General features: G+C 70.8%; 45 protein-coding genes and 2 pseudogenes (1 of these 47 cut by a window edge). 25 read left to right on the top strand and 22 right to left on the bottom strand.

All coding sequences use genetic code 11. The features are described 5' to 3' along the window. Positions 1-414 precede the first annotated feature (414 nt). The 3 genes from AB0D27_RS05160 to AB0D27_RS05150 all read left to right on the top strand — a co-directional run bounded on the left by AB0D27_RS05160 (position 415) and on the right by AB0D27_RS05150 (position 4,808). Complete coding sequence (locus tag AB0D27_RS05160; protein ID WP_362502163.1) at positions 415-1,359, top strand: SCO0930 family lipoprotein; 945 nt, start codon at positions 415-417, stop codon at positions 1,357-1,359. A gap of 504 nt (positions 1,360-1,863) precedes the next feature. Next, positions 1,864-2,676: an SAM-dependent methyltransferase gene (locus tag AB0D27_RS05155; RefSeq protein WP_362502161.1), complete on the top strand. Its 813-nt coding sequence runs from the start codon at positions 1,864-1,866 to the stop codon at positions 2,674-2,676. Further along, positions 2,673-4,808, top strand: a complete 2,136-nt coding sequence (locus AB0D27_RS05150) for an EAL domain-containing protein (protein ID WP_362502159.1) — start codon at positions 2,673-2,675, stop codon at positions 4,806-4,808. Before AB0D27_RS05155 ends, AB0D27_RS05150 begins: the two co-directional genes overlap by 4 nt. A 355-nt stretch (positions 4,809-5,163) precedes the next feature. Here AB0D27_RS05150 and AB0D27_RS05145 read toward each other — a convergent pair whose 3' ends face one another. Then, positions 5,164-6,045, bottom strand: a complete 882-nt coding sequence (locus AB0D27_RS05145; RefSeq protein WP_362502157.1) for a LysR substrate-binding domain-containing protein — start codon at positions 6,043-6,045, stop codon at positions 5,164-5,166. Between the two features lie 120 nt (positions 6,046-6,165). Here AB0D27_RS05145 and AB0D27_RS05140 point away from each other — a divergent pair, with 120 nt between their 5' ends. The 5 genes from AB0D27_RS05140 to AB0D27_RS05120 all read left to right on the top strand — a co-directional run bounded on the left by AB0D27_RS05140 (position 6,166) and on the right by AB0D27_RS05120 (position 11,391). Continuing rightward, positions 6,166-6,837: a succinate dehydrogenase gene (locus tag AB0D27_RS05140; protein WP_362502374.1), complete on the top strand. Its 672-nt coding sequence runs from the start codon at positions 6,166-6,168 to the stop codon at positions 6,835-6,837. A gap of 1 nt (position 6,838) precedes the next feature. Next, positions 6,839-8,788 carry a fumarate reductase/succinate dehydrogenase flavoprotein subunit gene (locus AB0D27_RS05135; protein ID WP_362502156.1) on the top strand — a complete coding sequence of 650 codons (1,950 nt, stop codon included), beginning with the start codon at positions 6,839-6,841 and terminating at the stop codon, positions 8,786-8,788. Continuing rightward, entirely contained in the window at positions 8,785-9,534 is a 750-nt protein-coding gene (locus AB0D27_RS05130; RefSeq protein WP_362502154.1) for a succinate dehydrogenase/fumarate reductase iron-sulfur subunit, read from the top strand. The genes AB0D27_RS05135 and AB0D27_RS05130 overlap by 4 nt, the downstream gene beginning before the upstream one ends. A gap of 229 nt (positions 9,535-9,763) precedes the next feature. Then, a complete protein-coding gene (locus tag AB0D27_RS05125) occupies positions 9,764-10,534 on the top strand; it encodes a GNAT family N-acyltransferase (protein ID WP_362502152.1) in 771 nt (256 codons plus the stop codon). Next, positions 10,534-11,391: a lysophospholipid acyltransferase family protein gene (locus AB0D27_RS05120; protein WP_362502150.1), complete on the top strand. Its 858-nt coding sequence runs from the start codon at positions 10,534-10,536 to the stop codon at positions 11,389-11,391. Before AB0D27_RS05125 ends, AB0D27_RS05120 begins: the two co-directional genes overlap by 1 nt. A 420-nt stretch (positions 11,392-11,811) precedes the next feature. Here the strand turns inward: AB0D27_RS05120 and AB0D27_RS05115 are convergent, their stop codons facing one another. Then, the gene (locus tag AB0D27_RS05115; protein WP_362502148.1) at positions 11,812-14,166 is read right to left on the bottom strand and encodes an excinuclease ABC subunit UvrA; all 2,355 of its coding nucleotides are present in this window, start codon (positions 14,164-14,166) and stop codon (positions 11,812-11,814) included. Positions 14,167-14,221: 55 nt separating this feature from the next. Then, positions 14,222-15,223 (bottom strand): LLM class flavin-dependent oxidoreductase, encoded by a 1,002-nt coding sequence (locus AB0D27_RS05110; RefSeq protein ID WP_362502146.1) that lies wholly within the window; start codon positions 15,221-15,223, stop codon positions 14,222-14,224. Between the two features lie 311 nt (positions 15,224-15,534). Between AB0D27_RS05110 and AB0D27_RS05105 the strand changes: the two genes are divergently transcribed. The 4 genes from AB0D27_RS05105 to AB0D27_RS05090 all read left to right on the top strand — a co-directional run bounded on the left by AB0D27_RS05105 (position 15,535) and on the right by AB0D27_RS05090 (position 22,510). Beyond that, positions 15,535-16,707: an FUSC family protein gene (locus AB0D27_RS05105; protein WP_362502144.1), complete on the top strand. Its 1,173-nt coding sequence runs from the start codon at positions 15,535-15,537 to the stop codon at positions 16,705-16,707. 84 nt (positions 16,708-16,791) lie between these two features. Then, positions 16,792-18,915: a SpoIIE family protein phosphatase gene (locus AB0D27_RS05100; protein WP_362502142.1), complete on the top strand. Its 2,124-nt coding sequence runs from the start codon at positions 16,792-16,794 to the stop codon at positions 18,913-18,915. 240 nt (positions 18,916-19,155) lie between these two features. Then, positions 19,156-20,124 carry an aldo/keto reductase gene (locus tag AB0D27_RS05095; RefSeq protein ID WP_362502140.1) on the top strand — a complete coding sequence of 323 codons (969 nt, stop codon included), beginning with the start codon at positions 19,156-19,158 and terminating at the stop codon, positions 20,122-20,124. A gap of 628 nt (positions 20,125-20,752) precedes the next feature. After that, entirely contained in the window at positions 20,753-22,510 is a 1,758-nt protein-coding gene (locus AB0D27_RS05090) for a ricin-type beta-trefoil lectin domain protein (protein ID WP_362502371.1), read from the top strand. Positions 22,511-22,514: 4 nt separating this feature from the next. Here AB0D27_RS05090 and AB0D27_RS05085 read toward each other — a convergent pair whose 3' ends face one another. From AB0D27_RS05085 to AB0D27_RS05075, 3 genes are all read right to left on the bottom strand, one after another. Continuing rightward, positions 22,515-23,756 carry a hypothetical protein gene (locus AB0D27_RS05085; protein ID WP_362502138.1) on the bottom strand — a complete coding sequence of 414 codons (1,242 nt, stop codon included), beginning with the start codon at positions 23,754-23,756 and terminating at the stop codon, positions 22,515-22,517. 208 nt (positions 23,757-23,964) lie between these two features. Then, positions 23,965-24,708 (bottom strand): DUF4232 domain-containing protein, encoded by a 744-nt coding sequence (locus tag AB0D27_RS05080; protein ID WP_362502136.1) that lies wholly within the window; start codon positions 24,706-24,708, stop codon positions 23,965-23,967. Between the two features lie 315 nt (positions 24,709-25,023). Beyond that, entirely contained in the window at positions 25,024-26,412 is a 1,389-nt protein-coding gene (locus AB0D27_RS05075) for a serine/threonine-protein kinase (protein ID WP_362502368.1), read from the bottom strand. Positions 26,413-26,563: 151 nt separating this feature from the next. Between AB0D27_RS05075 and AB0D27_RS05070 the strand changes: the two genes are divergently transcribed. Further along, on the top strand, positions 26,564-27,085 hold the full coding sequence (locus AB0D27_RS05070) for a DUF2637 domain-containing protein (RefSeq protein ID WP_362502365.1): 522 nt from the start codon (positions 26,564-26,566) through the stop codon (positions 27,083-27,085). Here AB0D27_RS05070 and AB0D27_RS05065 read toward each other — a convergent pair. Both AB0D27_RS05065 and AB0D27_RS05060 read right to left on the bottom strand, forming a co-directional pair. Beyond that, on the bottom strand, positions 27,015-28,127 hold the full coding sequence (locus tag AB0D27_RS05065) for a histidine kinase (protein ID WP_362502134.1): 1,113 nt from the start codon (positions 28,125-28,127) through the stop codon (positions 27,015-27,017). The genes AB0D27_RS05070 and AB0D27_RS05065 overlap by 71 nt on opposite strands. After that, complete coding sequence (locus AB0D27_RS05060; RefSeq protein WP_362502132.1) at positions 28,124-28,789, bottom strand: response regulator transcription factor; 666 nt, start codon at positions 28,787-28,789, stop codon at positions 28,124-28,126. Before AB0D27_RS05060 ends, AB0D27_RS05065 begins: the two co-directional genes overlap by 4 nt. A 197-nt stretch (positions 28,790-28,986) precedes the next feature. Between AB0D27_RS05060 and AB0D27_RS05055 the strand changes: the two genes are divergently transcribed. The 6 genes and pseudogenes from AB0D27_RS05055 to AB0D27_RS05030 form a co-directional block, all read left to right on the top strand. Continuing rightward, positions 28,987-30,264 carry a DUF418 domain-containing protein gene (locus AB0D27_RS05055; RefSeq protein ID WP_362502131.1) on the top strand — a complete coding sequence of 426 codons (1,278 nt, stop codon included), beginning with the start codon at positions 28,987-28,989 and terminating at the stop codon, positions 30,262-30,264. Positions 30,265-30,605: 341 nt separating this feature from the next. After that, positions 30,606-31,772 carry a histidine kinase gene (locus AB0D27_RS05050; RefSeq protein WP_362502129.1) on the top strand — a complete coding sequence of 389 codons (1,167 nt, stop codon included), beginning with the start codon at positions 30,606-30,608 and terminating at the stop codon, positions 31,770-31,772. Next, entirely contained in the window at positions 31,769-32,458 is a 690-nt protein-coding gene (locus AB0D27_RS05045; protein ID WP_362502127.1) for a response regulator transcription factor, read from the top strand. Before AB0D27_RS05050 ends, AB0D27_RS05045 begins: the two co-directional genes overlap by 4 nt. Before the next feature lie 290 nt (positions 32,459-32,748). Beyond that, entirely contained in the window at positions 32,749-33,042 is a 294-nt protein-coding gene (locus AB0D27_RS05040; RefSeq protein ID WP_362502125.1) for a zf-HC2 domain-containing protein, read from the top strand. A gap of 851 nt (positions 33,043-33,893) precedes the next feature. After that, complete coding sequence (locus AB0D27_RS05035; protein ID WP_362502123.1) at positions 33,894-34,445, top strand: RNA polymerase sigma factor; 552 nt, start codon at positions 33,894-33,896, stop codon at positions 34,443-34,445. Between the two features lie 212 nt (positions 34,446-34,657). Then, positions 34,658-35,083 (top strand): annotated as a pseudogene (locus AB0D27_RS05030) (hydrolase); the annotation flags it as partial. A gap of 62 nt (positions 35,084-35,145) precedes the next feature. Here AB0D27_RS05030 and AB0D27_RS05025 read toward each other — a convergent pair. The 3 genes from AB0D27_RS05025 to AB0D27_RS05015 are packed head-to-tail and all read right to left on the bottom strand — an operon-like array spanning position 35,146 to position 39,333. Next, positions 35,146-36,492, bottom strand: coding sequence for a jacalin-like lectin (locus AB0D27_RS05025; RefSeq protein ID WP_362502121.1), 1,347 nt, complete (start codon positions 36,490-36,492; stop codon positions 35,146-35,148). 29 nt (positions 36,493-36,521) lie between these two features. Continuing rightward, positions 36,522-37,901, bottom strand: a complete 1,380-nt coding sequence (locus AB0D27_RS05020) for a glycoside hydrolase family 43 protein (RefSeq protein WP_362502119.1) — start codon at positions 37,899-37,901, stop codon at positions 36,522-36,524. 28 nt (positions 37,902-37,929) lie between these two features. After that, positions 37,930-39,333, bottom strand: a complete 1,404-nt coding sequence (locus AB0D27_RS05015) for a glycoside hydrolase family 43 protein (RefSeq protein WP_362502117.1) — start codon at positions 39,331-39,333, stop codon at positions 37,930-37,932. A gap of 356 nt (positions 39,334-39,689) precedes the next feature. On the opposite strand from AB0D27_RS05015, the gene AB0D27_RS05010 reads away from it, so the two are divergent. After that, the gene (locus tag AB0D27_RS05010) at positions 39,690-40,181 is read left to right on the top strand and encodes a hypothetical protein (protein ID WP_362502115.1); all 492 of its coding nucleotides are present in this window, start codon (positions 39,690-39,692) and stop codon (positions 40,179-40,181) included. Between the two features lie 513 nt (positions 40,182-40,694). Here the strand turns inward: AB0D27_RS05010 and AB0D27_RS05005 are convergent. The 5 genes from AB0D27_RS05005 to egtA form a co-directional block, all read right to left on the bottom strand. Beyond that, on the bottom strand, positions 40,695-40,910 hold the full coding sequence (locus tag AB0D27_RS05005) for a dodecin (protein ID WP_362502113.1): 216 nt from the start codon (positions 40,908-40,910) through the stop codon (positions 40,695-40,697). A 162-nt stretch (positions 40,911-41,072) separates the two neighbouring features. Beyond that, a complete protein-coding gene (gene egtD / locus AB0D27_RS05000; RefSeq protein ID WP_362502111.1) occupies positions 41,073-42,035 on the bottom strand; it encodes an L-histidine N(alpha)-methyltransferase in 963 nt (320 codons plus the stop codon). Further along, positions 42,032-42,823: an ergothioneine biosynthesis protein EgtC gene (gene egtC / locus AB0D27_RS04995; RefSeq protein ID WP_362502109.1), complete on the bottom strand. Its 792-nt coding sequence runs from the start codon at positions 42,821-42,823 to the stop codon at positions 42,032-42,034. The genes egtD and egtC overlap by 4 nt, the downstream gene beginning before the upstream one ends. Beyond that, entirely contained in the window at positions 42,823-44,157 is a 1,335-nt protein-coding gene (egtB, locus tag AB0D27_RS04990) for an ergothioneine biosynthesis protein EgtB (RefSeq protein WP_362502107.1), read from the bottom strand. Before egtB ends, egtC begins: the two co-directional genes overlap by 1 nt. Beyond that, on the bottom strand, positions 44,154-45,440 hold the full coding sequence (gene egtA, locus AB0D27_RS04985; RefSeq protein WP_362502105.1) for an ergothioneine biosynthesis glutamate--cysteine ligase EgtA: 1,287 nt from the start codon (positions 45,438-45,440) through the stop codon (positions 44,154-44,156). The genes egtB and egtA overlap by 4 nt, the downstream gene beginning before the upstream one ends. Before the next feature lie 258 nt (positions 45,441-45,698). On the opposite strand from egtA, the gene AB0D27_RS04980 reads away from it, so the two are divergent. Then, complete coding sequence (locus tag AB0D27_RS04980; protein WP_362502103.1) at positions 45,699-46,511, top strand: TIGR02452 family protein; 813 nt, start codon at positions 45,699-45,701, stop codon at positions 46,509-46,511. A gap of 99 nt (positions 46,512-46,610) precedes the next feature. Here the strand turns inward: AB0D27_RS04980 and AB0D27_RS04975 are convergent, their stop codons facing one another. The 4 genes from AB0D27_RS04975 to AB0D27_RS04960 form a co-directional block, all read right to left on the bottom strand. Next, complete coding sequence (locus tag AB0D27_RS04975) at positions 46,611-47,066, bottom strand: type II toxin-antitoxin system PemK/MazF family toxin (RefSeq protein WP_362502101.1); 456 nt, start codon at positions 47,064-47,066, stop codon at positions 46,611-46,613. A 175-nt stretch (positions 47,067-47,241) separates the two neighbouring features. After that, positions 47,242-48,732, bottom strand: coding sequence for an SPFH domain-containing protein (locus AB0D27_RS04970; protein ID WP_362502099.1), 1,491 nt, complete (start codon positions 48,730-48,732; stop codon positions 47,242-47,244). Positions 48,733-48,865: 133 nt separating this feature from the next. Beyond that, positions 48,866-49,084: a hypothetical protein gene (locus tag AB0D27_RS04965; RefSeq protein WP_362502097.1), complete on the bottom strand. Its 219-nt coding sequence runs from the start codon at positions 49,082-49,084 to the stop codon at positions 48,866-48,868. 26 nt (positions 49,085-49,110) lie between these two features. Further along, a complete protein-coding gene (locus AB0D27_RS04960; RefSeq protein ID WP_362502095.1) occupies positions 49,111-50,535 on the bottom strand; it encodes an amidase in 1,425 nt (474 codons plus the stop codon). Positions 50,536-50,703: 168 nt separating this feature from the next. On the opposite strand from AB0D27_RS04960, the gene AB0D27_RS04955 reads away from it, so the two are divergent. The 3 genes from AB0D27_RS04955 to AB0D27_RS04945 all read left to right on the top strand — a co-directional run bounded on the left by AB0D27_RS04955 (position 50,704) and on the right by AB0D27_RS04945 (position 54,455). Then, positions 50,704-51,738, top strand: a complete 1,035-nt coding sequence (locus AB0D27_RS04955; protein ID WP_362502093.1) for a LacI family DNA-binding transcriptional regulator — start codon at positions 50,704-50,706, stop codon at positions 51,736-51,738. 64 nt (positions 51,739-51,802) lie between these two features. Further along, entirely contained in the window at positions 51,803-52,981 is a 1,179-nt protein-coding gene (locus AB0D27_RS04950; RefSeq protein ID WP_362502091.1) for a 4-hydroxybenzoate 3-monooxygenase, read from the top strand. Between the two features lie 37 nt (positions 52,982-53,018). Further along, positions 53,019-54,455, top strand: a complete 1,437-nt coding sequence (locus AB0D27_RS04945) for a benzaldehyde dehydrogenase (RefSeq protein WP_362502089.1) — start codon at positions 53,019-53,021, stop codon at positions 54,453-54,455. Positions 54,456-54,477: 22 nt separating this feature from the next. On the opposite strand, the gene trxA is transcribed toward AB0D27_RS04945, so the two are convergent. After that, positions 54,478-54,858, bottom strand: coding sequence for a thioredoxin (gene trxA / locus AB0D27_RS04940; RefSeq protein WP_362502087.1), 381 nt, complete (start codon positions 54,856-54,858; stop codon positions 54,478-54,480). A 127-nt stretch (positions 54,859-54,985) separates the two neighbouring features. Between trxA and AB0D27_RS04935 the strand changes: the two genes are divergently transcribed. Then, entirely contained in the window at positions 54,986-56,419 is a 1,434-nt protein-coding gene (locus tag AB0D27_RS04935) for an NAD(P)/FAD-dependent oxidoreductase (protein ID WP_362502085.1), read from the top strand. A gap of 9 nt (positions 56,420-56,428) precedes the next feature. On the opposite strand, the pseudogene AB0D27_RS04930 reads toward AB0D27_RS04935, so the two are convergent. Further along, a pseudogene (locus AB0D27_RS04930) lies at positions 56,429-56,800 on the bottom strand (ABC transporter ATP-binding protein) (its annotated part continues 29 nt past the right edge of the window); the annotation flags it as partial.

Raw genomic sequence — 56,800 nt, 5'->3', positions numbered from 1 at the left:
CCGTCGCCGTCGGAGCCGGTGGAGGCGTACGCACACGCGTCGGCCGCCGCCGTTCCGCTCGGCGCGCCGACAAAGAGCCAGGTGAGCGCCAGCAGCGCCAATACCCGTATGGCGAGGGCGGATCGGGTCCGTTGAGGTCCATGCACGACGGAGATCATGGAACGCGCGGCACCGGCGCACGCCGGTGTGCCGGGTATTGCCCCCGAAGGGAGGACGCGGGACTCCTGGTGGTTTGACGGGCTGTGCGGGAAACACCGGTGAGTGCGCACAGGTGCGCGAACCGCGGTGCGTGTCACAGGTTTCGGAAAGAAATTTGTGAGCCGGTTGAACACTCCCGCCACTGCCGCCCGTACCTAGGGCCATGCGCGGCGCAGCAGGGCGCCGCAACACTTATGCGAACAGCGGGAGTTACCAATGAAGACCTCCTGGCGGAGCGCCTCACTCGTGGCGACAGCTGCGGCCGTGCTGGCGCTCACGACGGCGTGCGGTCAGGAACAAGGCACCCAGTCGACGGGCAGCCAGAACGTGGGTGCGACCGCGGCCGCTGGTGATTACGGAACGAGCACCACCGTGGGCAATGGCTACGGCGCCGATTCCAAGGACCAGCAGAGCGCCGCGGCCCAGGCGGAATCGGCAGGTCAGCTCTCCGTTACCGAAAGCACGAAGCTCGGCAAGGTGCTGACGGACAGCACCGGATTCACCCTCTACCGCTTCGACAAGGACACCGCCGAACCGCCCAAGTCCGCCTGTGACGGCGACTGCGCGAAGGCCTGGCCGCCCGTGCCCGCCGAGGGCGCCGAGGCCGCCACCGGTGTGGACAAGACGCTGCTCGGCGAGGTCACCCGGTCGGATGGCACGAAGCAGCTGACCATCGCGGGCTGGCCGATGTACCGGTACGCCAAGGACACCAAGGCCGGGGAAACCAAGGGACAGGGTGTGGGCGGCACTTGGTACGCGTCGGCCCCCAACGGCAAGAAGGCGACGCTTGCCGACCTGCCCGGTCTGTCGGTCCGCAACGACCCCAAGCTCGGTGACATCGTCGTCGACAAGAACGGTATGACCGTCTACCGCTTCATGAAGGACCAGGCCTGGCCCGTCTCGAAGTCGGCCTGCACCGGCGCCTGCCTGGAGAAGTGGCCGGCGGTGAGCATCGTCTCCCCGAACGACACCAAGGGCGTCCAGAAGAAGGGCCTGATGGGCTTCACCCGCCCGGACGGCGTCAAGCAGATGACGGTCAACTGCTGGCCCATTTACACCTTCTCCGGTGACACGGCCGCCGGGGACACCAACGGTCAGGGCGTGGGCGGCACGTGGTACGCCGTCGCGCCCGACGGAAAGCCGGTCGGCGCGCCGAAGTAAAGGATCACCTCCCCAGGGTCGATCGACTCGCCCAGCAAGCAACGAAACCCGGAAGGGAGTGGACGCAGACAGCCAGTGTGCCGGACGAACGACAGCAGCGCGCGCGACCCCGGGTCCGCCCCCTCCGCACCGCACGGAGGGGGCGGACCCTTCGGCATGCGCGTACGGGGGGCGAACACGTACGAGGGCGTGCCTGTACGGGTGTGTGTACGTGCGAGGGCGAGCACGTACGACGGGTGGATGTGCGGGGCGCACGTACGGGGGAAGCTTCCGCCACTCTTCGTGACCCCCGGGAGCTTTTTGGAATGCTTCGGAGCGATTTCACGGTGACGGAGCATGGCGTGTTCGAGAGCCGCCGCCGCAGCGGCCATGCGCACTTGCCGGAGGCAGTGACCGGGAACGGACGGTCAATTTCCGTTTCAGCTCGCTCCTTTGGCGGGCGATCAGTAGCCTCAGCTCGAACACCGGATCGCCTACGCCGTCGACTACGCCTTGGAGAGATAGATGGAGCGTCCCGCCTGGGCCCCCCGCAGCATTGACATCTCGGTGCCGAGCGTGTCCCGTATCTATGACTACTACCTGGGCGGTTCGCACAATTTCGAGGTCGACCGGGAAGCGGCACGCAAGGCGATGGAGTTCATGCCGGGACTTCCCAAGATCATGCAGGCGAACAGGGCGTTCATGCGCCGTGCCGTGCGCTTCGCCGCCGACGAGGGGATCGACCAGTTCCTGGACATCGGCTCCGGCATCCCGACCTTCGGCAACGTCCACGAGGTCGCCCAGAGGGCCAGGCCGGGCGCGCATGTCGTCTACGTCGACCACGACCCGGTGGCCGTCGCGCACAGCCAGGCCGTACTGAAGGGCAACGAGGACGCGGACGTCGTCGCCGCCGATCTGCTCAAGCCCCAGGAAATCCTGGCGAGTCCTCAGGTCCAGCGTCTGATCGACCTGAACCGGCCGGTCGCACTCCTCCTCGTTGCCATACTTCACTTCGTGGAGGGCGCGGACGACCCGTACGCAGCGGTGGCGGAACTGCGCGACGAGCTCGCGCCGGGCAGTCTGCTCGTCCTCACGCACGCCTCGTACGAGGGAATCCCGCTCCCCCCGGAGCGGGCCGAGGGCGCGGTCGACGTCTACAAGAACATCCGCAACCCGCTGATCATGCGCTCGCGCGAGGACATCGCGCGGTTCTTCGAGGGGTACGACATGGTGGAACCGGGACTGGTGCCGATGCCGAACTGGCGGCCCGACACGGCACTCGAGGAGGAGGATCCTTACTCCTTCTCCGGGTTCGCCGGCGTGGGGCGCACGGCGTGACCGCCGAGCCGGACGGGCCGGAGGACAGACTGCGCCGGTTCGCGACGATCTGGAGCCGGGCGGTCTACCCGGTCACCTCGACGTCGCTGACCCGGCCGGAGTTCGAGGAGCAACTGCTGCCGCTCGCACGGACGTTGAGCGAGGCGCTGCGGGCCAGGACCTTCGACGCGGCCGAGGGCCAGGCGGTCGGCGCCGCGCTCATCGCCGCACACTGCACCGACCCGGAGGCGCTCAGCCGCGCCCTCGACTGTGTGGACGCCTATCTGGTGCTCTACTGCGGCGAGGACGGACCCCAGGAAGCGCTGCGGATCCGGTCGGCGCGACTGCAGCACGCCGTCGCCGCCGGGTTCGCGCAGGCGCTGCGGGAGCGGACGCTCGTCGAGCAGGAGGCCATCTCCCAGGCGGCGTTGAACGCGCGCAGCGCGGTGGCCGAGGCGCTGCACGCGAGCGAGGCCCGCTTCCGCGCGGTGTTCGAGGGCGCGGCCATAGGAATCGGCATCGCCGACCTCGAGGGCAACATCCTCCAGGTCAACGAGGCTCTGCTGCGCATGTTCGGCGGCTCCGAGCAAGGGGTGCGCGGCCGCAAGGTCCCCGAGTGGACGCATCCGGAGGACGCTCCTCAAGTCTGGCGTCTGTACGAGGAGTTGGTGCGCGGCGAGCGCGAGCATTACCACGTCGAAAAAGCCTTCTACCGTCCTGACGGCACAGCCCTGTGGACCAATCTGACGGTCTCATTGCTGCGCGACGCGGACGGCCAGCCCCAGTACCAGCTCGCCCTCATGGAGGACACCACCGAGCGGCGGCTGCTCAATCTGCGGCTGCGCTACGAGGCCACGCACGACGCCCTCACCGGCCTGCCCAACCGGACCCTGTTCTTCGAGCGCCTGGAGAAGGCGCTGTCCGCCGGCGGGAACCAGCGCTTCGGCCTGTGCTACCTGGACCTCGACGGCTTCAAGACCATCAACGACAGCCTCGGACACGCGGCCGGAGACCGGCTGCTCGTCGAGGTCGCCGACCGGCTGCAGTCCTGCGCGACCGCCCCCGGCGAGATGGTCGCCCGGCTCGGCGGCGACGAGTTCGTGGCCCTCACCACCGGCCCCGACACCGAGCGCGAGGTAGACGAACTCGCCGGGCGCATCATGAACTCCCTGGTCACCCCGATCAGCATCGACGGCCGTGAGCTGACCGTACGCGGCAGCATCGGCATCGTCGAGGGGCCGGCAGGTGAGCGCGGTCCCGCCGAGGTGCTGCGCAGCGCCGACATCACGATGTACCGGGCCAAGTCCGCGGGCGGCAACCGCTTCGAGCTGGCCGACCCCGAGGCCGACGCCCGCGCCATCACCCGGCACGGACTCACCACGGCGCTGCCCGCCGCCCTGGACCGGGGCGAGTTCTTCATCGAGTACCAGCCGCTGGTGCACCTCGGCGACGGCAGCGTGCGCGGCGCGGAGGCGCTGGTGCGCTGGCTGCACCCGCAGCACGGCGTCCTCGGGCCCGACCGTTTCATCCCGCTCGCCGAGCACACCGGGCTGATCGTTCCGCTCGGCCGCTGGGTACTTGAGCAGTCGGTGCGCCAGGCCCGCGCGTGGCAGGAACGACACGCCGACGCCGGTCCGCTGCGCGTCAACGTCAACCTGTCGCCGTGCCAGCTGACCCACCCCGGTCTGGTCCAGGACACGGTCGACATCCTGGAGCGTGAGGGGCTCGACGCCGACGCGCTGTGCCTGGAGGTCACCGAGTCCGCGCTGATCGGCGCCGACGACGATCTTCTCAAGCCGCTGCGCCGGCTGGCCGAGATGGGGGTGGACATCGCCCTCGACGACTTCGGCACGGGCTATTCCAACCTCGCCAACCTGCGCCGGCTGCCGGTCAGCATCCTCAAGCTGGACCGGTCCTTCACGCAGGGCATGCAGCAGTTCCCCGCGGACCCCGTCGACCTGAAGATCGTCGAGGGCATCGTCTCGCTCGCCCACAGCCTCGACCTCGCGGTCACGGTCGAGGGCGTGGAAACCGGCGCCCAGGCCGAGCAGTTGCGGATTCTGGGCTGCGACACTGCCCAGGGCTGGTACTACGCCCGCCCCGGACCACCGGAGCGACTGCACGAACTGGCGCTGGTGGACGCCACGGGATGACGGCGGTGCGGGTCGCCGTCCCGCCCGGCTGGTACGGGCCCGCGACCCCGCCGGCGCACTGGGTCCGCTCGTACCGGCCGAACCGGCGGGGGCAGGTGGTGCCGCGCCCCGGGGAGATCGTGCCGCGCCCCGGGGAGATCGTCACTTCCTGCTGTACGGGTCGCTGTAGGACGTGCTGTACGACTTCACAGCCGTGTGCGTCGAGGCCCTGCGGACGCATGTCCGACGGTACGGCGGTGACCTGGCCGGCACCGGATTGGAGCGCCGTTTTCAGTTGGTCGCCGGTGGCTGACGTACGCGCGGTGTGCACCGTGTTGTGTGCGGCCTTCGGTGCGGTCAGGACGGGCTGACCTCCTCAGCGCTCCAGCAGCATCCGCTGAAGCTCCCGGGCCGCCCGCGGCGGAGCCACATCGCTGCGGTGGGCCAGCGCGATCGTCCGGTGCAGTCCGGGCCGGGCCAGCGGGGTCACCCGCAGCCCCCGCCCGGACCGCGTCGCGATCATGCGCGGTACGACGGCCACGCCGAGCCCCGCGCGCACGAAGCCGAGCACCGCGTCCATCTCGCCGCCCTCCACCGCGAAGTCCGGCTCGAAGCCCTCGGCGCGACAGGCGGCGACCGTCAGTTCCCGCAGGTCGTAGCCGTGCCGGAACATGACCAGGCGTTCGCCCTCCAGGTCGGGGATTCGTACGGTGCGGCCGGTGCCCGGCGCGGGCGCGTCCGGCGACGACACCACCACGAGGTCCTCGCGCAACAGCTCGACGGTCGTCAGCGCGGGGGAGGGTGTGGGCAGCGGGAGGACGACCAGGGCGAGGTCGAGGGCGCCGCGGGCGAGTTCGCGTACGAGATCGTGGGAACCGCCCTCCTCGATCAGCAGCCGGATGCCCGGATAGCGGTCGTGGAAGGCGCGCAGCACGTCCGGGAGCAGACCGGTGCACACGCTCGGGGTCGCGCCGAGGCGGACTCGGCCGCTGCGCAGCTGGGCCAGCTCCTGCACCTCGTGCCGGGCCGTGTCCGCGTCGGCGAGGATACGCCGGGCCAGCGGCAGCAGCGCCTCGCCCGCGTCCGTGAGCGTGATGTTGCCACGCGCCCGCAGGAACAGGTCCGCCCCCAACTCCCGCTCCAGCGCCTTGATCTGCTGGGACAGGGACGGCTGCGCGACGTGGACCAGCTCGGCGGCCCGAGTGAAGTGCCGGGTCTCGGCTACCGCCACGAAGTACTGGAGCTGCTGGAACTGCATCCTTCGACGATAGCCCATCCCTATGGAAACCAGCCATACCATGTCTTGGACCGATCAGGGTTCCGGGCCCTAGCGTTCTGTGACATGGCTTTGGCAACGCGGACGGACCGACGGCCGTCCATGGCGCGCACCGTGTGGGACAGCTCCGTCGGCAAGAAGACCGTGATGGCCGTCAGCGGCCTGATCATGCTGCTGTACCTGGTCGCCCACATGATCGGGAATCTGAAGATCTACTTCGGGGCGGGCGAGTTCAACCACTACGCCCACTGGCTGCGCACCGTCGGCGAACCCTTCATGCACTACGAGTGGACGCTCTGGCTCATCCGCGTAGTGCTGGTCGTCGCCGTCGTCGCGCACGCCGTCTCCGCGTACCAGCTCAGCCGCCGCGACATCAAGGCGCGCCCCAGCAAGTACGTCCACAAGAAGCCGCGCGCCAGTTACGCGACACGCACCATGCGCTGGGGCGGGATCGTCCTCGGCCTGTTCATCGTCTGGCACATCCTCGACCTGACGACCGGCACCGTGCACTCCGGCGGCTTCCAGGAGGGGCACCCGTACCAGAACGTCGTGGACACCTTCTCCACCTGGTACGGCAACGTCATCTACATCGTGGCGATGCTCGCGCTCGGCCTGCACGTCCGGCACGGCTTCTGGAGCGCCGCCCAGACCCTCGGCGCCGGCAGCCGCACCCGCGACCGCGCCCTCAAGACCATGGCCAACGTCCTCGCGCTGGTGCTGACGGCGGGCTTCGTCTCCGTACCCGTCGGTGTCATGACCGGAGTGGTGAGCTGAAATGACCGCATTCGCCGACTACGCGACCGGTGAGCCGGTCCTCGACAGCAAGGCCCCGAAGGGCCCGGTCAACGAGCGCTGGGACACCCGCCGCTTCGAGGCCAAGCTCGTCAACCCCGCCAACCGCCGCAAGCACACGGTGATCATCGTCGGCACCGGCCTCGCGGGCGGCTCCGCCGGCGCCACGCTCGCCGAACAGGGCTACCACGTCGTCCAGTTCTGCTACCAGGACTCCCCGCGCCGCGCGCACTCGATCGCCGCGCAGGGCGGCATCAACGCGGCGAAGAACTACCGCAACGACGGCGACTCCATCCACCGGCTCTTCTACGACACCGTCAAGGGCGGCGACTTCAGGGCGCGGGAGTCCAACGTCCACCGCCTGGCGCAGATCTCCGTCGAGATCATCGACCAGTGCGTCGCGCAGGGCGTGCCCTTCGCCCGCGAGTACGGCGGCCTCCTCGACACCCGCTCCTTCGGCGGCGTCCAGGTGTCACGGACGTTCTACGCCCGCGGCCAGACGGGCCAGCAGCTCCTGCTCGGCGCGTACCAGGCGCTGTCCCGGCAGATCGCCGCGGGCAACATCGAGATGCACCCCAGAACCGAGATGCTCGACCTCATCGTGGTCGACGGGCGGGCGCGCGGCATCGTGGCCCGCGATCTCATCACCGGGAAGATCGACACGTACTACGCGGACGCGGTCGTCCTCGCCAGCGGCGGATACGGCAACGTCTTCTACCTCTCGACGAACGCCATGAACTCCAACGCCACCGCGATCTGGCGGGCCCACCGGCGCGGCGCCTACTTCGCCAACCCGTGCTTCACGCAGATCCACCCCACCTGCATCCCGCGCACCGGCGACCACCAGTCCAAGCTCACCCTGATGAGCGAGTCGCTGCGCAACGACGGCCGAATCTGGGTGCCGAAGGCGCAGGGCGACACCCGTCCGCCGAACGAGATCCCCGAGGACGAGCGCGACTACTACCTGGAGCGCGTGTACCCCTCCTTCGGCAACCTCGTGCCCCGCGACATCGCCTCTCGCGCCGCCAAGAACGTCTGCGACGAGGGCCGCGGCGTCGGCCCCGGCGGCCAGGGCGTCTACCTGGACTTCGCCGACGCGATCCAGCGGATGGGCCGGGCGAAGGTCGAGGAGAAGTACGGCAACCTCTTCGACATGTACGCGCGGATCACCGCCGAGGACCCGTACACCCTGCCGATGCGGATCTACCCGGCCGTGCACTACACGATGGGCGGACTGTGGGTCGACTACGACCTCCAGACCACCATCCCGGGCCTGTTCGCGATCGGCGAGGCCAACTTCTCCGACCACGGAGCCAACCGGCTGGGCGCCTCGGCCCTGATGCAGGGCCTCGCCGACGGCTACTTCGTGCTGCCTTCGACGATCAACGACTACCTCGCCCGCAACCCGCACCACGAGCAGGTCACCGACGAACACCCCGCTGTCCAGGAGGTGTTGGCCGAAACCGAGGACCGGCTGCGGCTGCTCCTCGCCGTCGACGGCGATCGCACCCCCGACTCCTTCCACCGCGAGCTCGGCGAACTCATGTGGGAGTTCTGCGGCATGGCGCGTACGGAGACGGGGCTGCGCAAGGCGCTTGAGCGCATCCCGCAGATCCGCGAGGAGTTCTGGCGGCGCATCAAGGTGCCCGGCACCGGCGAGGAGTTCAACCAGTCCCTGGAGAAGGCGAATCGCGTCGTCGACTACCTGGAACTCGCCGAGCTGATGTGCCTGGACGCGCTGCACCGGTCCGAGTCCTGCGGCGGCCACTTCCGCGAGGAGTCCCAGACCCCGGACGGCGAGGCGGCCCGCAGGGACGAGGAGTTCTCCTACGCGGCCGCCTGGGAGTTCACCGACACCGGCGCCGCGCCCGTCCTGCACAAGGAAGACCTGGTCTTCGAGTACGTCCACCCCACTCAGCGGAGCTACGCATGAAGCTCAACCTGCGCGTCTGGCGGCAGAAGAACGCCGACGCCGACGGAGCGATGTCCACGTACGAGGTGGACGGCATCTCGGCCGACATGTCCTTCCTGGAGATGCTCGACACCCTCAACGAGGAGCTCATTCTCAAGGGGGAGGACCCCGTCGCCTTCGACCACGACTGCCGCGAGGGCATCTGCGGCGCGTGCAGCCTGGTCATCAACGGCGACGCGCACGGCCCCGAGCGCACCACCACCTGTCAGCTGCACATGCGGTCCTTCCAGGACGGCGACACGATCGACGTCGAGCCGTGGCGCGCCTCGGCCTTCCCGGTGGTGAAGGACCTGGTGGTGGACCGCTCCGCCTTCGACCGGATCATCCAGGCCGGCGGCTACATCACCGCCCCGACCGGCGCCGCGCCCGAGGCGCACGCCATGCCCGTACCGAAGCCGGACGCCGACTTCGCCTTCGAGCACGCCGAGTGCATCGGCTGCGGCGCCTGCGTGGCGGCCTGCCCGAACGGCGCGGCGATGCTGTTCACCTCGGCGAAGGTCAACCACCTGAACGTCCTGCCGCAGGGCGCGCCCGAGCGCGAGACCCGCGTGCTCGACATGGTGGCGCAGATGGACGAGGAGGGCTTCGGTGGCTGCACCCTCACCGGGGAGTGCGCGACCGCCTGCCCGAAGGGCATTCCGCTGTTCTCCATCACCAGCATGAACAAGGAGTGGCTGCGCGCGACCCGCAAGGCGGGCAGTCGTTAGCCGTACGTCGTTCGCCGGCAGAGTGCGAACGGGCGGGACCGGGTGTGGTGCTCAAGCCCCGGTCCCGTCTCGCCTTCCCGGGCACCCCTGGCATTCAGCATCCTCACATCCGCCCTCCTGGCGCAGGTCACGCGTACGCCAACCGGCATAGGAAGAACAGGAGCGCGCAGACCGCACCGATCCGGTCTGCTCCCGCTCCGCCGAACCGGCCCGCGACCAGGAGAGTGCCATGACCGGCGTTTCCACCCTCGACAGCCCGCCAGGGCCCGTCGCCCCCACCCGCTACACCGTCACCCTGGCCCGCGACGAGGCCGACGTCCGGGCCGCGCAGCGGCTGCGCCACGACGTGTTCGCCGGGGAGATGGGCGCCCTCCTGGCCAGCCCGCAGCCCGGCCACGACATCGACGCCTTCGACGCGTACTGCGACCACCTGCTGGTCCGCGACACGGTGACCGGCCAGATCGTCGGCACCTACCGGCTCTTGCCGCCCGAGCGGGCCGCGATCGCCGGACGGCTGTACTCGGAGAGCGAGTTCGACCTCGACGCGCTGGCCCCCATCCGCTCCGGACTCGTCGAGGTCGGCCGCTCCTGCGTGCACCCCGACCACCGCGACGGCACGGTCATCGGACTGATCTGGGCAGGCATCGCCCGCTACATGATCCAGAGCGGCCACGAGTGGCTCGCCGGCTGCTGCTCCATCCCGCTCGCCGACGGCGGCACGCTCGCAGCGGGCACCTGGGACCGGGTCAAGGCGAAGCACCTGGCACCCGAGGAGTACCGCGTACGGCCGCTGCTGCCCTGGTCCGCGGACGCGGTCGCCCGGCCCGCGCGCACCGAGCTGCCCCCGCTGTTGCGCGGCTATCTGCGGCTGGGTGCCTGGGTCTGCGCGGAGCCGGCGCACGACCCGGACTTCGGGGTCGCCGACCTGTACGTGCTGCTGTCGATGCGCCGGGTCGACCCGCGCTATCTGCGGCACTTCCTCTCGCTCGTACCGGCGTGATGAGCGCGCACGGCGTCGGAGCACCGGCACGGCCGGTGCTCGCCAGCGCATGGCTGCCCACCGCGCCCTGCTCCCCGCGCTCCTGCGTGGAGTCCACGGCGTCGTGGGTCGCCTTCCCGCGCGCCGTGCTGCGGCTCGCGGCGGTCCTGGCACTGGTCCTCGCCGGGGTGCTGATGTGCCCGGTCGTCGCACGGACACCGGCGGTACGGCGCGACCGATGGATCCGTCGCTGGTGCCTGGCCGTCGTGCGGGCCGCCGGTGTACGGGCGCGGATCATCGGAGCGGCCGAGCCCACCGGTGGCCTGCTGATCGTGGCCAACCACATCTCGTGGCTGGACATCCCGCTGCTCGCCGCCGTCCGCCCGGCGCGGATGCTCGCCAAGACCGAGGTGCGCGGCTGGCCCGTGGCGGGCGCGCTGGCGGCCCGCGGCGGGACCCTCTTCATCGAACGCGACCGGCTGCGGGCCCTGCCCGCCACCGTTGACCGGATCGCGCGGTCGCTGCGCGGGGGCGCGGCTGTCGTCGCCTTTCCCGAAGGCAGTACGTGGTGCGGCCGGGCCCGGGGGCACTTCCGCCGGGCCGTCTTCCAGGCGGCGCTGGACGCCGGAGTGCCGGTGCAGCCGGTGCGCATCCACTATCGGTTCGCCGGGGGAGTGGCGAGTACCGTGCCGGCCTTCGTCGGGGACGACACGCTGCTCGCGTCGCTGTGGCGGGTGGCGTCGGTGCGCGGGCTGGTGGCCGAGGTCGAGCTGCGGCCCGCGCTCGCGGCCGGCGATCACACCGACCGGCGCGCCCTCGCCGACGCGGCGCAAGGGGACCCGCGAATTGCGGGTTCACCGACCGGGGCACATCCCTGACACACCGACCCGAGCACGCCACGCGTGCGCGCCGGCCGACGCACGCCCTTGATGTACCGGTCCAAGTTCGCGACGCGTGCGCGCCGGCCGACGCATGTCCTTGACGTGCCGGTCCGATGCGTGACGTGTGTGTGCGGGCCGGCGCATGTCCTTGACGTGCCGGTCCGATGCGTGACGTGTGTGTGCGGGCCGGCGCATGTCCTTGACGTGCCGGTCCGATGCGTGACGTGTGTGTGCGGGCCGGCGCATGTCCTTGACGTGCCGGTCCGATGCGTGACGCGTGCGCGCCGGCCGACGCACGTCCCTGATGAACCAGTCCGAGCACGCCATGCGTGTGCGGGCCGACGCACGCCCCTGACGTGCCGGTCCGAGCACGCCACGCCTGTGTACCGGCCGATGTACACCCCTGACGTGCGGGTCTTATTGGCCCTGGCCGAGCACGCGGGCGAGGTAGGGTCCGGTCCGGCTCCCGGCCGCCGTCGCCACCTTCGCCGGTGGTCCCGCGGCCACGATCCGGCCGCCCGCCTCACCCCCGCCGGGGCCCAGGTCGATCACCCAGTCGGCGCCCGCGACGACGGTCATGTCGTGCTCGACGACCACGACGGTGTGGCCCGCGTCGACCAGACCGTGCAACTGGCGCATCAGCACCTCGACATCGGCCGGGTGCAGCCCCGTCGTCGGCTCGTCGAGCAGATAAGAGGTGTGGCCGCGGCGAACCCGCTGCAACTCGCTTGCCAGCTTGATGCGTTGGGCCTCCCCGCCGGACAACTCCGTGGCGGGCTGGCCGAGTCGCAGATAACCGAGGCCCACGTCGAGGAGGGTGGTGAGACTGCGCGTGACGGCAGGGGTGTCCGTCTCGGCGAAGAACCGCGCCGCCGCCTCGACCGTCAGGTCCAGCACCTGCGCGATGTTCCGTTCCCGGTAGGTCACTTCGAGGGTTTCCGGGTTGTAGCGCGCCCCGCCGCAGTCCGGGCAGGGCGCGTACGTGCTCGGCAGGAACAGCAGCTCCACGCTGACGAATCCCTCGCCCTGGCAGGTCTCGCATCGGCCCCCGGGGACGTTGAACGAGAACCGTCCCACCCCGTAGCCGCGCCGCCGCGCCTCGCCGGTCGCGGCGAAGACCTTCCGCACGACGTCGAAGAGTCCGGTGTACGTCGCCAGATTCGAGCGCGGGGTACGGCCGATGGGCTTCTGGTCGACGCCGACCAGCCGTCCGACGCCTTCGAGGTCCTCCGTCACCTGGCCGATCAGCGTGGACTTGCCGGACCCGGAGACACCGGTGACCGCGGTGAACACGCCGAGCGGGAATTCGGCGGTGACTCCGCGCAGGTTGTGCTGGGTGACCGGCCCGACCTTCAACCACCCGGCGGGTGACCGGACTTCGCGTACCGGGGCGGGAGAGCGGTCGAAGAGGAACCGGGCTGTCGCGGACTCCGCCACCCGCTCCAGCTCCGCGACCGGCCCGCTGTGCAGCACGCGCCCGCCGTGCTCCCCGGCGAGCGGGCCGACATCCACGAGCCAGTCGGCGCCCCGCACGACATCGAGGTGGTGCTCCACGACGAACACCGAGTTGCCCGCCGCCTTCAGCCGCTCCAGGACGGCGAGCAGGGCCTCCGTGTCCGCCGGGTGCAGTCCGGCGGACGGCTCGTCGAGGACGTACACGACGCCGAAGAGACCGGAGCGCAACTGCGTGGCCAGCCGCAGCCGTTGGAGTTCGCCTGCGGAGAGGGTGGGGGTCGCGCGGTCAAGGCTGAGATAGCCGAGGCCGAGCTCGACGACGGGTGCGATACGGGACCGGAGATCGCCGGTGAGGACCCGGGCGGCCTCGCTGGTTCCGTGCAGGGTGCGGGCCAGGTCCGCGAGCGGCAGCGCGGCCAGCTCGGCGATGTTCCGTCCCGCGAACCTCACCGCCAGCGCTTCCGGACGCAGTCGGCTGCCACCGCACACGGGGCAGGGAGTACTGGCGAGGAACCGCTCGGCCTTCGCTCTGAGTGTGGCGCTCTTGGTGTCGGAGAAGGTCTTCATGACATAGCGGCGGGCGCTCATGTACGTGCCCTGGTAAGGGCGTTGGATCCGGGTCGCGTCCCGCACCGGGTGCACGGTGACGACCGGCTGCTCGTCCGTGAAGAGAATCCATTCCCGCTCGTCGGCGGGCAGTTCCCGCCAGGGCCGGTCCACGTCGTGGCCGAGTGTGTCGAGGATGTCCCGCAGGTTCTTGCCCTGCCAGGCACCCGGCCACGCGGCGATCGCCCCCTCGCGGATCGACAGCGATGGATCGGGGACGAGCAACTCCTCGGTCGTACGGTGCACTTGGCCGAGACCGTGGCACTCGGGACAGGCACCGGCCGCCGTATTGGGCGAGAACGCGTCCGAGTCGAGCCGCTCGGCGCCCTCCGGGTAGTCGCCCGCCCGGGAGAACAGCATCCGCAGCGAGTTCGAGAGATTGGTGACCGTCCCCACCGACGAGCGGGACGTCGGCGCCGACCGCCGCTGCTGCAACGACACCGCGGGCGGCAGCCCGGTGATCTCCGCGACCTTCGGCGCCCCGACCTGATGGATCAGCCGCCGCGCATACGGGGCCACCGACTCGAAGTACCGCCGCTGCGCCTCCGCGTAGATCGTCCCGAACGCCAACGAGGACTTCCCGGAGCCGGAGACGCCGGTGAACACGGCGAACACGTCACGCGGGATGTCCACGTCCACCCCCTGAAGGTTGTGCTCACGGGCACCCCGGACGCGGACGTACGGGTCGTGGGGCGCGTGAGGACTTGGCATGGGTGGGACTCCTGGGAGGCCTCGCGGCCAGGGGGCTGGGGCAAACTCCACGATTCTAGGTCGTGGTCAGTCCCGCGACCCGGGCGAGCCTCCGGTGGGAGTCCAGGAGGGCCTCTCGGTCGTACGTACTGGTCGTGACCAGCACCTCCTGGGCTCCTGTCTCCTTGATCAGTGTCTCCAGCTCGTGGGCGACCCGCTCCTCGGTGCCGGCGATGTGGCCGGTCAGAGAGGACTCGTAGAGGTCGCGCTCCTTGGCGGTCATCCCCAGGTGCTCCACGCGCTCGGCCGGTGGAAGCGGCGGGAACGTGCCGTGCGTGCGGGAGTACGCCATCGACCAGGCCTCCGGGAGCAGCAGACGCCGCGCCTCCTCCGGAGTTCCGGCGACCGCGACGGTGCCCGAGACGACGACGTACGGCTCCCGCGCCCAGACGGACGGGCGGAACGTCGACCGATAGTGGTCGATGCCGCGCCGCAGCCTCTCCCGGTCCCTGAGGTCACCGATGACCATCGGCAGGCCCGCCCGAGCCGCGATCGTGGCGCCCTCGCCCATGGCGAGTACGAAGGGCGGCACGGTCAGGCCCTCGGCGGGGCGCGCGTGCACTCCGGTCGGCGAGGTGCCGCGGAACCAGCCGAGCAGTTCGGCGAGTTGGGCCGCGAAGTCGTCGGTGCCGGCGGCATCCCTGTCCCGCCCGAGCGCCTTGCGCACACCGTCCGTGAAGCCGACGGAACGGCCCAGGCCCATGTCGATACGGCCGGGGAACAAGGACTCCAGCACACCGAACTGTTCCGCCACGACGAGGGGTTGGTGGTTCGGCAGCATCACCCCGCCGGTGCCGACCCGGATCGTGCGGGTGGCGGCGGCGACCGCCGCGGCCAGCACGGTGGGCGCGGATCCGGCGACGCCGGGCATGCCGTGGTGCTCCGAGACCCAGACGCGGTGGTAGCCGAGCTTCTCGACGTCCTGCGCGAGGCGGACGGTCTCGCGCAGGGCCTCGTGCGCCTCGTGCCCCTCACGGGTGCGCGAGCGGTCGAGTATCGAGAATCGTGTGGCCTCCATGATCCCCTTCCTCGCGGCCTCGCGCGGGCAGGGGCGCTCCGCCCGTTGCGGTCGGCGCGATCACGGGCGTGGCGGCCGTCGGCATGACCTCAGGGTAGCAAGTGCGGCACAGAACTGATGAATCCATCAATCTGGCTGCGGTGCCGTTGACGTCCCGGTCAGGCGTCTGGACCGGGGGCCACATGGCTGCGGCCCCTCTGGGAACTCGCGACTCTCCGGCGCATGCCGCACAGAAGGGAAGGAGGGCTCTCATCGCTCCGCACACACTGATCTGGGAGGCCACGGCCGTCTGGCGTTCGGTCCGCCGGGCCGTGTCGGACGCGGGACCCGAGCGGGATACGGCGGTGCAGTCGCTCAAGGCGGCGGGAGCGGCGCTGCTGGCCTGGGCGGTGGCCGACTGGTGGTGGGACGCCCCGATGGCGTTGATGGCACCCTGGACCGCGTTGTTCCTGGTGCAGAGCACCGTCTACCGCTCACTGCTGTACGCGCTGCAGCAGCTCGCCGTGGTCGTCGTCGGCACGCTCCTCGCCGCCGCGGCGGGCGTGCTCACCCACAACGAGATGGCCGCGATGGCGGTGGCCCTCCCGCTCACCGTCCTGCTCGGCAACTACGCCCGCTTCGGCACTCAGGGCCTGTACGCGCCGACCGCCGCGCTCTTCGTCCTCGCATACGGCTCCTACAGCGGCTCCGACATCGCCTACCGGCTCCTGGAGACCCTCCTCGGTGCGGCGATCGCCATCTGTGTGAACGCCCTGGTCCTCCCGCCGGTCCACTCCCGACGGATGGGCCGACTGCGCGCTCAACTGCCTCAGGAATCAGCGGAGTTGCTGCACGACGTCGCCGACGGCCTGGCCCAGGGGCGGGACGAGGAGCAGGCACGCGGCTGGTACGACAGGGCGCAGCGGCTCACGGACGTGGTGACCGACCTCAGGGAGGCGCGCCGCTGGTCGGAGGAGAGCTACCGGGTCAACCCCGGCCGCAGGTTCCGCCGCGAGCCGCCCACGCCACCGGCCGTCGCCTGGGACTTCGTATGGGACCAGATGACCGAGCACATCGCGACGACGATACGGACCTTGGCGGAGCCCACCCGGCGCCCCCCGCTGCCGTCGGACGTGCGAGACGCCCTGGTCTCCGTGCTGCGCGCCGCCGGCGACACATGCCGATGCGACCAGCACGCCCGCCATCCCGCGGGCGGCGATTCCGCAGCCGTCCACGCGGCCGAGCAGGCGCGGCGCGCGCTGGCCCGCGCCGCCGCGGCACATCGCCGTCTGACCGCCCTCTGCCTGGACCACCACGGTGCCCCTGCGACCACCATCGGAGGCATCCTGGCCGACACCAGAAGGCTGCTGTCCGCCCTGGTGCGCATCGCGGATCCTGAAGCGGCCTTCGAACCGCGCCCCTCGGCACACCGCCCGTCCGAGCAGGCCACGGTGTCCTCGCGTCGGCCCAGCGCCCTATCGGGCGTACCGTCCAGTTATGAGTGACATGTGGTGTGTGCGGGACAATCATCGCGCGCACGACCAGTCTGGCGGGCTGCCGCCCGCTGCGACACCGGACCGGAGGTTGCCATGTCCGGGATCGACGATTCACCAGTGGGCGCCGGGTTGCTCGACGACGTACTCGGAGCGGCCGTGGCCGAGACCGTGCGGCGCACCGGCGCCTCCATCGGCGGGGTCTATCTGATCGAAGAAGCGGCGCCGGCGCTGCGGCTGGTGGTGCTGTGCGGTCTGCCGGTCGAATTCACCGCTCCCTGGCAGCGGCTGCCGCTCACCGCTCCCGTCCCGGTGGCCGACGCGATCCGCGAGGACCGGCTCGTCTGGGTCGGCGGGCAGGACGAGATGGCCCGCCGCTACCCGCGGGCCGCCGCCGTGCTGCCCTACCGGTTCGCTCTCGCCGCGATGCCGCTGACCGGGGTGCGCCGCTGCTGGGGCGGCATGGTGCTCATGTGGCCCGCCGACCATCCGCAGGAGATCACCCCCCGCGAACAGGGCCACATCACCTCCAGTGCCCACCGCCTGGCTCGTCTTCTCGACGACGCTCCGCGGCTGCCCGCCCTGCCCGACCAGCCCCACGTGGTCCCTGCCGAGGCCGTGCGTCAGCCGGAGCGGACCGGGCTGGCCGCGGCCGACTATCTCGAACGTCTCCCCGAGGGCGCGCTGGCCCTCGATCTCGAGGGCCGGATCACCTTCATCACCGCGACGGCCGCGCGTCTGCTCGGCCGCGGCGCGGACCGGTTGCTGGGCACGCAGCCCTGGCGCGCGCTGGCCTGGCTGGACGACCCCGTCTATGAGGACCACTACAGAACGGCGGTCGTCAGCCGCGCGCCCTTGTCCTTCACCGCCCTGCGTCCGCCGGATCACTGGCTGACCCTGCAGCTCTACCCCGACGCCAGCGGCATCAGCGTCCGCATCACCCCGTGTGGAGAACGGGCCGCGCCCGCTGCGCCGGTCGCTGCCCATCCAGCCGTCGTCGCGCCGACCGGCCGCCTCTATCAGCTCATCCACCTGGCCGCCGCGCTCACCGAGACGGTCACTGTGAAGGATCTCGTCGACCTGATCGCCGACCAGATCCTGCCCGCCTTCGGCGCCCAGGGCCTCGTACTGTCCTCCGCCGACGCCGGCCGACTGAGGATCATCGGCTGTCACGGCTATGCCGCCGACGTCATCGAAAGCCTCGACGGGCTCGCGCTCGACACCGACCTCACCCCGGCCGGCCAGGCCATCGCCAGCGGTACCCCCTGCTTCTTCGCCACTCCGGCCGAGATGGCCCACAGCTACCCCAAGGCACCGCAGATCAGCGACAAACAAGCCTGGGCCTTCCTGCCGCTGATCATCACGGGGAGACCGGTGGGCTGCTGCATCCTGTCCTACAGCCAGCTCCACACCTTCACCGCCGACGAGCGCGCCGTTCTCACCCCCCTGGCCGGTCTGATCGCCCAGGCCCTGGACCGCGCCCGCCTCTACGACGCCAAGCACCGTCTCGTCCACGGCCTCCAGCAGGCGCTCCTGCCCCGCACCCTGCCGACCCTGGCCGGTCTCGACGTCACCGCCCGCTACCAGCCCGCCAGCCACGGCATCGAAGTCGGCGGCGACTTCTACGACCTGCTGCGACTCGACGACGACACCGTCGCGGCGGTCATCGGCGATGTGGAGGGGCACAGCATCGCCGCGGCCGCCCTCATGGGCCAGGTCCGTACGGCCATCCACGCCCATGCCACCGCCGGCGCACCTCCCGACCAGGTCCTGGCCCGCACCAACCGGCTCCTGGCCGACCTGGACGCCAACCTTCTCGTCTCCTGCCTGTACGCCCACTACGACCTGAACCGTCACCACATGACCCTCGCCAGCGCCGGCCACGTACCCCCGCTGCTGCGCGGCGCCCCTCGCGAGGCCCGTGTCCTGGACGTCGAGCCGGGGCCCCTGCTGGGCATCGACACCGCTGCCCGATACCCCGTGACCCCGTTCCACGTGCCCGAGAAGGCCGTCCTCGCCTTCTACACGGACGGTCTCGTCGAGGTCCCCGGCGCCGACCCGGCGCTGACCACCACCGCCCTCGCCCGGCAACTGGCCGTCTCCGAGGATCACGACCTGGAGGACCTGATCGACAGCCTTGTCCACCACGCCTGGCCCACCGGCCAGCACACGGACGACATCACCTTGCTCCTCCTGCGCAACAACCGCCCGCAGCCGTGAGCGACGACCCAAGCGGCCGCTGCCCGCAGCCGTGAGCGACGACCCAAGCGGCCGCTGCCCGCAGCCGTGAGCGACGACTCGAGAGGCCGCTGTTCCGACGACGCCGATTCGGCCGTCGGTGGCGGCCGGGAGACTAAGGGGTCCGCGATCGGGCATGGCACTCCCGGAGGTCTTGACCGCGGTCCGCCCTGGTCGCCGCGCAGAGCCCCGCCCCCACCGCCAGCGAGAGCAGGAGTGAGCATGCAGTACGTGAAGCTCGGTTCGACGGGCCTGGACGTCTCCCGGATCTGCCTGGGCTGCATGAGTTTCGGGCTGCCCGACCGCGGCGTCCACGAGTGGACCCTCGACGAGGAGGCGTCACGCCCGTTGATCCGCCAGGCACTGGAGGCCGGGATCAACTTCTTCGACACCGCGAACGTGTACTCCGACGGCACCAGCGAGGAGATCGTCGGCCGGATGCTCGCCGACCTGGCGCGCCGCGACGAGATCGTCATCGCCACCAAGGTGAACGGCGCGATGCACGACGGCCCGAACGCGCGCGGCCTGTCGCGCAAGGCGATCATGACGGAGATCGACAACAGTCTGCGCCGACTGGGCACCGACTACGTCGACCTCTATCAGATCCACCGCTTCGACCCCACCACCCCCGTCGAGGAGACGATGGAGGCCCTGCACGACGTGGTCAAGGCGGGCAAGGCCCGTTATATCGGGGCGAGTTCGATGTACGCCTGGCAGTTCTCCAAGGCCCAGTACACGGCTCGGCTGAACGGCTGGACGCGGTTCGCCACGATGCAGAACCACTACAACCTCCTCTACCGCGAGGAGGAGCGCGAGATGCTGCCGCTGTGCGAGGACCAGGGCGTCGGTGTCCTGCCCTGGAGTCCGCTGGCCCGAGGCCGGCTGACCCGCGACTGGGACGCCACCACCGAGCGCAGCAGGGCCGACGAGTTCGGCAGGAACCTCTACCAGGAGGGCGACCGGGAGATCGTCGACGCCGTCGCCCGCATCGCCGCCGAGCGCGGGGCGCCGCGCGCGCAGGTCGCCCTCGCGTGGCTGCTGCACCGCGCCGGCGTGACGGCGCCCATCGTCGGCGCCACCAAGGCGGGGCACGTCGAGGACGCGGTCGCCGCCCTCGCCCTGGAGCTCACCGACAAGGAGATCGAGGAGCTGGAACAGCCGTACACGCCCAGGGCGATCAGCGGTCACTGAGAGACCGGTCTCCATTTCTGAATGGGCGGACGGAGCACTCGACCCGGGAGCGCTCCCAATGTCGAGCCTCGCCCGGCCGTGTGCGGGGTCAATGGCGGCTTGGGCCGGGTGTGGCGGGATTCCGGAATTCATTTTCGCACCCCCGGCTGACACTCAGTCAATTGTGGGCTCTCGGTGGAAAAGAGAAATGCCGAGAGCGCTTGTTCCGGCTCGGCGCCCTGTGCAATGGTGTGCCTTGTCGGCGTGCAGACAATATTCACTTCCCGCTGTACGCATACGGTGCGCCCGCGCGCCCCTCGCTCCAAAAGAGCTGCCCGAGGCGGTCGTTCGCGGCGCAACCCCCCATGGGTAGACCCTCCGCTTCGTCGGGCGGTCTACATACCCATTGGTATGGACTAATTCCTGCGTTACCTTTGGGAGGAAAGCGGACGTGAATGACCCATCGCTGTCTCATTCCCCAACAGTCGCTCGCTTGTTCGAGGTTCCGGATGAGCGTCTCGCGGCCGACCTGAAGAAGAGCCCGGGGAACACGCCCGCGCACTATCCCGTCGGAGAACTCCTCGACCGCCACTGGGAAGCGGTCTTCTCTTATGCGCGCCTGTGCACCCACGGTGTCCGTCCCGCGGGAATGCTCACCACGGCCTCATTCACCCGACTGTTCGGGGAATCGCTGCGGCAGACCGGGCCCACGGCGGCATGGCGGCCCCAACTCCTCGTCACCGTACGCCGCATAGCCGCCGAGTGGCTCGGGGACCAGCGGCGCGAGCTGCTGCACCCCGAGCTGCTCGCCGGCTCGGACCGCGAGAACCGGGCCACGGCGCGACTCCTTCCACCGGAGGGCAGGCGTCTGCTGTACCGGGCGTTCCAGCGGCTGCCCGAACCCGCCCGCTGTCTGCTGTGGCACAGGGAGGCCGACGCCGAACAACTGCAGGTGCCCGCCGCCCTGTTGGGCCTCGCCGCCGAGGACGCACCCGTCGAACTGCGGCGGGCCCGCGAACGCCTGCGCGAAGGCTGCCTGGAGATCCACCGCGAACTGGCCCCCGAGCAGGAGTGCCGCCGCTACCACCGCATGCTGGACGTGTCCCTGCGCCGCGGCGGTGTCGACCTCGACCCCGATCTGCGGGGTCACATGGCCAGATGCGTGCACTGCAGGTACGCCGCCGACCAGTTGAACCAGTTCAACGGCTCGCTCGCCCTCCCGCTGGCCGAGGCCGTGCTCGGCTGGGGCGCGCGCGCCTATGTGGAATCGCGGCCGGGACGCGCCACCGCGACCGAGGAGGTGACGGAACCTCCCGCGGCCGACCGGGCCGCCGGAGGCGCCACGACCGTCGCGCCCGCGGCACCCGGAGACTTCTCCGCTCCGGTCGACGCCCCTCTCCCCCCGGGACTTCCGCCCCGTGCCGCGCCGCACGGCCAGTCACCCGCCGGCTCACGGCCCCCGGCGCGCCGACCGGCCACAACACACAGAGCCACGACGCACAAGGCCGCCCGGCGCACCCCGCGCCGCCGGAACGTCGCTTTCGCGGTACTGACGGTGAGCACACTGATCCTGGTCCCGCTGGTCCTCTGGGCGGCCGGTTCCGGCTCCGACGGCGAGGGAGGGATGGCCGACGGCAACGGCTCCCAGGCGCCCGGCGCGGGTTCGGATGCGGCGCCCGGTGCGAACCCGTCGTGGATCGGGACCGGCGACCAGGCGAGCGGTGCCGTGCGGGGCAGGCTGCGCAACTCCGCGACCGGGCTGTGCGTCGCAATCGTCGGCAAGAAGCCGGCGAAGGGCATGGAGACCGACCTCACGTCGTGCACCTCTGCGTCGGCCCAGCAATGGTCGTACGAGGTGGACGGGCTGCTGCGCGACGTGGCCGATCCGGATCTCTGCCTCGACTCCCACCGAGGCTATTCGGTCCAACTCGCCCTCTGCTCGGGAGAGTCGCAGCCGGGCACCAAGAACATGCGCTACGACTTCACCCTCCAGGGCACCCTGGTGCCGCGCTGGAACCAGGACCTGGCCCTCGCGCCCGCCTCCGCCAAGGGCGGCGCCGCGCTGGTCCTCAAACTCCGCGAGAACGAGGCGGCCCAGCGCTGGACACTCGACACCTCCTCGCCCTCGCTTCAACTGGAGGTGGTCAACTGGGACTCCACGAGTGAATCGACGGCGCCCGCGACCCCGGCCCCTCCGGAGGCGTCGAAGACACCGTCGCCGAACGCCACGCGGAAGCCTCCGGCGACGCCGTCGGCACCCGGCCCGACGCCGTCGTCCGCCGCTCCGACGTACAGCTACTGCTACTACCCCTATTACTACTGTCCGGGGGAGGGGCAGTACGGCTCCGGTTATGGCTATGGCGGCCATTACTACGGCTACGGCTACGGATATGGAGGCCGCCGGTGAGTCGTCAGGACGCCGCGGTGTCCGACGGTGACGCCGCCGTGCCGAGGAACTCCGCCCAGCCGCCGAGCGGCGACTGCCCGGGGTTGAGGGTGCGCAGCTTGCGCAGAACCGCCGGGTCCTGAGCCTCCAGCCACTGAACCAGCTGCCGGAAGGACACCATGCGGACGTCGTCGTGCGCGGCGATCCCCGTGATGGCCTGCTCGACGGCGTCCATGTAGATGCCGCCGTTCCAGCGCTCGAAGTGGTTGCCGATGAAGAACGGGGCCCGGTTGCTCTCGTACGCGCGACGGAAGCCGGCGAGGTAGCTGTCGCGGGCCTGGGCGCGCCAGGCGGCGTACTGGGCACGGTCGCCGAGCGGGTTCGCGTTCGACTGGTTGGCCATCAGGTTGTAGTCCATCGACAGGACCTGGAAGGAGTGGCCGGGGAAGGGAATCGACTGGAGCGGGAATTCCCAGATCCGGCCGCCCTGCACCTTGCCGGGCCAGATCTGCAGTCCGCCGGGCGAGCTGGCGTCGTACTTCCAGCCGAGCTCGGCGGCGGTCGGCAGCAGATTGGCCTGACCCTCCAGGCACGGCGTGCGGCCGCCGATCAGCTCCTTGCGGTAGTCGAAGGGGAGCGGCTGGAGGTCGGTGAAACCGGTGTTGGTCTTCCACTCGGTGACGAAGCGGGTGGCCTGCTCGATCTCGCTGCGCCACTCGGCGGGCGACCAGCGGCGGACCCCGTCCGTGCCGCAGAAATGCCCGTTGAAGTGGGTGCCGATCTCGTGGCCCTCCAGCCAGGCGGCGCGTATCTGCTGGAGCGTGGCGTGGATGTGCCGATCGGAGAGATAGCCGATCGCGGAAGCCCCGACGGGGTGCTGCGGCGGCCGGTAGAGGTGCTTCTTCGACTCGGGCAGCGTGTAGATGCCGCTGAGGAAGAACGTCATCGAGGCATCGTGCTCGGCGGCGATCGTGCGGAACCGGGAGAACAGCTTGTTGCTGAGCTCTCCCGCGCCGTCCCAGGAGAAGACGACAAACTGCGGCGGGCGCTCGCCGGGCTTCAGCCGCTCCGCCTTCGGCTGCCCCGGCTGGGCTCCGGTGTCGGCGGTGGAACCGTCGCCGATCAGCTTGGCCGGCTTGTGTGCCGAGGCGTTCGCGTCCCCCTTGCCGCTCACCGACCAGTCGTTCGCCGAGCAGGCGGAAAGCGCGCCCAGGGCGCCCGCCGACGCCGTCGCGGTCAGCAGCCGCCTGCGTGAGACACCGCTCATGATCATCCCCCGATTTCTCGGTACGGCCCCTGTCGCGCGGCCGGAGCTTGCATTTCCCGTGACGCGCCGTTTCGGGGAGTGCGTCAATCGGTGGGATGCGCGGAATTCCGGAAAGGGTCGGGTGGATCAGGACACGTAGCCGTTCCGTGACAAACCCCGCCGACCTGCGGGGCAGGTGGCGGGGCAGTGGGGACTGAGGTCGGTGGGGTCAGACTCCGGTGCCGGCTTGGACGACCGTCAAAGACACCGACGAGGCGTTGCCGGACACGGGCACCTTGCCCTGCGTCCACGTCACCTTCAGCGAGTCCTTCTCGTCGGGCGGTGTGACGAGCAGCGCGGCGGGCGTCGCCGTACGGGCCCCGCTGATCTCCGGGTTGGAGAAGGTCAGGCCGGCCCACGCGCTGTGCCCGGGCGCCAGCGTGACCGTCGTCGGCGTGCTCGAAGAACGCCGGGGGTCCGGGCCCAGCTGCTTGCCGGACGCGTCGACGAACGCCGCTCCGGGGTAGCCGCGCACGGTGCAGGTGCGCCCGGAGCTGTTGGTCAGGACGACGGGGAAGTTCTCCTGCCCCGCGCCCGGGTTGTTGGCACCGACAGACGCGCGCAGCTCGGAGGTGTGGCAGCGACTGCTGCCCGAGGCGGTTCCCGACGAGGCGGAGGCCGCCCCCGAGGTCGCCCCCGAAACCGTGGCGGACGCCGTCGGGGCCGCGCTCCCGGACGGGCCGGCCGTGGCGCTCGTACCACCGTCCGAGCTCCGGTCACCCGAAGCGGGCTCGGCCGTGCCGGGAAGCTTCTGCGGCGTACTGTGCGGGGTGTCGTTGCCGCAGCCGGTGAGCAGGCCCAGCACCGCGACGGCCGCGAGCAGCGCCGCCCGCCGGGCGGGAGTCGAAGTGCGGTGGGCGGGAACCGTGTCTAGCCGGTCCGTGTCCGCCACGCCGCGCCGGAAGGTCGCCATGTCACCACTCCTTGAGAAATCACCGCACGCGCCCTGACGCGCGCACGACGCGTTGTGCCCCGTCATCAGTGTCGGATGCACCGGAGCGCGAAAAAGTTCGCGGAATCGGCGCACGGAATTCGCCGGGCGCGACCGCGGTGGATCAGGAGGGGCGGGCGCGGCCTTGGTGGGGCGGTTTCGTCGGGCGCGGCCTTGGTGGAGCGGCTTCGTGGGCGCTGCCTTTGTAGATCCGCTTCGTCGGGCGCGGCCTTGGTGGAGCGGTTTCGTCGGGCGCGGCCTTTGTAGATCCGCTTCGTGGGGCGCGGCCCCCGTCGATCAGGCTCCGACCCGTACGGAGCCGATCACGCGGTCGGCCGCGTCGTCGCCTCCGCCTCTGTTCTGGCGGATCTGTACGTAGACCTGGGGCTGCCCGGCGCCGCCCGCCGGAGTGAGCCCCGCCTCGGTGAGGGAGCCGCCGTTGCCCGGGCAGTCGCTCCAGGTCCGTATGAGACCGTGCCAGTGTGTGCCGCTGTAGGCGCGGCTGCCGTCGTAGTGGCAGCCGACGTGCGCGATCGCGCGGACCTCGGCGGTGAGGTCGCCGTGCTCGCTGAGGCCGATGAGCGCTCCGTTGACGCCCGAGCCGAGGTCCTGCCACTTCGCGAGATCGTCCGCGACGGCGAGTCCGGGCTCCTTGGCGCCCTCCAGGCCCAGGGCGCGCGGATTCCAGCCGGAGTCGCGCAGCTGGTGGCCCCAGGCTGCGGGCACCTCGGCCGTCACGCGGCCCGTGCTGTCCTCGACCCGGACGGTCTGCGCGGCGGGCCCCCGCGTCACGATCGCGGCGGTGAGGCCGACGGCCCCGGCCACGACGGCGACGGCCAGCGCCGTGAGGACGGCGCGCCGACGGCCCCGAGGCGCGGGGGAGGCCCCGCCCGGCACGTCGCCGGTCAGTCGGTCGAGCTCCGCGGCGAAACCGGCCGCTGTGGGCCAGCGCCGTTCACGGTCGGGTTCCATGGCGCGCATCAGCGTTCGCTGAATGTCGGGAGCCAGGTCCGTACGGAGCCGATCGGGCCGTACGACCTTTCCGGGCGGGCCGGGAACCGAGCCGGTGACGAGGTGATAGCCGAGGGCGCCCAGGCTGTACACGTCGGCCCGCGCGTCGATCCCGGAGCCGGGCTGGGCCTGCTCGGGCGGCGTGTAGCCCGCCGAACCCGCCGCCATGGTGAGCCCGGACGCCTGGGCCAGGCTCTTGGCCAGACCGAGGTCCGCGAGCAGGACCCGGTCGCTTTTGCCGGGTGTGGTGCGCAGCAGGACGTTGGTCGGCTTGATGTCCCGGTGCACGATGCCCGCCTCGTGCAGCGCGGCCGCGCCCCGGGCCGCGGACGCCGTCAGCCGCAGCGCCTCGGCGACGGGCAGCGGTCCGGCCGCGACCCGGTCGGCGAGGGTGCCCCCGTCGGCGTATTCCATGACGAAGTAGGGCCTGCCGTCCGGGAGTTCACCGATGTCGTAGACCTGGACGACCCGGTTGGAGTCGGCCTTGCGCAGCAGCCGCGCCTCGGAGAGGAAACGCTCCCGGATGTCCAGGTGGTCGATCCAGTTCTCGGACAGCACTTTCACGGCGACACTTGCCTCGAGGACGTCGTCGTGGGCCAGCCACACCACGCCGAAGCCGCCGGCGCCCAGGCGCCGGTCCAGACGGTAGCGGCCGATCCGCTCCAGGGGATCCATCAGCATGGACAACCCGTCGCAAAGCCCGTGAGCCGGCTGCTTCGACTGCCGTCAGGGTGGCTTGGCGTCGCCGCATCGCCGGTGGTGCCCGACGAAGGCACCTGAAGGGTCCCGTACGAACCGTTCTCCTGCGGCAGACGTCGAGGAAAGGGTGCGGAGGGGCTGTGCCCTGTTGGTCGCGTCCGTGGCGGCGTACGCCTCCTGTGTTCACCAGCGGGCATGTGCTCTCCAGGGCAGGGCGGATGCCACGAGCGCGGTGCTGTGGCCGCTGTCCGTAGACGGGTTGCTGCTCCTGGCAACGGTCGGGTTGTTGAAGCCTACCCGTCACGTCAGCCGCCGAGCACGCTGCACCGTGCGGATGGCGTTCTTCCTCCGGATCGCGGTCTCGCCGGCGGCCAATGGCCGCGGCACCCACACTCGCCAGGCGGCCGATCCTGGTCGCGGGGTGGCCGCCGGTCGCTCTCCTGTCCTCGGTCGAGCTGCTCGCCCCGCATCGCACGGACCGAGCGGTGAACGAGAGCGCGCGGCGACAATTTCGGTCGTGCCGTGCAGGAGTTGGTGCCGGGCTGGACGCATTCCCGCGAGACCGGTGGAAAGTGTCGTCATCGGTCTTGATCGATGGGTAGGGCCAGATGAAGCTCGTAGCCGCCGTCGTCGGTGGGGCCGGAGGTGATGGTGCCACCCAGGAGTCCGGCGCGCTGACGCAGACCGGCGAGGCCGTGGTGGGCGCTGGGCAGGGGGATCGCGGATCGGGTGGGGGCAGTGTTGGTGATGGTGGTGCGGATGGCGCCGTCCATGTGGTGGATGCGGATGGTGGCCGCGGCACCGGGGGCGTGTTTGCGGACGTTGGTCAGGGCTTCTTGGACGGTGCGGTAGACGGCGCGCTGGATGGTGGGCGGAAGGTCTTCCGGCAAGTCCGTATCCAAGTGAGCTTCGAGTCCGCTGCCGTCGACCAGCCGCTGCAGGTCGGCGAGGGAGGGCTGGGGCGTGAGTTCGCAAGGGCGGCTGCCGGAGGCGCGCAGCACGCTGACCATGTGTCGCAGTTCGTCCAGGGTCTGCACGCTGAGCAGCCGGATCGTGGCCGCGGCCTTGCGGGTATCGGCGTCCCGACTGCTCACCTGGAGCGCTCCTGACTGAACGGCGATGAGGCTGACCTGGTGGGAGACCACGTCGTGCATCTCCCGGGCAAGCTGTGCGCGCTCCTTCGCCAGGACGCTCTGGGCGGTCAGCAGCCGTTCGTGCTCGCGGGCCTCGGTGATTTCGGTGAGCCGCAGCGACAGTTCGCGCTGGGCTTGGACGAGTTGGCCCAGGAAGACGGGGGCGGCTGCCGTGGCCACGGCGTAAATGAGGTGGACGAGGTTGTGGGTGCCGGCGAGTTCGGCGGCCCTCAATGCCGACCACGGCCAGGGCAGGAAGTCGATGATCGCGTAGGCCAGTGCGCAGCCGGCCAGCAGGACACGGTGGCGGCTGAGTGAGGAGAGCGTGTACAGCGCGGCCAGGGTGGCGAACACCGCGTCGGTGACCAGGGCGGTGGGGAGCGTGAGGACGAAGGCCGTCAGCGGCAGGCGGCGGCGCAGAGCGAGGGCGAAGGCGGCGAGCAGTGCGCAGGCCATGGCCGCTCGCTGTCCGATGTCCACGTTGGCCCACACGTCCGCCAGCGCGACCAGGACGAGGGTGGCGTCCAGGAGTGGAGCCGGCGGTCGTCGGAGGCTCATCGGGTGTCCCCGTCCTGCGATGGCCCGAGGAGGCCCGCGCGCTCGGCGATCAGGGCTGCCTGGACGCGGCTGCTGACCTCCAGTTTGCTGAGTACGCAGCTGACGTGGCCTTTGATGGTGCCGGCGCTCAGGTGCATCCGTTCGCCGATGTCGGCGTTGGCGAGTCCTTCCGCCATCAGTACGAGGACGGCGCGCTCGCGCTCGGTCAGCCGGTCGGTGAGGCGGACGGCGGGTTCGCGCTCGCCCTTGTCGAGATAGCCGTCCACCACCGTGCGGGTGACCCTCGACGACAGCACCGTCCCGCCCTCTGCCAGAGCTCGAACCAGGTAGGGGAGCTGCTCGGGGTCGGTGTCCTTGAGCAGAAACCCGGCGGCGCCCGTGCGCAGGGCGGTCGCCACGTACTCGTCGGCGTCGAACGTGGTGAGGATGGCCACCACCGGAGGGTCCGGCATGCGGCGGAGGTCGGTCAGGACGGTGAGCCCGTCCACATCCGGCATCCGGATGTCCAGCAGGACGACGTCCGGGTGCAGCTCCCGCACGGTCGCAATGGCCTGGCCGCCGGGGACCGCCGCGACGACCTCGATGTCGTCCGCCGTGTTGAGGATGTGCGTGAAGCCCGTGCGGATCAGGGCTTCGTCGTCGATCACGAGTACCCGGATCACGTGCGCTCCGCTCGTCGCATGCCTGCCGTTCGACGCGTACCCGGTCGGGAACAGTCCGTCGCCCGACTGGATGTGTTTCCCGCCGGTTGGCGGCGCGCTCTCAGCCGGTTGGTCGGGGTGGCTTCGGCCGGTCGGCGGGGTGTCTTCGGAAGCGTGCCCGGTGGGTTTGCGGCGGGTGGTCTGCGATACCTGAAGACATGACGCAGAACGCATCGTCGGCGATGCCCAGACCTGTGCCGTACGAGCGTGCGGCGGCGGACCGTTCCCCCTCCCCGTCCCCCTCCGCCGGCACACCGTCGACGGGACGGCTGATCGGCATCGACCTGGCCCGCGGCCTCGCGGTCTTCGGCATGTTCTCCGTCCATGTCGGCCCCGACGTCTCGGTGGGCGGGCCGGTGGGCTTCCTGCTGGAGGCGGCGCGGGGCCGCTCATCCGCCCTCTTCGCCGTGCTCGCCGGCTTCTCCCTGATCATCGTCACCGGCCGTCCGCATCCCCGGACCGGGCGCTCCGGCCGTCAGGCGGTGACCAGGATCGTGATCCGCGCCGTCGTCCTGATGGCGCTCGGCTACGCCCTGACCGCCCTGGACACCCCGGTGGACGTCATCCTCAGTTTCTACGGGACGCTCTTCCTGGCCGTCCTCCCGCTGTACCGGTTGCGGGCGGGGACGCTCGCGCTCATCGCCGCCGCCGGAGCGTTGGTCCTGCCCCAGGTCCTGTACGGGGTCAGGCAGTCGATCGAAGCCGGGAACTGGGCGGACGCCGTCACTGCCTGGGACCCGCTCGCCGCGAGCAGCGGCACCGACGGCATCGTCGAGCTGCTGTTCACGGGGGAGTATCCGGTTCTCACCTGGATGCCGTTCCTGGTCGCAGGCATGGCGGTGGCCCGGCTCGATCTCACTCGGCCCGGCATCCGATCCCGCCTGGCGCTCACCGGCGGGGTGCTCGCCCTGGTCGGCTACGGCGGCTCGTGGCTCGCCCTGCGCCTGGTCCCGAGCGCCCTCACCGCCGTCGAGGCCGCCACGGGCGGCGGTTCAGCGGCGTCAGCGTGGTGGTCGGACGCCGTCGGCAGACCCGAGGGACACACCCCGCCCGCCTGGCTACTGGTGGCCGCACCGCACAGCCAGACGACCTTCTCCATCCTCGGCAACACGGGCATCGCCCTCGTGGTACTGGCCGCGTGCCTGACCGTGGCCGACCGGATGCCGCGGCGCCTCACCCGCCTGACCGCACCGGTCGCGGCGGTCGGCATGACGGCGCTGACCGTCTACGTCCTGCACATCGTCGCCCTCTGGTTCTTCGCCGACGTGTGGTACGTGGCCGCGGTCGAGGGCGACACCATGTCGGCGCTGCCGGTGCTCCTTGGCTTCATCGCGGCCGCCATGCTCCTGGCGACCGTATGGACCCGCCTGTTCCGGCGCGGCCCCCTGGAGCACCTCCTGCACCTCGCCACCCGGCCCGCACGGCACATCCAGTGAGACGAGGGCGGTGTCGCCGCGGAGCCGGGTCAGCGGCGGTCCCGCTCGTCGCGCCTGTCCGGGAATGACCGCAGAGCCATGTCCGTCACCTCGGCCCCCACCCCCGCGCGGTCGGAAACCACCGCCGAGCGAAGGGAACGGCCCGCCAAGAGCGAAACGAGCCACCAGACTGCGGCGACCGGGTCGATGTCGTGGCGGACTCCCTACCGGACAACCTCTGGGCCCCGCGCGGCTCGCGACGCGATGCCTGGTCCGGCCATCGGGCCTACGTTGGTGACATGGCAGTGATCACCGCTGGAAGTCGGGGAGCGCAGGCTCGGACGGGCGCCATGGATGTCCTGATGTCTGCCGTGCTGTTCGTGCTGTCGGTGGTGGCGGTCTCGGTCGTTCATGACGAGCACCGGCTCTCCTTGCGGTGGCCCGCCGTGGTGCTCGTCGGGGTCAGCTGCTTCGCGCTGATGTGGCGACGCCACCACCCCTTTGGCGTACTCGTCGTGGCAGTGGGCTCCGCGGTGGTTCTGCAGGAGATGGGATTCCGGGAGGGCCCGCTGGAGACCAGCCCGGTCATCCTGTCCGTCTACACCGTCGCCGTGTGTACCGACCGGCGTACCGCCTGGACAACAGCGTGCGTGTCGGCAGCCGTGCTGGTGGGAGCGGCCGTGGCGTTGAATCCCCGATCATGGTTGTCCCCGGACAATGCGGCGATGCTGGCATGGACCGCTCTGCCGGCTGCGGTCGGGGACGGGGTGCGCTCACGCAGAGCCTATGTGGCGGCCGTGGAAGAACGGGCAGAGCACGCGGAACGGACCCGCGAGCAGGAGGCTCGCCAACGGGTGGCCGACGAACGGATGAGGATCGCACGTGAGCTGCACGACGTCGTAGCCCACCACATCGCCCTGATCAACGCCCAGGCAGGCGTCGCTGTCCATCTTGTGGAGCAATGCCCCGAGCACGTACTCACCGCCCTGGAGGGCATCCGCGACGTGAGTCAGTCCGCGCTGGACGAGCTGCGGGTGACCGTAAGCCTGCTACGGCAGCCGGATGAGACGGCCGCCCCCCGGGACCCGACGCCGGGCATGCCTCAGGTACCGGCCCTTCTGGCGTCTTTCGAACGCGCAGGGCTCGCCGTCAAGCAGACACAGAGCGGCATCGCCGAACCGCTGGCGCCGGCGGCCGACCTGGCGGCGTACCGCATCATTCAGGAGGCCTTGACCAACGTGCGCAAGCACTCGGGCGTGGATCACGCCCGGTTGGACCTGTGCTACCGCCCGCACTGGCTGACGATCACGGTGGAGGACGACGGGCACTCGAAACCCCCTTGTCCCGACTCGGGGACCGGCCACGGGCTCATCGGGATGCGCGAGCGAGCCGGGACCGTCGGAGGAAGGGTGCAGGCGGGAGCGCGTGCTCAAGGCGGTTTCACCGTGATCGCCGAGCTCCCGCTGCTGTCCGGCACGAAAGAACGCGATGTGGCATCGAACGGCAACGACGAGGTGGGACGAGCATGACGATCCGTGTCCTGCTCGCCGATGATCAGGCTTTGCTGCGAGGCACCTTCAGGATGCTGTTCGATGCCGCGGACGACATGGAAACCGTGGGCGAGGCCGCCAACGGCAGGGAGGCCGTGGAACTGTCGAATGCACTGCATCCGGACGTTGTTCTGATGGACATCCGCATGCCCGAGATGGACGGCCTCGACGCCACGCAACTGATCAGTGAGTCCGAAGACCTCGCCGGGGTGAAAGTGCTGATCCTCACCACCTTCGAGGACGACGAGCACGTCGCCGAGGCACTGCGTGCCGGGGCGAGCGGCTTCCTCGGTAAGGGCGTGCGTCCCGAGGTCCTGCTCGACGCCGTCCGCACGGTGGCCGCCGGTGAGGCGCTGCTCTCACCGGTGGCGACCCGCGCGCTGATCTCCCGGTTTCTGGCGCAGCCCGAACTGTGTCCGGCCGTCGTCCAGGAGCGCCTTCAGTATCTGACACCGCGGGAGCGCGATGTGATGTGCCTCGTGGCCCTGGGTCTTTCAAACGACGAGATCGCCGAACGTCTGTTCGTCAGCCCGCTGACCGCCAAGACGCACGTCAATCGGGCCATGACCAAGCTGGCGGCACGTGACCGGGCCCAGCTCGTCGTCATGGCCTACCAGTGCGGCCTGGTCAGCCCGGCGACGGAAACAAGTCGTCCACGGTCGTGAGGATCGTGCCGGGGAGGCCGGGACGGCGTCGGCCGTAGGCCCGGGCATCGCGTACCACGGATGTGGTAGACGCAATTCGCTCCAGGGGGACGACGCGTGATCACACCGTCGTGGGCGACAGTGAACCTGTGAACGGAATCAGGCCCGTGAGCCCGCAGGGACCTGCCGCACGCCCGGCCCTCGGCCCGCCGTGACGCTGCAGGCCCATCCCGCGACGCGCTTGTGCCTCATCGTGCCGTAGCTGCGCGCCACGTGCGGCGTGTGCCGCAGCCAAGAGAGGACGTCTCGACATGCTCAGCCCGCTTCAGGAATGCCACACCATCCGTGAACGCCTGGCCGGATACGCACTCAACACACTCGTCAAGGAAGAAGCCGGTGCCGTCACCGCCCACCTGGCGACCTGTTCTGCCTGTCATGACGAGCACTACTGCCTCGCAGCCGTGGCGGCTCACCTGGTTCCCCTCCGAGAGGCGCTGACCGACGAATCCAGCCGCGCAAGGCTCGGCCGGCGCCGCCCGGCACGGACCACGCCGCTCACACTCTCACAATGGGGGAACTCGAAGGCATGGGCCGCGGCGAGGTGAAGGCACCCGCGGCCTCCCCGTACCGTCGTCTCAACGAGGCGGGACCGGATGGAGCCGCACGCGGTCCAGGACGGCGACACCGTTGACCGACAGGATGTCCTCCACGGTGTTCAGGAAACCCGAACATCCGTGAGCCCATCGATCGCCAACTCTGCTGAAGTCATGGGCAGAGAGCCGTTCGGCTCCCGGGTGCCGACGGATCGAGCCAGTGCTGCGGGACCGGCACCGCGGCACCGGCGCCTTCCCCGGTTTCGGCTTCACTCGACCAGAGAGGGACCTCCGCCGCCGATGGGCGTGGTGGACTCGGCCAGGCGGGCGTGCGCGAGGAGCCGACGGGCCGGATCACGTGCTTCCCTCGCGCTCAGCGCGGCCCAGGCTCCCGGCTCGAGAGCAGGTTGCGGTGGGCGACGAAAGTCTCGGTCGCCGGCTCAGTGGCGAGGTCCAGTGCTGCCCGAAGGGCAGCAATCAGGGGCGCCCTCAGGGCCTACGGAGTCCTCAGGCCTACGGAGGCCATCCCAAGACCGCTTCGACCTCTTGGACGCCCTGCCCTACGTGGAAGTGAACCTCGCTCACGCTCCCCAGCCGCTTCTTCGGCGGCTGTTCGAGCTCACCCAGCTCGTGATCGAGCTGCATGAGGACACCGACCACATCACGTGCACCATGAGCTTGCCGGCCGACTGCATGCCGACCGGAGTGGAGGCAGCCGCAAGGATTGCCGAAGTCATGCCCTCCCACGCCCAGGAAGCTGCGAAGAGTGCAGGGGACAGCCTTGTCCGTGCTGGCGGAACCGCTCCAGGGAGTGCGTACGACTATCATGCCTGGCCTCTGATCGACACCGAGGGGAGCACCCAGTGCAGGACGTGGCGGAGACCGAGGAGCTCGCCCTGCGCGCGGCCGCCGGTGACGGGGCGGCGCTGGACGCACTGTTGCAGAAGGTCCGGCCCGAGGTCGTACGGCGCTGCGGACGCTTTCTGCCCTGCCGCGAGGACGCCGAGGAGGCGGCCCAGGACGTCCTGCTCCAGGTGGCCCGGAAGATCACCACGTTCGAGGGCCGCAGCCGCTTCAGTACCTGGCTCTACACGGTGGTCGCCAACTGCGCCCGCCAGAAGTACCGCGAGCTGAAACGGCGCGCGGCCGAGCAGCCGGACGCGATCGACGCGTCGCAGCACGTCGATCCACGCACCACCAGCGTCATCGCCGGTTCCCGGGTCGACCTCCTGGAGGCGCTGGAGCGTCTGGAACGGGAACACCCCCATCTGGTGGCCCCGTTGGTCTACCGGGACATCTGCCAGCTGGAGTACGCCGAGGTCGCCGAACGCGTCGGCATCCCGCTCGGCACGCTCAAGTCCCGGCTCCACGAGGCACGCAGGCAGGTCAGGCCCTGGCTGGCCGACGCGTCCTAGTCAACTCATGGGCTTAGTACGGTGATTGGGCCGCGAAGTAAGAGCTTCTGAGAAGTGGCGCAAGGGCCTCGCGGCGGCCGTGATCTTGTGTGTACTGTCCACGCCTGTGTCGTACGGCATGTGTTCAACGGCCGTTCTACGCGCGCAGATCGGCGCCCGCACCGCCTCTTCCCCCCCACTCATGGAGGAATGCCGGATGCTCACCCCCACCGGTCGAGATCCTCAACGACCTGATGACCAACAACAGCGTCGACAGCACCGACCCGTTCGGCTTCTCCATCGACTCGCTGAGCATCAGCTCCGGTTACCCGGCCGCGATCTCCGACAGCACGAACGCGGTCCTGCACGGCTCGTTCGGCACCGTCACCAAGAGCCTGATCGCCAGCGGTACGACGGCCACGCTCAAGACCGCCGACAACTCGGCGGTCAAGGGCCTGCTCTATCGCAGCGGTTACTCCGGAAACACCGGCGCCTTCTTCGCCACCAGCACCTTCGGCAGCGGCAAGGTCGCCTTCTGGGGCGACAGTTCGCCGATCGACGACGGCACGGGTCAGTCCGGCAACACGCTGTACGACGGCTGGAACGACACCGGCGCCACCAACGCCGCGCTCGCCTTGAACGCCACCGAATGGCTTTCCTCGTGAGCCGGCCGTAGACAGCGCTTCCCCGCCACGCCCGCTGAGGCGTGGCGGGGATCCGGTCACCGCTGGGTGTAGATGAAGCCGATCTTGTCGACCTCGTCGCCCGTGCGGCCGTGGAAGCCGGCGATCTGCCACCCAGCGGGCGCGCTGCGGGTCACGCAGTCCGACGTCGTCGTGCCGGCCGCCAGGCTGTTGCCGAGGTTGGTGGTGAACTTCGCGTAGAAGATCCTCGTCCGGCCGTCCTGCTGGCCCTGGCACAGCCGCGCCGAGGTGAGGTACTCGCCGCTGCCGAGAGTGAGGGAGGAGGCGGTGCCGCCCGTGCCGCCGTGCGTCAGCGTCGTGCCGTTGCTCAGCGTCAGCCCCATCTGATCGACCCGGGAACCCCCGCGCAGCGAGACGGTGGTGGCCCGCGCCCCGGCCGGCACGCTGTCGATGTCGTTGAAGTAGTCCCCGTGCGGGCCGCCGAACTGGTCACTGAGCTGGAACGCCGCATTGCGTGACCAGGAGAATCCGGCGGTGATCGGGTCGTGGTCGGAGAGCATGAGCCCGTCGCTGGTCAGGAACTTCGCGTGCTCGTTGTTGTACGACGTCGCGTTGAGCGTGATGAGCTTGCTGCCCCGGTAGAGAATCTTGTCGACGACCTCACAGGTGTTGGGCACGGTGGCCCCCGACTGGTCGCAGACCAGCGCGTCACTGCCCTTGGCGGGCGGGGTGCCGCCGCGGACGAGCTTCACCCAGGCGTCGGTGAGGCCACCTGCCGCGCCGAACTCGGCGATGGTGTCGCCGGACCGGGTGTAGCGGGTGTTCGTGTCGCCCATGACGACGACGGCGTTGCCCGCCGAGTGGCTCTTGATGAACGCGGTGAGCTGATGGAGGTTGTCCGCGCGCGAGGCCAGATCACCGTCATTGGTACCGGCGTTGGTGTGCAGGTTGTAGAAGTCGACGTAGACGCCCTCGGCGAGCCGCTCCCGCATGAAGGTGAAGCCCTTGAAGGTCAGGCAGTCGCCCGAGTCGATCTGGCAGGAATTCCAGCCGACCCGCTCGAAGTCGTCGGTGTCGTACGCGATGTCGGACAGCGTGTTCAGACCGCTGCCTATGCCGGCGCCGCCGCTGGTCGGGGTGCGGTAGGGGTGGGAGTCGGCCGCGTAGAGGTAGGCGTGGTAGTTGAAGTCCTCCTGCACGTTGACGATGTCGTACGGGCCGAGCCGTCCGCCGATCGCCGTGGTGCTGGAGTCACGGGGGGTCGAGGCGCTGGAGAGGCTCTCGGGCAGTCCGGCGACGTTGTAGCTGAGCACGCTGAGGGTGCCCGAGTCGGCGGCGGCAGCGGCGGGAGCCGCCGCGGTGAGCCCGCCGAGGGTGGCGGCTGCCGCCGCCGCACAGGCGAGAAGTCTGCGGAAGGGGGACATGGGGGGTGGTCTCCTGGGGACGAGGGGGGTCAATAGCCGACCGAGAAGGTGGCGTCGGCCTTGTCGGTGGTGGTGGAGACCGGATCGATGCGCAGGACGTAGTTCGCGTGCCTGACGTAACGGTCCGGGTAGTTGTAGGAGCGGAAGGATGACCACGAGGTGTCGGCCAGGCCCGCCGTCCGGTAGAACGTGGCGTCCTGTGCGAACGTCGTCGTCGCGTCGTTGACGTCGAGGACGAGCTGGTAGTCGCTGTGGCGCAGATAGCGCGTCGGGTGGTTGACCGACCTGAAGGAGACGCCGGACGAGTCGGCGAGGCCCGGCACCAGCGTCCACTGGCCGTCCGTGTACGGGTCGAAGGGGTACTCGTCGATGCGTCCGACATAGTTGGAGTGGCGGACGTAACGTGCCGGGTAGTTGTAGGACTTCAGCCGGTTCCAGGCGGGGGAGCCCCACTTCGCCAGGAGGTTGTTGTACTCGGTCGTGGTGATCGGCTGGATGGTGGCGTGCTTGGAGTTCACCGGCTGGGTGTAGAGGCGCTGGTCGAGGGCGGTCCAGGTGCCGGCGGCGAGATCGGTGGACTGCCAGGCGTAGAAGACACCGTTGGGGGTGTAGGTGTCGCCCCACAGGTACCAGTTGCTCGACGTCTGGGACTTCACCAGGATCGGGGCCTCGGTGCCGCCGTGCGAGACGGGCGTGCTGAACACGCTGAAGCTGCCCGGGTCCAGCGAGCTGGACCTGGCGCCCACCAGCGTCTGGTCCTTCTTGAAGTAGAGGTAGTTGACGCCGCCCACGCCCACGGCCAGGTCGCCGTCGATCACGTCGTAGCCGGGGTCGAAGAAGACCTGCGGAGCGGACACCGTGGTGAAGTCGGTGGTGTAGTTCACCATGATCACGTTGTGGCCGGTGGAGTTGACGGCCGAGTAGATGATCCCGTACGCACCGCGGCCCGCGTCCCAGAACGCCTCGGGCGCCCAGCTGTGGGTGGCCATGTCGTGCAGCTTCAGCCGGTGGTAGTTGGTGAAGGCGCGCAGGTCGGTGGAGTCCCAGACGTGGATGTACTGGCTCTGCAGACTCCAGTCGGTGCCCTTGAGGTCGGTGGCGAGCACCACGAACGTGCCGTCCTGCTTGCGCAGGATGAACGGGTCGCGCAGGCCGCCGGTGCCGCCCGTCGGGGTCACCACGGGGTTGTTCTGGTTCAGCGGGGTCCACTGCAGCGAGTCGGGGCTGACGGCCAGATGGAGGCCGTAGTCGGAGCCGTTGCCGTTCGGGGACTCCGTGAAGTAGCCCATCACGTACGCGCTTCCCGTCGCGGCCCGTGCGGACGGGGAGCCGATGGCGAAGGCGGCGGTGAGGCCCGCCATCGCTCCCAGCACGCTGCGGCGGGACGGCTTAAGGGGCCTGTCGCTCATAGGGACGTCCTTCTCTCTCGGGGAGGGGTCAGGCCCAGGCCGTGACGGGGACGAAGGAGCCGTCCTGTCGGAAGAGGTCGGTGCCGTCCGCAATGTCCACGCGGAGCTGGTAGTTGTAGTGGCGCAGGTAGTAGCCCGGGTAGTTGTACGACTCCAGACGGACCGAGCCGGTCGCCGTCCCGGTCCGCGCGATGTACGTGGCGTCCTTGGCGAACGTGGCTGTCCCGTCGTTCGCGTCGAAGCGGGCGCGGAAGTCCCAGTGCCGCAGGTAGTTGCCCGCGGCGTCACGGAAGGAGTAGCCGTTCGCGTCGGCGAGCCCCGCCACGACGGTGAAGGCGGACGCCTGCTTCTCCGCCGTGCTGCTGGAGCTGGTCACGACGGGCAGGTTGAGCAGGGAGGAATGCTCCTGCCAGTAGCGCGTGGTGTAGTTGCCCGACCTCAGCGAGCGGGTGACGCCGGTCGACAGGCTCGCCGCACCTGAGACCGTCTCCTTGATCACGGTGAAGTGGCGTGCCGTGCCGGAGATGCCCGGCAGCTTCTTCGGGGCGCTCCAGGTGGCGAAGGTGTCGTAGCTGTCGCTGTAGTAGTAACTGCCGTCGCCGTAGCCGTCGAAGAAGATCCGCCAGCCGCCGTTGTCGAGCTGGACGAGGGCCGGCCCCTCACGGGTACCGCCCCAGCCCGCCCAGTCGTCGGTCCGCTGGATGGTGTACGAGCCGGTGAGGCTGGAGGCGGTCGCGTACTCGATGTACTTCGTCGTCTCGTTCTTCGTGAACGCGTGATAGGTCGAGCCCGTCTTCACGATGAACGTGTCGATGTGATTGGCGCCGATGCCCGTGAGCGCTATGGGTGAATTCCACGCTGTCAGCGCGGAGTTGGTGGCCTTCAGCAGATACGGAGTGAAGATCCACTCGTCGCTGGTGAGGGAGCAGGACACAATGATGTTCACGCTGCCGTCACTGTCCACGAACCACTCGGGGGCCCACGCGCGGGACAGATTGGTGACCGGGACCGTGTAGTCGTACAGGAAGGTCCAGTTGACTCGGTCGGAGCTGCGGGCGAAGCCGATGGTGGTGCTGGTGTCCTGCCAGGTGTGCGTGGTGTACGTGACGTAGTAGTAGCCGTCCGTGTGCCGGAAGACGCTGGCGTCGCGGATCCTGTTGCTGGGCGGCGTGTACGCGGATGCCTTGAGGAGCCGGAAGTCGGTGGCGTCGTCGGACTCGTAGACGTTGACGGTGCCGTCGTCGCTGTTGAGGAAGGGCACGATGGTGTAGCGGGTGGCGTAGCCCCGGGCGGGCGCTGTCGCCGCTGCGGTGCCGAGCAGTCCGGGCAGTTCACCGAGGACGAGGGCGGTGGCGGGCAGGGCGACCAGTGCGCGGAGCAGGCTCCGGCGGGACGGCTGCGCGGGGCGCGACGGGGTGTGGGGTGTGATCATGTGCGGCTCTCCTTGGTTCGGTCACTCAGCCGGCGCGGTGACTTCCGCGGCGGTGAGGGTCTTGCCGTACACACGGAAGCCGTCGAGCGACCCCTGCCCGTAGGGGACGGCGTACGGGGACTTGCCGAGGTACGCGGCGCGGATGTGGGTGCCGAAGAGTCGGGCGGTGGTGGCCCTTCACCACCCTGCTCATGTTCGAAATACCGAATGCTGTGCGACATGCTGTGCGAGGCATTACGGTAAGGGCTTGCCGGGTGATGTGAACAGAGCCTGTTGCGGCGGAAGTTCACCGTGTTCACGCGAGGACCGGAGAACGCGGCGCTCCGGGTGGCCGCCGCCCTGTCTAGGCTGTCCGCGTGAAGGAGCAGAGCAGCAGACCACTCGCCGTGTTCGACCTGGACGGCACCCTCGCGGACACCGCGCACCGGCAGCGGTTCCTGGAGCGAGCGCCACGGGACTGGGACGCGTTCTTCGCGGCGGCGCCGCAGGATCCGCCGTTCGCGGAGGGCGTCGCGCTGGCGCTGAAGAGCGCCCAGGAGTGCGAGGTGGTCTACCTCACCGGCCGTCCCGAGCGGTGCCGCCGCGACACCCTGGACTGGCTGGCCGCGCAGGGGCTGCCCGACGGGCGCGTCTTCATGCGGCGCAACGACGACCGCAGGCCCGCCCGCCGCACCAAGCTGGAGATCCTGCGCCGGCTGGCCCGCGACCGCGAGATCCACGTCCTCGTGGACGACGACGAACTCGTCTGCGAGGACGCGGAACGGGCCGGCTTCAGGGTCGTACGCGCACGCTGGGGGACCGCGTCCGCAGCGCTGAAGGACGCACAGGAGCGCGAAGGGCGGACCTGACGGTCCGGGTACGGGGACGGTCCGCTGGCGTGGCGTGCTGAGGTGCCGCGGGGGCGGCGATCGCTCGGGTGACGTGGCGAGGTGTCGCGCGGGTGGCGTTCGCGCGGGCGGTGGGCTGAGGTGCCGCGCAGGGGGAGGTCGCTTGCGCGGTGGGCCGAGGTGCCGTGCAGGGGGAGAGCGCTCGGGTGGCGTGGCGAGGTGCCGCGCTGGTGGCGATCGCCCGGGCGGTGGGCCGAAGCGCCGTGCAGGGGGAGAGCGCTGGCGTGGCGTACCGAGCTGCCGCGCGGGTGGCGTTCGCCCGGGTGGTGGGCCGAGGTGTCGCGCAAGGGGAGGTCGCTTGCGCGGTGGGCCGAAGTGCCGCGCAGAGCGAGGTCGCTTGCGCGGCGGGTCGAAGCGCCGCGCAAGCGCAGGCCGTGCGCGTGGCAGGTGCCGAAGTGCCGTGCGGGAGCCCGTGGTGGCGAGCCGCGCTCACCGGGCGCCCGTGCGGAGGTTCGGCGGTGAGACGCCGTCGCGTCAGTCGCCGTCCTCCAGCCGGAAACCGACCTTCAGGCCGACCTGGTAGTGCTCGATCCGCCCGTTCTCGATCTGCCCCCGGACCTGCGTGACCTCGAACCAGTCCAGCCTGCGCAGGGTCTGCGAGGCCCGGGTGATGCCATTGCGAATGGCCTGGTCGAGGCCCTCGTGGGAGGTCCCGACGATCTCGGTGACCCGATACGTGTGGTCGGACATGCGGGTGCTCCTCTCCGCCGTGGCGGGTGTGCCACGCGTCATTCCACGGTGCCCCACAGCGCGGCGGTCCGCGAGATGTCGGGATGCCCCGGGTGAGGCCGAACCCTTGGCGGGCTTGTCCGGTCCATTTCGCAACCCCATCTCATGGCCGCGCCCGGACGTCTACCCGGCCACGCTCAGCGACAGCGCGAAGCGGCCCTCCTCGTCCGTCCACCAGTGGGTCAACTCGAAGTCCGAGGCGGCCAGTTCGCGGCGCACTCCCTCCTCGCGGAACTTCGCCGAGATCTCGGTACGCAGTTCCTCGCCGTCCGCGAAATCGACGGCGAGATCGAGAGCGGGGATCTTCACGGTCTGCGCGGTCCGCGACCGCAGCCGCATCTCGATCCACTCCCGCTCGGCGTCCCAGAGGGCGACGTGATCGAACGAGCCGGGATCGAAGTCGGCGCCCAGCTCGCGGTTGACGACGGTCAGCACGTTCTTGTTGAACGCGGCCGTCACCCCGGCCGCGTCGTCGTAGGCGGCGACGAGTACCGACGGGTCCTTGACGAGGTCCGTGCCGAGCAGCAGCGTGTCACCGGGCGCCAGCAGGGCTCGTACGGACGCAAGGAACGTGGCGCGTTCGGCCGGCAGCAGATTGCCGATCGTGCCGCCGAGGAACGCCACGAGCCGCGGACCGGGCGTGCCGGGAAGCGTGAGACCGCCGGTGAAGTCGGCGATCAGCGCGTGCACATCGAGGTGTGGGCGCTCGGCGATCAGCGCCTTTCCGGCCTGGGTGAGGGCGCTCTCGCTGACGTCGACGGGCACGTAGGTGTGCAGCCGCGGCATCGCGTCGAGCAGGTGCCGCGTCTTCTCGGAGGAGCCGGAACCCAGCTCGACGAGAGTGCGCGCGCCACTCGCCTTGGCGATCTCATCGGCCCGGGCGATCAGGATCTCGCGCTCGGCGCGCGTCGGGTAGTACTCGGGAAGTTCGGTGATCTCCTCGAAGAGCTCGCTGCCGTGCGCGTCGTAGAACCATTTGGGCGGCAGCGTCTTGGGCGTGCGGGTGAGGCCGTGCAGGACGTCGGCCCGCAGCGCGGCGTCCGTGGCGTCCTCGGGAAGGGTGCGGGTCAGCGTGAACGGGCTCACGTACGGGGCTCCTTGGGCTGCGGGGATGCCATGTGGTCGGTCATGTCCTTGAGCGGGGTGAGCAGTACCTCGGTGCGGCTCGCCGTGAGGAGTGTGCGGTCGGGGACTTCCTGCCAACGCGGGTCGTCGTCGTGGGGCTCGGAGGCGACGACGGTGTGGTGGCCGGGCTCGTTGAGGTACCAGAGGGTGTCGCCCCAGGCCGTCGCGCTGATCGTCCCGCCGTTGGTGAGCAGCAGATTGAGCCGGGAGCCGGGGGCCGCCTCGGCGACCTCCAGGACGGTGTCGGCCAGCGCCTGGCTCTCGTCGTCGCCGCCGCGCAGCCGGTGCAGCATGAGCGCCCACACGAGCGCCGAGTCGCAACGGGCCTCCAGCGACAGCAACTCGACCGCGGGCAGGCCCTGGACGAGCGGGGCGAGGGAGCCCGGCCATCCAAGGACGGCGCCGTTGTGGCTGAACAGCCAGGGGCCCGCGGCGAACGGCGCCGCCGCGGCCTCCCCGTCCGCGCCCCCCACAGTCGCGTCCCGCACCGCGGCGAGCAGGGCACCGGCCCTGACGACACGCGCGAGGTCCGCGAACGACTGGTCGCCCCAGATGGGCCCGGTACGGCGGTAGCGGGCGGGCGCCGGGTCCCCGTCGGCGTACCAGCCCACCCCGAAACCATCGGCGTTGACCGTCCCGTGCCGCTGTCGCCGCGGCGCCCACGACTGCCGGTACAGGCTGTGCGGTGGCTCCACGAGGAGCCGGCCGAGCGGTACCGCCGGCCCCACGTATGCCAGATGACGGCACATCAGGAGGACCCGTCGCGGGCTGTACGGAACCCCGAGAAGATCTGCCGCCGGATCGGATAGTCCCAGTTGCGGAAGGTGCCCCGGCAGGCCACCGGATCCACCGCGAACGAGCCGCCGCGCAGCACCTTGTACTCCGGGCCGAAGAAGACCTCCGAGTACTCCCGGTAGGGGAAGGGCACGAACCCGGGATAGGGCTGCAGATCGCTCGCCGTCCACTCCCACACGTCACCGATCAACTGCCGTATCCCCAGCGGCGATTCGCCCGCCGGATAGCTGCCGGCCGGTGCCGGGCGCAGATGGCGCTGGCCGAGGTTGGCGTGCTCCTCGGTGGGGTCGGCGTCGCCCCAGGGGTAGCGCGTGGAGCGATCGGACGCCGGATCGTGGCGGGCCGCCTTCTCCCACTCGGCCTCGGTGGGCAGCCGCCGCCCCGCCCAGCGCGCGTACGCGTCCGCCTCGTACCAGCACACGTGCAGCACCGGTTCGTCGGGCGGTACGACCTCGGTGACGCCGAAGCGCCGCCGCAGCCACTGCCCGCCGTCGCGGCGCCAGAACAGCGGCGCCTCGATGTCGTGCGCCCTGATGTGGTCCCAGCCCTCGGGAGTCCACCAGCGCGCCTCCCCGTAGCCGCCGTCCTCGATGAAGGCCTGGTACGCGGCGTTCGTGACCGGAGTGGTGTCCATGAAGAACGACGGGACCGTACGCCGATGCGCGGGCCGTTCGTTGTCCAGCGCCCACGGTTCGGTGGACGTGCCCATCACGAACGGGCCGCCGGGCACGAGGACTTCGGCGGGGCCGGTGAACAGGTGCGCGGGAGCGGGGTCCGGTGCCGTCAGGGCGGCCGGACCGCTGCGGAGCTGATGGGTGATCAACATTGTCTCGTCGTGCTGCTGTTCGTGCTGCGCGATCATCCCGAAGGCGAAGCCGGCCTCGGTCAGCCGGGTGCCCTGGAACGCGGTGCTCTCCAGGACGTCCAGTGCCCGGCCTCGTACGTCGGCCGCGTAGCGGCGAGCCTCGGCGGGCGGCAGCAGCGGCAGCGAGGGCCGCTCCGCGCGCGGATGCTCGAACGCGTCGTACAGCCCGTCGATCTCGGGTCGCATCGCCTCGCGCCCCGCGACCGCGCGCAGCAGCCACAGCTCCTCCTGGTTGCCTATGTGCGCGAGGTCCCACACCAGCGGTGACATCAACGGCGAATGCTGGGCGGTCAGTTCGGGCTCCTCCACGCAGGACGTGAGGAGCGCGGTGCGGTCGCGGGCCGTGGTCAGCGCGCCGAGGGCGCGCTTCCTGAGCGACTCCGGGTCCGTGAGCACATCGGGGGAGGTGTCGGGGGCGGTCATGTGCGGATGTCCTTCCCGTGGAACTGACCCTGGAACTGGCTGAGCAGATCGTCGGCGGGGCAGCGGCCCCGAGACACGTAGCGGTCGGTGAACTCCACTACGGCGTCCATGACTTCGGTGGTGGCACCGAGCCGGGGCAGGGCCTCGGTCGCCGCCGCGAAACAGACGGCGGCGACCTCGCGCAGTTCGGGATCCGCCAAGCCGTGGCGTGCGGCGTCCCGCCACAGCGGATTGCGCGGAGCGGGCAGTGAGCCCGCCCGCTCGGCCAGCGGCTTGACCGTCCGGTAGGCGATCTCGGCGGCCTCCGCGTCGTCGAAGAGCGCCGCCGTCACGGCGAGCGGCACGATCCAGCCGTCGTCGCCCGGCTGCGCGTCGATCATGCGCAGCTCGAGATGACCGCGCGGCCGCACCGGCGGGAACAGGGTCGTCAGGTGATAGTCGAGGTCCCCTCGGTCCGGCGGCGCGCCGGAGCGGGTCCAGGCCCGGAAACTCATGCCCTCCGGTACGCCCCAGGGGCCGCTCGGCGCTCGTACGCACATCACCGGCGCGTCCAGTACGTGCCGGGCCCAGGCGGCCCGCGGCTCGTCGCCCAGTCGCGGGGCGTCGGTGCGCCCGGGGTCCATCGCCGCCCACAGTGACTGGCGTGTGGAGCGCCAGCCGGTGCGCCGGCCCGCGGCCATCGGGGAGTGGGCGAACGCGGCCACCAGGACCGCGCCCAGCTGGTGCGCCAGCCACCAGCGGCGTCCGTGCCCGAGCGGGCCCGGCTCCTCGTACCCGGCGTCCAGGCAGACCTGGACGGAGGCGGAGGTGCACATCATGGCGCGGCCCTCGGGCCCCGCGCGGTCGAGGTAGCGCTCCATGGCGTCGTACCTCGGCTCGTGCAGGAAACGGCTCGGGGGGTTCCAGGGATCCTGGCCGTAGCCGCTGAGGGCGAGACCCGCCTCGCGCAGAGTCGCGCGGACCGCGTCGAGGTCGGCGGAGACGGACCCGACACACTCCATCAGGGAGGTGGCGGGAGCGGAGCTGAGCTCCAGCTGGCCGCCGGGTTCGACGGTGAGCGCCGAACGCAGGGGCAGGGTCCGCAGTGCGGCGTACGCCGCCTTCAGTCGCGCGGGTGGTACCGGGAGCCGCGGTTGTCGCAGCTCGTGGACGAGCCATTCCAGTTCCACACCGAGGAAGCGGGGTGGGCCGGTCTTGAAGCAGATGCCGCGGACCAGCGCTTCCACCTCGGCCTCGGTGACGGCGGAGCGGGGCTCCGTACAGTCACTCACCGAATCGGACATGTCGGGATCCTCCTGAGATTCCACCATGCCGCCGGCCCGGAAGGCCTGTGGGCCGGACCGGCAACGCTCGTCCCACCCAAGACCCTCGAGGCGGTTCGCACAAGGGTGCAGAATCGTCGCTTTCGGGACCGGGAAACTCTCTTTGCGGAGCCGCGAAACTCTGTTGCGCCGCACGACCAGCATCGCTCACGATGCGTTCATGGGCACGACGGGGGAGATCGCGGGCGGTGTGCTCGTGGCGCGCACGGGGGTCGCGCCATGAGCGCCCGCCTGCGTGCCATCGCTCAGCAGACCGAGCAGATCGTCGCCTCCGGCGCGTACCGCGCGTCCGACGGGCGCGAGGTGTCCATCGCCGCGGAGACCGAGGCCGCCAGGACCGGGACGCGGATGCACGGTCCGAAACCGCTGGCCCTACGCCCGGTCACCCCCGTCGACACCTTGATCGAGGTCACGGGCGAGAGCAGCCTGGAGGCCGCCCGGAGGATGGCCGGGGAGCGCGCGCCCGTCGCCGTCCTGAACTTCTCCTCGGCGCGCAATCCCGGCGGCGGCTACCTGAACGGCGCACAGGCCCAGGAGGAGGCCCTGTGCCGGGCCTCCGCGCTGTACGGGTGCCTGCTGCGGGTCAGGGAGTTCTACGACCACCATCGCGCCCACCGCGATCCGTTCTACACGGACCGTGTCATCCACTCACCCGCCGTGCCCGTCTTCCGTGACGATCGCGGCCGGCTCCTCGACGAGCCGTATCCGGCCGGCTTCCTGACGGCCGCCGCGCCCAACGCCGGGGTCGTCCTGCGCACCGCGCCGGAGCGGGCGCCCGACCTGCCGCGCGCCCTCGCCGTCCGCGCCGAGCGGGTCCTGGAAACCGCCGCGGCCCACGGCTACCGGCGCCTGGTGCTCGGCGCCTGGGGCTGCGGCGTCTTCCGGAACGACCCGGTTCAGGTCGCGGAGGCCTTCCGGGACCTGCTGGTCAAAGGCCGTTTCGAGGGGCACTTCGAGCAGGTCGTGTTCGGGATCCTGGACCGTACGGCGGGGGCGGCAACCCGCAGCACATTTGAACGTGCTTTCGCATAGGAGCGCCCCGTCAGGGGCGCGGGGAACTGCGCGACCAGCCACGGCAGGCCCGCAGTGAACCACGAGACCACCCTCCCCGGGCAGGCGGGTGCGTGAAGCTCAGTTCCAGCCGTACCGCTCCCGCAACCGGTGCACCACCAAGTTGAACCGCATCCGGTCCAGCGCACACGCCTCGCGCCGCATGCCGTCCTCGTGCAGCCGCAGCACGCGGTCCACGTCCACCCACGAGTCCCGTCCCGACCGGTCCCACGGCCCGCTGCCGATCGGCACCCACTCCCGGTCGCCGTCGTGCCGTTTGCTGGAGAGCTGCACGGCGAGCAGCGTGCCCGTGGCCTCGCGGGCGACGACCAGCACCGGGCGGTCCTTGCCCCGGCCGTCGTTCTCCTCGAAGGGCACCCACGTCCAGACGATCTCGCCGGGGTCGGGGTCGCCGTCGTGCGCGGGCGAGTACTCGGTCCTGACCCGGCCGACCTGGCGCGGCTCGGCCTCGGTGGTCGCGGTGGGGCCGTAGCGGCCCGGGACGTCTTCATCGGTTTCATCGGTAAACGCAGTCACGCGGGCCACGGTAGAGCCTGCACGGCACGGACCACCGAGCAGGGCCGCACCTACGCGACTTCGGGGTGTACAGCGGGCAACTCGCGTACGCCACTTGGGGCGTACAGCGGGCAACTCGCGTACGCCACTTCGGGCGTACAGAGGTCAACCCCCGTACGCCCGAAGCCTCAGCGTGTCACCCCTCGTCCTTCTCCACCGGCACCTTCTCCGACCGCGGCGGTACGAACCCGTTGAGCGCGGCCGCCGTGCCCTTGTCCGTCGCCCCGTCCTGGTTCATCGACGCGAGCAACTGGCGTGCCAGGCCCAGGCCGGTGCCGCCCATGGTGAGGGCCTTGGCGAACACGTCCGACATGCCGTCGGCGCCATTGAGCAGCACCATGTGGTCGACGTTGCCGAACGCGCTCGCGCCCGCCTGGACGATCTCCGGCCAGTTCTCGGCGAGTTGCTGGGCAACCACCGCCTCCTGGTTCTCGGCGAGGGCGGCGGCCCGCGCCTTGATGGCTTCCGCCTCGGCGAGACCCTGCGCGCGCGTCGCCTCGGCGGCGGCGAGTCCCTTGGCCTGGGCCGCGGCCGCCTCGGCCTCACCGGTGGCCTTGGTCGCCGTCGCCGCGGCCGCACCCCTCGCCTTCGTCGCCTCGGCTTCCGCGTTGGCCGCCGTCTTGACCCGGGTCGCCTCGGCCGCCGCGGCGAGTTCGGTCTCCTTCGCCTTGGCCTGCGCGGCCGAGATACGCGCGTCACGCTCGGCCTCGGCCCGCGCCCGGGTCTCGTACGCCTTGGCGTCCGCGGGCTTGCGGACGTCCGCCTGGAGCTGCTGCTCACGGCGGTGCGCCTCGAGTTCGGCGATGCGGGTCTCCTGGACGACGACGTCCTGCCGGGCGGCGGCGTCGGCGAGCGGCCCGGCCTGCCGGGCCTTGGCGGCAGCCTTGTCCCGCTCGGCCTGGTAGCCGGCCTGCAGGATCTCGCTGTCCCGGGTCGCCTCCGACATCCGTGCCGCGGCCTTCTGTTCGGCCTCGGTGGCGAGACGGTTCGCCTCGGCCTGCGCGATCCGCGCGTCGCGCTGTACAGCGGCGGCGTGCGGCATGGCCAGGTTCTTGATGTACCCGGTCGGGTCCTCGATCTCGTGGATCTGCAGCGAGTCGACGATCAGACCGAGCTTCTCCATCTCCGTACCGCACGCGGCCCGGGTCTGGCCGGTCAGCTTCTCGCGGTCGCGGATCATGTCCTCGACGGTCAACCCGCCGACGATGGACCGCAGATGACCGGCGAAGACGTTGTGCACCCGCTCCGCCATCAGCTTCTGCTGGTCGAGGAAGCGGCGGCCCGCGTTGGCGATCGACACGAAGTCGTCGCCCACCTTGAAGATGACCACGCCGCGCACCTTGAGCGGAATGCCCTGGTGGGTCACGCAGTCCACGTGCAGCTCGGTCTCGTTGAGGTCGAGCGAGATCTTGCGCACCGCCTGCACGCCCGGCAGCACCAGCGTGCCGCGCCCCGTCACGATGCGGAATCCCATGCCTTCTTCAAGACCTTCGGTCCGATGCTTCGAACCGGAGATGATCAGTGCTTCGTTGGGCTCCGCGACGCGCCACATGAGCTTGAAGACCACAACGACGAAGATCAGTGCGAGGACAACTGCCCCCGCCACGACGCCGACAACCATCGGCATACGCCCCCTTTGCATGGTGCCCTATCGGCACCGAACGAACGGGAGTGTGCTCCTTGGCAAGGCCGGGGTACAGACGCTGACGGATCCTTGTTGCAATCTTGACGCCGACCCTCTCACCTGGGAGGGGACGGGCTCAACTGTCGTACGCCGCCGAGACGTAGACGGTCCGCGGCGGCAGGTACTCCACCACCATCACCACCGTGCCCCGCTCGATGCGCTCCGCTCCCGGCGCGGGGTACGCGAGGAAGTGTTCGGCGCCGCCGCGCACCCGGACGATCACCTCGCCGACGAGCCCGGGTCCGACCGTGCCGGTCACCCGCCCCATCAACCCGACCATCGACGCGTCGTCCATGGTCACAGCGTACGGTGCGAAGTCGCCTATGCCACCGCCGAGTCCGCGGCGCTCTCGTGCGGCGGCCACCGTTCGTGCCAGCGCTGATCGGCCTCCAACTGGGCCGCCAGCGACACCAGCAGCGGCTCGCTGTCCGCAGGACCGAGCAGCTGCGCGCCGACCGGCAGGCCCTCGCCGACGAAGCCCGCGGGGACGTTCACCCCGGGCCAGCCGAGGATGTTCCAGGGCCAGGCGTAGGGACAGGCGGCGATCATGGCCCGGTCGGTGCCGAAGCCGTTCAGGTTCACCATCGAGCCGATCCGCGGCGGGGGAGCGGCGGTCGTCGGCGCCAGCAGCACGTCGTACGTCTCGAAGAGCGCGCCGATCCGCCGGTGCAGCGTGGCCTCGGCGCGCCGGGCCACCCGCAGGGGCGCGCCGCCGAGCAGCCGGCCGAGGCGGGCGGCGCCGCGGGTACGCCGGTCGAGAAGGTCCGGGAACGGGGCGGCGCGCACCCGCTCGGCGAGCCCCGCCGTCGCGCGCGGGATGAACGTGAGCCCGATCTGCCCGTACCGCGGCTCGGCCTCCTCCACCGTGTGCCCGAGCGCCGCGAGGCGCTCCGCGAGGGCGACCACCCGCTCCCGTACGACGGGGTCGAGCCGGGCGGGCAGCGCCGTGAACGGCGGCTTCAGCGACAGCGCGATCCTGAGGCGGCCCGGCTCGCGCCCCACCGCGTCCGACACCCGCAGCGCGGACGGGCGGTGCAGGTCGCCGTCATGGTTGCCGCTCGCCGCGTCGAGGAGCAGGGCGGCGTCCGCGACGGTGCGGGCGAGCGTGCCGTTCACGGTGATGCCATGGAACGACTCCGGGCGCGGCCAGGTGGAGATCCGGCCGCGCTGCGGCTTGATGCCGATCAGATGCGTCCAGCCGGCCGGGATGCGCACCGAGCCGGCGCCGTCCGAGCCCAGCGCCGCCGGGACCAGACCCGCCGCCACGGCCGCCGCCGAGCCCCCCGACGAGCCACCCGGGGTGTGCTCGCGGTGCCAGGGGTTGCGGGTGATGCCGAAGGCGGGCCCCTCGGTGAAGGGCCACTGGCCGAGTTCGCAAGTGTTCGTCTTGCCGATCACGATGGCGCCGGCCTCCCTCAGACGGCGTACGGCCTCGCCGTCCTCGGCCACCGGCAGATGGTCGCCCCGGCAGCCGAACGCGGTCGGTTCGCCCGCCACGTCCATGTCGTCCTTGACCGCCACCGGCACCCCGAGCAGCGGCCGCCGCATCCCGGCGGCCAGCTCCTTGTCCGCCGCGTCGGCCTCGGCGAGCGCCGCCTCGGCGCGCACCAGTCGGAAGGCGTTGAGGGTGGGCTGGGTCGCCTCGATCCGGGCCAGCGCCCGCTCCACCACCTCGCGTGCGCTCACCTCGCCGTCGGCGAGGGCGCGGGCACACTCCGCCAGACCCGGGGCACGGTCGGGAGCCATGGGGACACCTCCGAAGCACGTCGTCTACCGCACGGTAACCTCCGGACGGGCCCTCCGGTACGGGACGCGTAAGTTCCCTTGTGGAACGGCGAGTTCCGGCCGCCCGGGATCGTCCGGCTCCCCCTGCACCCGGCGGCGCGCCGTGCTTCTGCAAGGATGCCGTACGTCATGGTGCAGATACCGAAGCAGCCCTCCCCGCCGTCGCCCGCACAACGACCCGTGCCGACGAGTGCCGATGTGGCACGCCTCGCGGGTGTCTCGCGCGCGACCGTCTCCTACGTTCTGAATAACACCAGCGCCGTCCGCATCAGCGAACCCACCCGCCGTCGCGTCCACGAGGCCGCCAAGGAGCTCGGGTACGTCCCGCACGCCGCCGCCCGCAGTCTGCGCGCCGGGCACAGCCGGATGGTCCTGATGCCCACCCCGACCGTGCCCGTGGGGCCGCTCTACAACCAGTTCTTCAACGAGCTTCAGTGGGCCCTCAGCCGTCTGGACTACACCGTCGTCCAGTACGGCGGTGTCGGCCTGCACGGCGACGAGGCCGCGCGAGTCTGGGCGGAGCTGCGCCCGGTCGCCGTCCTGGTGCCCGGCAGTGGTCTCGGTCCGCGGGGCGTGGCCCTCCTCAAGCGCGCCGGTGCCCGCGCCGTGGTCACCCTGGGCCCCGAGCGCGTCGAGGGCGCCCACGCGCTGCTCATGGACCACGACCGGGTCGGCCACTGCGCCGGCGCTCACCTATTGGCCCGCGGCCGCCGCCGTGTCGGCGTCGTGATGCCCGCGGAAACCGGGCTGGAGATCTTCGCCAGGCCCCGCCTCGAAGGCGTACGCCGCGCCCTGCACGGCTCGGACGCGTCGGTGACCGAGCTGCCCCTGGCATACGAGGAGGAGGCCGCCGCCCGGCTCGCGGCGCGCTGGCGCTCCCTCGGCCTCGACGCCGTGTTCGCCTACAACGACGAGTACGCGATGCTGCTCATGCGCGCCCTGCAGGACGAGGGCGTCGGCATCCCGGACGAAGTAGCCGTCGTCGGCGCGGACGATCTGATGCTCGGCAGGCTGCTGCGGCCCCGGCTGAGCACCGTACACATCGAGCTGCCGTCCGGGCGCGACCTCGCCGAGCTGGTCGACCGCGCGGTCCGGGAACCCGGCGCCGCGGCCGAGACGCACGAGGTGCTGGGCGCGCGGGTGGTGCACCGGGAGTCGAGCTGAGAGAGGCTGGGCCTGTTGCCCGGCGTGTATGTGAGGGCCGGGCACCGGACACCGGAGGCGCGACATGCGGACCACGGTCGGCATCATCGGCGCGGGACCGGCAGGACTCCTGCTGGCCAGGCTGCTGCACCGGAAGGGGATCGACTGCGTCGTCCTGGAGGGCAGGACGCGGGCGTACGTCGAGCACCGCCAGCGCGCCGGCATGCTCGAGCAGGGCACGGTGGACGCGCTGCGCGAGTGCGGCGCGGCCGAACGCCTGGACGCCGAGGGCCTGATCCACCACGGCATCGAGCTGCGCTTCGACCGCGAACGCCACCACATCGACTTCCCGGTGCTCACGGGCGGCCGTACCGTCACGATCTACGCCCAGACCGAGATCGTGAAGGACCTGGTCGCGCTCCTGCTGGCCGAGGGGCCGCCGCTGTTGTTCGAGGCGCCGGCGCTCGCCGTGGAGAAGCCGGAGAGCGATTCCCCCCTGGTGCGGTTTGTGCACGAGGGGCGCGAGCAGACCCTGAGCTGCGACTACGTGGTGGGGTGCGACGGGTCCCACGGGATCGCGCGCGACGCGTTCCCGGCCGAGGTGGGCCGCACCTACACGCACGACTATCCGTACTCGTGGCTCGGGATCCTCGCCGATGTGCCGCCGTCCTGCGACGAGTTGGTCTACGCGCGCGGCCCGGGCGGCTTCGCGCTGCACAGCATGCGTTCGTCATCGGTGTCTCGGCTCTACTTGCAGGTCCCGAACGGCACCGACCCCCGCGACTGGCCCGACGAGCGTGTCTGGGACGAACTCGGCGCGCGCTTCGCGATCGACGGCGATTGGCGGCTGGAGCGCGGCCCCATCACCGCCAAGTCGGTGACGCCGGTGCGCAGTCGCGTCCAAGAACCGATGCGCCACGGACGGCTGTTCCTCGCCGGGGACGCCGCCCACATCGTGCCGCCGACCGGAGCCAAGGGCCTCAACCTCGCGGTGTCCGACGTACGGGTGCTGGCCCGCGGCTTCGCCGAGCTGTACCGCACCGGGTCCGGTCAACTCCTGGACCGTTACTCGCAGTTGTGTCTCGGCCGGGTGTGGCAGGCCACGCGCTTCTCGTACGACATGACTAGGATGTTGCATGCTCAACCAGATGAGGATGCCTTCGAGTACCGGCTGCAGCTCGCGCGGCTGCGCCGGATCACCGCGTCCCGCCCCGCGGCAGCCGAACTGGCCGCGAACTACACGGGGCTACCCCTCGCGCTGTGAGTCCCGCTGCACTTGAGTGATCGATCGGAGAGCCGACATGCCGCTGCTGGACCCCAAGACCTGGCAGAACCGCACCCTCTCGGGCGGTGAGTACGCCGTCACCGAGCCCGCCACCGGCGAACGGCTCGGCGCTGTCACGCTCGCCGCCACCGAGGACGTGGCCGCGGCGGCACGGGACGCCCGCGCCGCCCAGCCCGAGTGGGCCAAGGCCCCGCATTTCGTGCGCGCCGCCGTACTGCGCAAGGCGGGTGACCTCTTCGCCGCGCACGCCGACGAACTGCGCGACTGGATCGTCCGCGAGTCCGGCTCCATTCCCGGCAAGGCCGGCTTCGAGCTGCACGTCGCCGCCCAGGAGTGCTACGAGGCGGCCGCGCTCGCCTCACGTCCGACGGGCCAGATCCTGCCCTCGGAGGCGCCGCGCCTGTCGTACACCCGGCGCATCCCGGTCGGCGTCGTGGGGGTGATCGCCCCCTTCAACGCCCCCCTGATCCTCTCGATCCGCTCGGTGGCCCCCGCCCTCGCGCTCGGCAACGCCGTCGTGCTCAAGCCGGACCCCCGCACCGCCGTGTGCGGCGGTCTCGCGCTCGCCGCCGTCTTCGCCGAGGCGGGTCTGCCGGAGGGGCTGCTGCATGTCCTGCCCGGTGGTCCCGACGCCGGTCAGGCGCTGGTCGCCGACCCCCATGTGCCCGTGATCTCCTTCACGGGCTCGACCGCCGCCGGACGCGCGGTGGGTGAGGCGGCCGGACGGCATCTCAAGCGCGCGCACCTGGAGTTGGGCGGCAACTCGGCACTGATCGTGCTGGAGGACGCCGACATCGACGCGGTGATCTCCACGGCGGCCTGGGGCTCGTTCTTCCACCAGGGCCAGATCTGCATGACGACGGGACGCCATCTCGTCCACGCGTCCCTGTACGAGGAGTACATCGAGCGGCTGGCCGCCAAGGCCGACTCCCTCACCGTCGGCGACCCGTACCGCGAGCAGGTGCACCTCGGACCGATCATCGACGGCGTCCAACTCGCCAAGATCCAGGGCCTGGTGGAGTCCAGCACGGCGCACGGGGCGAAGCTGGCGGCGGGCGGCTCGCACGAGAAGCTGTTCTACCGGCCGACGGTCCTGGCCGGAGTCGACGACTCCACCCCGGCGTACGCGCAGGAGGTCTTCGGGCCGGTCGCGCCGGTGCGTTCGTTCACGACTGTCGACGAGGCCGCGGCCCTCGCGTCCGCGGGACCGTACGGCCTCTCGCTCGGCATCGTGACGCGGGACACCGCGCGCGGCCTCGACCTCGCCGAGCGCGTCCCCACCGGCATCGCCCACATCAACGACCAGACCGTCAACGACGAGGCCGTCGCGCCCTTCGGCGGGATCGCCGCCTCCGGCACCGGCGCGCGCTTCGGCGGCGAGGCCAACCTGGAGGCCTTCACCGACGTGCGCTGGACGACGGTGCGCGGGGATGTGGCGGCGTACCCGTTCTAGGCCGCCAGGCCACCCGGATGTCCTACTGGCCGGCCTGCTGAGCCTGCTGCTCGGCGACCTGCTTGCGGACCTCGTCCATGTCCAGCTTCCGGGCCTGCCCGATGACGTCGTCCAGGGCGGCCTGGGGCAAGGCCCCGGCCTGGGAGAAGATCGCGACCTGGTCGCGGACGATCATCAGAGTCGGGATCGACTGGACCTCGAAGGCCGCGGCCAGCTCCGGCTGCGCCTCGGTGTCGACCTTGGCGAACACCAGGTCGGGGTTTGCCTCGGCCGCCTTCTCGTAGACGGGGGCGAACTGACGGCACGGCCCGCACCAGGACGCCCAGAAGTCGATCAGGACGAACTCGTTGTCCGTGACCGTCTGGTCGAAGTTCTCCTTGGTGAGCTCCACGGTGCTGCTCATGGCGTGTTTCCCTCTTCCTGGTGTCGGGGCTCGGGGCAAACCGGTGTGCACAACGCCGCCCGTCGGCCGCGTATTCCGCGCACGTACCCGTGTGGCCACGGCGCACACCAACAACCAGACTGGCCCCATGACGGAAACGGAAACCATCGCGTACGACGTCGTGGTGCTCGGTGCCGGGCCCGTGGGGGAGAACCTCGCCGACCGCACCCGCGCGGCAGGCCTCTCCACCGCGATCGTGGAGAGTGAGCTGGTCGGCGGCGAGTGCTCCTACTGGGCCTGCATGCCCAGCAAGGCCCTCCTGCGCCCGGTCATCGCCCGCGCCGACGCCCGCCGTGTGCCCGGACTGAGGCAGTCCGTGCAAGGCCCCCTCGACGCCCCAGCGGTCCTCGCCCACCGGGACTACTACACCTCCCACTGGAAGGACGACGGCCAGGTCGACTGGCTGAACGGCATCGGAGCCGACCTCTACCGAGGACACGGGCGGCTTACCGGATCACGCACGGTGAAGGTCGATGGCCCGGAGGGTGAGCGGCACGTCCTCACCGCCCGGCACGCCGTCGCCGTCTGCACCGGTAGCCGCGCCCTCCTCCCCGACCTGCCGGGACTCGCCCAGGTCAAGCCCTGGACCAGCCGTGAGGCCACCAGCGCGCATGCCGTGCCCGGGCGGCTGATCGTGGTGGGCGGCGGCGTCGTGGCCGCCGAGATGGCCACGGCCTGGCAGGCCCTCGGCTCCCAGGTCACTCTCCTGGTGCGCGGCAAGGGCCTGCTGCCCCGTATGGAGCCCTTCGCCGGGGAACTGGTCGCCGAGGCCCTGACGGAGGCGGGCGCGGACGTGCGCACCGGCACCTCAGTGACCGCGGTGACCCGGGAGGGCTCGGCCGTGGTCGCGCTGACCGACTCCGGGGACCGTATCGAGGCCGACGAGATTCTCTTCGCCACCGGCCGCGCGCCCCGCACGGACGACCTCGGCCTCGACACGGTCGGCCTGGAGGCGGGCAGGTGGCTCGACGTCGATGACAGCCTGCGGGTGGTCGGCAGCGAGTGGCTGTACGCGGTCGGTGACGTCAACCACCGGGCACTCCTCACCCACCAGGGCAAGTACCAGGCCCGGATCGCGGGCGCCGCCATCGCAGCCCGCGCCGCGGGGGTGCCCCTTCTGGAGACGGACCCCTGGGGCGCCCATGCCGCGACCGCCGACCATTCGGCCGTTCCCCAGGTCGTCTTCACCGACCCGGAGGCCGCGGCCGTGGGGCTCTCCCTCGCCGAGGCGGAAGAGGCCGGCCATCGCGTCCGCGCCGTGGACGTCGACATGTCCTCGGTGGCGGGCGCGGGCCTGTACGCGGACGGCTATCGCGGCCGGGCCCGCATGGTCGTCGACATCAACCGCGAGATCCTCCTCGGCGTGACCTTCGTCGGCTCCGGAGTGGGCGAACTGATCCACTCGGCGTCCGTCGCGGTGGCCGGCGAGGTGCCGATCAGCCGCCTGTGGCACGCGGTGCCGTCGTATCCGACGATCAGCGAGGTGTGGCTGCGGCTGCTCGAGGCGTTCCGGGACGCGTGACAACGGGCGTCACGCCCGGGACACCAGCTCCAGATACTCATCCCTCCACAGGTCCTCGTCCGCCTCCGGGAGCAGCAGCACCCGGTCCGGACGCAGGGCCTCGAGGGGCCCTCGTCGTGGGTGACCCTGACGATCGCGCCCGGGTACGTGCCCACCGCGGCCGGCACCTCGGCGCGGGAGACCGGGTCGAGGTTGTTGGTGGGCTCGTCCAGCAGAAGGACGTTCGCGCCCGAGTGCACGAGTCCCGCCAGGGCGTCGGGCCGGGTCTTCTCGCCCCCGGACAGGACGCCGACGCGCTTGTCGGCGTCGTCGCCGGTGAACAGGAACGAGCCGAGCACCCGCCGCCCCTCGCCGTCGCTGAGATGCGGCGCGGCGCCGGCC

This window comes from Streptomyces sp. NPDC048415 (genome assembly GCF_040651675.1).
In the GTDB taxonomy this organism is placed as follows: domain Bacteria; phylum Actinomycetota; class Actinomycetes; order Streptomycetales; family Streptomycetaceae; genus Streptomyces.
This window is presented reverse-complemented; position numbering and strand designations above follow the sequence as displayed.

What these genes read in the sequence shown, in the direction of transcription:
- AB0D27_RS05115 (WP_362502148.1), bottom strand. Translation starts at nt 14,166, where the DNA reads ATGCCAAGTCCTCACGCGCCCCACGACCCGTACGTCCGCGTCCGGGGT.
- AB0D27_RS05040 (WP_362502125.1), top strand. Translation starts at nt 32,749, where the DNA reads ATGCTCAGCCCGCTTCAGGAATGCCACACCATCCGTGAACGCCTGGCC.
- AB0D27_RS05145 (WP_362502157.1), bottom strand. Translation starts at nt 6,045, where the DNA reads ATGCAGTTCCAGCAGCTCCAGTACTTCGTGGCGGTAGCCGAGACCCGG.
- trxA (WP_362502087.1), bottom strand. Translation starts at nt 54,858, where the DNA reads ATGAGCAGCACCGTGGAGCTCACCAAGGAGAACTTCGACCAGACGGTC.
- AB0D27_RS05155 (WP_362502161.1), top strand. Translation starts at nt 1,864, where the DNA reads ATGGAGCGTCCCGCCTGGGCCCCCCGCAGCATTGACATCTCGGTGCCG.
- AB0D27_RS04965 (WP_362502097.1), bottom strand. Translation starts at nt 49,084, where the DNA reads ATGGACGACGCGTCGATGGTCGGGTTGATGGGGCGGGTGACCGGCACG.
- AB0D27_RS05100 (WP_362502142.1), top strand. Translation starts at nt 16,792, where the DNA reads ATGTCCGGGATCGACGATTCACCAGTGGGCGCCGGGTTGCTCGACGAC.
- AB0D27_RS05075 (WP_362502368.1), bottom strand. Translation starts at nt 26,412, where the DNA reads ATGGATCCCCTGGAGCGGATCGGCCGCTACCGTCTGGACCGGCGCCTG.
- AB0D27_RS05095 (WP_362502140.1), top strand. Translation starts at nt 19,156, where the DNA reads ATGCAGTACGTGAAGCTCGGTTCGACGGGCCTGGACGTCTCCCGGATC.
- AB0D27_RS05125 (WP_362502152.1), top strand. Translation starts at nt 9,764, where the DNA reads ATGACCGGCGTTTCCACCCTCGACAGCCCGCCAGGGCCCGTCGCCCCC.
- AB0D27_RS04950 (WP_362502091.1), top strand. Translation starts at nt 51,803, where the DNA reads ATGCGGACCACGGTCGGCATCATCGGCGCGGGACCGGCAGGACTCCTG.
- AB0D27_RS05015 (WP_362502117.1), bottom strand. Translation starts at nt 39,333, where the DNA reads ATGATCACACCCCACACCCCGTCGCGCCCCGCGCAGCCGTCCCGCCGG.
- AB0D27_RS05045 (WP_362502127.1), top strand. Translation starts at nt 31,769, where the DNA reads ATGACGATCCGTGTCCTGCTCGCCGATGATCAGGCTTTGCTGCGAGGC.
- AB0D27_RS05160 (WP_362502163.1), top strand. Translation starts at nt 415, where the DNA reads ATGAAGACCTCCTGGCGGAGCGCCTCACTCGTGGCGACAGCTGCGGCC.
- AB0D27_RS05005 (WP_362502113.1), bottom strand. Translation starts at nt 40,910, where the DNA reads ATGTCCGACCACACGTATCGGGTCACCGAGATCGTCGGGACCTCCCAC.
- AB0D27_RS05025 (WP_362502121.1), bottom strand. Translation starts at nt 36,492, where the DNA reads ATGTCCCCCTTCCGCAGACTTCTCGCCTGTGCGGCGGCGGCAGCCGCC.
- egtC (WP_362502109.1), bottom strand. Translation starts at nt 42,823, where the DNA reads ATGTGCCGTCATCTGGCATACGTGGGGCCGGCGGTACCGCTCGGCCGG.
- AB0D27_RS05020 (WP_362502119.1), bottom strand. Translation starts at nt 37,901, where the DNA reads ATGAGCGACAGGCCCCTTAAGCCGTCCCGCCGCAGCGTGCTGGGAGCG.
- AB0D27_RS05085 (WP_362502138.1), bottom strand. Translation starts at nt 23,756, where the DNA reads ATGAGCGGTGTCTCACGCAGGCGGCTGCTGACCGCGACGGCGTCGGCG.
- AB0D27_RS05130 (WP_362502154.1), top strand. Translation starts at nt 8,785, where the DNA reads ATGAAGCTCAACCTGCGCGTCTGGCGGCAGAAGAACGCCGACGCCGAC.
- AB0D27_RS05110 (WP_362502146.1), bottom strand. Translation starts at nt 15,223, where the DNA reads ATGGAGGCCACACGATTCTCGATACTCGACCGCTCGCGCACCCGTGAG.
- AB0D27_RS05050 (WP_362502129.1), top strand. Translation starts at nt 30,606, where the DNA reads ATGTCTGCCGTGCTGTTCGTGCTGTCGGTGGTGGCGGTCTCGGTCGTT.
- AB0D27_RS05120 (WP_362502150.1), top strand. Translation starts at nt 10,534, where the DNA reads ATGAGCGCGCACGGCGTCGGAGCACCGGCACGGCCGGTGCTCGCCAGC.
- egtA (WP_362502105.1), bottom strand. Translation starts at nt 45,440, where the DNA reads ATGTCCGATTCGGTGAGTGACTGTACGGAGCCCCGCTCCGCCGTCACC.
- AB0D27_RS05140 (WP_362502374.1), top strand. Translation starts at nt 6,166, where the DNA reads ATGGCGCGCACCGTGTGGGACAGCTCCGTCGGCAAGAAGACCGTGATG.
- AB0D27_RS04970 (WP_362502099.1), bottom strand. Translation starts at nt 48,732, where the DNA reads ATGCCGATGGTTGTCGGCGTCGTGGCGGGGGCAGTTGTCCTCGCACTG.
- AB0D27_RS04955 (WP_362502093.1), top strand. Translation starts at nt 50,704, where the DNA reads ATGGTGCAGATACCGAAGCAGCCCTCCCCGCCGTCGCCCGCACAACGA.
- AB0D27_RS05135 (WP_362502156.1), top strand. Translation starts at nt 6,839, where the DNA reads ATGACCGCATTCGCCGACTACGCGACCGGTGAGCCGGTCCTCGACAGC.
- egtB (WP_362502107.1), bottom strand. Translation starts at nt 44,157, where the DNA reads ATGACCGCCCCCGACACCTCCCCCGATGTGCTCACGGACCCGGAGTCG.
- AB0D27_RS04960 (WP_362502095.1), bottom strand. Translation starts at nt 50,535, where the DNA reads ATGGCTCCCGACCGTGCCCCGGGTCTGGCGGAGTGTGCCCGCGCCCTC.
- AB0D27_RS04980 (WP_362502103.1), top strand. Translation starts at nt 45,699, where the DNA reads ATGAGCGCCCGCCTGCGTGCCATCGCTCAGCAGACCGAGCAGATCGTC.
- AB0D27_RS04945 (WP_362502089.1), top strand. Translation starts at nt 53,019, where the DNA reads ATGCCGCTGCTGGACCCCAAGACCTGGCAGAACCGCACCCTCTCGGGC.
- AB0D27_RS05080 (WP_362502136.1), bottom strand. Translation starts at nt 24,708, where the DNA reads ATGGCGACCTTCCGGCGCGGCGTGGCGGACACGGACCGGCTAGACACG.
- AB0D27_RS04935 (WP_362502085.1), top strand. Translation starts at nt 54,986, where the DNA reads ATGACGGAAACGGAAACCATCGCGTACGACGTCGTGGTGCTCGGTGCC.
- AB0D27_RS05055 (WP_362502131.1), top strand. Translation starts at nt 28,987, where the DNA reads ATGACGCAGAACGCATCGTCGGCGATGCCCAGACCTGTGCCGTACGAG.
- AB0D27_RS05065 (WP_362502134.1), bottom strand. Translation starts at nt 28,127, where the DNA reads ATGAGCCTCCGACGACCGCCGGCTCCACTCCTGGACGCCACCCTCGTC.
- AB0D27_RS05090 (WP_362502371.1), top strand. Translation starts at nt 20,753, where the DNA reads ATGCTCACCACGGCCTCATTCACCCGACTGTTCGGGGAATCGCTGCGG.